We start from the raw sequence: 57,671 nt of genomic DNA, 5'->3' as shown, positions 1-57,671 counted from the left end.
GGGATGATCGCCCCACGCACCGCGATGGCCCCGGCCAGATCGGGCCGGGTGATCGGAAAGGGCAAGAGCTGCGCCGGCCGGGGTACCACCTCGCGGATCGCTGCGGTCGCCATCGCCAGCGTGATGCCGGCTACCTGCAACAGGCCATAGAGGCGCGAGGTTGCGGCTGGCCCGGCCGGTTCAGGCGGGGTCATGGGCGGCGGCGGCCAGTTCCTGGATCAGGGTGACGATGTGGCGCGCCACCTCGTCCTGGGCCAGGGCAGAGCGGGTGATCACTTCGATCGCAGAGCTGGTGTCACCCACGCTGGCGGCGATCGCACTGAACGCGCTTTGTGCAGCCTGGGCGCGCTCGGTGCCCATGCCGATGCGCACCAGGCTTTCCTCGATCAGCCGGCTGATATCGCGCGCAGCGGTGCTGCTGCGTTCGGCCAGCTTGCGCACCTCGCCCGCCACCACGGAAAAGCCGATGCCATGCTCGCCGGCGCGCGCTGCCTCGATCTCGGCGTTGAATGCCAGCAGGTTGGTCTGCCCCGCGATTTCGGAAATGACGCGCACGATCTCGGCAATCCCGGTGGCCGATTTCTGGATCAGTTCGATCGATTCGAGCGCAGACTTGAGCGCCACGCCGCCTTCATCAGCCTTCGTCTCGGTCAGATTGGCCAGCTTGTTGGCGGTTTCGGTGCTGCGGTTGATTTCCTCGATGGTGCGGCCGAGGCGATCGGCCACGCCGGCGGTTTCCTGCGATCGCGCGGCGATTTTCTGCTCCAGGCGCACCTGCTCGGTCACGTCCGTAGCGTATTTGACGATGCGGCGCGGCTTGCCGCGCAGGTCGAGCACGGGATTGTATGTCGCCTGGATCCACACATCGCGGTTGTGCTTGCCCACGCGGTGAAACCGGCCCGACTGGAATTGCCCCTGGTTGAGCGCAATCCAGAAATCGGCATATTCGCGGGTGCGGACAAATTCGGGCAGGCAGAACATCGCGTGATGCTGGCCCAGGATCTCGCGCGGGGAATAGCCCATGACCGACAGGAAATTGTCGTTGGCGCTGACCACGTTGCCATCCAGATCGAATTCCACCACGGCCATGGCGCGGTCGATCGCTTCCAGCTTGGCTTCGTATTCGGCGGTGGACAGGCGCTCGGCGGTGATATCATAGGCAATCTTGAGCACCCGCTCCAGCTTGCCATCGGCACCGCGGATCGGGGTGTAGGAGGCGCGCACCCAGATATCCGTCTCGTTCTTGCCCACGCGCTTGTAGGCGCCATGGCACACCTGGTCGCGGCGCAGGGCGGCCCACAACTCGCGATAGGCATCCGATGCGGCCGTGTCCTTGTCGCAGAACAGCGTGTGCGACTGGCCCATCACCTCGGCCAGGGTATAGCCGGTCAGCTTGAGATAGTTTTCGTTGGCGGCCACCACTTCGCCATCCATGGTGAATTCCACCAGGGCCACGGCGTGATCGAGTGCGCCGAGCTTGGCCTGCGCGTTGAACCGCGCCAAGCCATCGCGGCTGATGTCGATGCCCACCGCCAGGATGCGCGTGGGCAGCCTTTCGGCGGTATCGAGACGCGTGAACGCCAGGCGCACCCACACCGGCGGACGATCCTGCACCGCCAGGCGCAGCGCGGCAACCTGGCCCTGGCCATCGGTCAGGCGCTGCCAGAAGGCCGGCTCCGTGCTGGGGTCCTGCAAACCCTCGTGGCAAAGGTTGTGATAGCGCCGCCCGACAAGGTCTTCGGCCGGCTCGCCGAGCAGATGGGCAAAGTTTTCGTTGGCGCCGATGATCACGCCGTCGCCGGTGAACTCGCACAGCAGCAGCGCGCGTTCGATCGCGTCGTTGCGCTGCACGGTCGCGTTTTCCTGCGCGCGCTTGCGATCGGTGGCGGAAATCGGTGTCTGGTCCGTCATGGCCTGAAAACCCCCAGTTCAAAACCCCATCCCCGGGGGTCGCGCGCGTTGAGCCGTGTGGATGGTGGTGTAACCAGGCCATGGTTGATCGCGCTTGTCCCCGCGCCTGCGCATTGCCACGCAGTATCGGCCACAGGATGCCATGCGCAATTCCGGGCTTGATTATGTCAATTGAATAAGTAGACAAATCGGGCGAATGCCCAACGACCAGAGGATGCCATGAGCGACACAACGCCAGAAACCCGCACGCCCCGTCCCGAAACCCTGGCCCTGCATGCCGGCTGGCGCGCCGATCCGGCCACCGGCGCGGTGGCCGTGCCAATCTACCAGACCACGTCGTATCAGTTCGACAGTACCGAGCAGGCCGCCAACCGCTTCGCCCTCAAGGAACTCGGGCCAATCTATACGCGGCTTGGCAATCCGACGACCGACGTGCTGGAACAGCGGGTGGCGGCGCTGGAGGGCGGGGCCGCTGCCGTGGCCGTGGCATCGGGCCAGGCGGCCTCGACCTATGCCGTGCTCAACCTGGCGCGGGCGGGTGACAATATCGTCAGCTCCACCGATCTCTATGGCGGCACCTGGAACCTGTTTGCCAACACGCTCAAGGATCTGGGCATCGAGGTGCGCTTTGTCGATCCGGCCGATCCGGAAGGGTTTGCCCGCGCGACCGACGACCGCACGCGGGCCTATTACGCGGAAAGCCTGCCCAATCCCAAGCTGGTGGCCTTTCCGATTGCCGAAGTGGCGGCAATCGGGCGCAAGCTGGGCGTGCCGCTGATCGTCGACAATACTGCCGCCCCGCTGCTGATCCGCCCGTTCGACCATGGCGCGGCGGTGGTGGTCTATTCCTCGACCAAGTATCTGGGCGGGCATGGCACCTCGATCGGCGGCCTGATCGTGGATGGCGGCAATTTCGCGTGGGACGAATTCCCCGAACGGCAGCCGCTCTTCAACCTGCCCGATCTCAGCTATCACGGCGCGGTGTGGGCGCGCGATATCAAGCCGCTGGGGCCGATCGCCTATGCCATCCGCGCCCGCGTGATCCTGCTGCGCGACATGGGCGCGGCGCTGTCGCCGTTCAACGCGTTCCAGCTAATCCAGGGGATCGAAACGCTGCCGCTGCGGATCGAGCGGCACAGCCAGAACGCGGCGGCAGTGGCGCAATGGCTTTCCGGCCATGCCAAGGTCACGCGCGTGATCCATCCCTCGCTGGCGCAGGGCCGCGCGGCAGAGCTGGCCGCGAAATACCTGCCGCGCGGGGCAGGGGGGCTGGTCGGCTTTGAACTGGCCGGTGGCGCTGAGGCCGGGCGGGCCTTCATCGATGCACTCAAGCTGTTCTATCACGTTGCCAATATTGGCGATGCGCGCAGCCTGGCGATCCATCCGGCGTCTACCACCCATTCCCAGCTTTCTGCCGAAGAGCAGGCCGCTGCCGGGGTCAGCCCCGGTTATGTGCGCCTGTCGATCGGCATCGAGCACATCGACGATATCCTGGCCGATCTGGAACAGGCACTGGCGGGGGCGTGAATCGCGTGTTTTGAACAGGCTGGCGGTTGACTTCCCAGGGGGGCGCGCAAATGTGGCGCACCCCCAACTCCTTCCGGGATTTGCCGATGCGCTCGTTGACCGCCCGCCTTTCTGCCGCCGCCGCCGTTCTCTCGCTTGCGCCCGCCATGGTGCCCACCCTGGCCCACGCCGCGGCGCCTGCACCCGATGTGGCCTGGGATCTGGTGCGCGACCTGACCACGCAGGTCGGCCCGCGTCCCGCTGGCAGCCCGGCCGAGGCCCGCGCCCGCGAGTGGGCCGCCGCCCGCCTCAAGCAGCTGGGCTTCCAGAACGTGGCAATCGAGCCGTTCACCATGCGCGCCTATCGCCGCGGGATCGACAAGGCCGAACTCGTCGGCTTTGCCGCGCAGCCGCTGGCGATCACCGCGCTGGGCTATTCCGGCGCCACGCCCGAGGCGGGCATCACCGCGCCGCTGGTCTATTTCCCCTCGCTCGCCGCGCTGGAAGCGGCGCCCGATGGTTCGCTGGCGGGCAAGATCGCCTTTATCGACCATGCCATGGCGCCAACCCAGGATGGCAGCGGCTATGGCCCCTATGGCAACGTGCGGCGCCAGGGGCCGGGCGTGGCCGTGGCCAAGGGCGCGCTGGCGGTGGTGATCCGCTCTGTCGGCACCGACAAGCACCGCAACCCGCACACCGGGGTGATCAGCTGGGCCAATGGCGTGAAGCCCATTCCCGCCGGCGCAGTATCCAATCCCGATGCCGATCAGATTGCGCGGCTGGCCGCCACCGGCCAGCCGCTCAAGCTGCACCTGACGCTGACCGGCCAGATCATCGACAATGCGCCTTCGGGCAACGTGGTGGGCGAATTGCCCGGTCGCGATCCGTCGCTGCCGCCGGTGCTGGTGGCGTGCCACCTCGATAGCTGGGATCTGGGCACCGGGGCGATCGACGATGGCGCCGGCTGCGCCATCGTGGCTGGCGCGGCGCTGGGCGCGCAGACCAGCGGGCCCGATGGCGGCAAGCCTCTGCGCACGATCCGCGTGCTGTTTGCCGGAAGCGAGGAAGTGGGAGGCTTTGGCGGCGAAGCCTATGCGCAAAAGCATGGCAAGGAGCCGCATGCCCTGGCGATGGAAAGCGATTTCGGCGCAGACCGGGTATGGCGGGTGATCACCAATTTCGCGCCGTCAGCCGATGCGGTGAAGGCGCGCCTGGTGGCCGCGCTCAATCCGCTGGGCGTGGTGCCGGGCGATGGCACGGCCAATGGCGGCGAAGATGTGGGCGCGATCATTGCCGCGCAAAAGCTGCCGGTGGTGGACCTGAACCAGGACGGCACCCACTATTTCGATCTGCACCACACGCCCGACGATACGCTGGACAAGATCGATCCGGCCACGTTGGCGCAGAACGTGGCCGCCTGGCAGAGCACGCTGGCGATCGTCGCCAACGAGCCTGGGCCGATCGCCGCGCGTTAAGCAGCGCGCGCTGGCCCGCCAGGGTGGTGATCAGCCTGTCTGATCAGCCCTGGCGGCCAAGCGTTTCGGGGAACAGCACCACGGTGGTTACGCCGGGATTGGCCGCCCCGTCGGTGCCGCTGCGCACGCGGTGGCTGCCGCCCAGCTGCGCCACCAGGCCAGCAATGATCGCCGTGCCCAGTCCGCGCCGCGTGCGCACGCCACCCGGGATATGATCGGCCGGATCGGCGGCTGGCATGCCGCGGCCATTGTCTGCCACGGTCAGGCACAGCCGGGCATCATCGACCCGTTCCAGCCGCACGTCGATGCGCCCGGGCTGGCCAGGCGCAAAGGCATGCTTGAAGCTGTTGGCGAGCAGTTCGGTCAGCAGCAGCACCAAAGGCAGCAGGCGGCCCACCTCCAGGCGCACATCCTCGGTCACCACGTCCACGTCCACCGCATCGGCATCGGCCATTTCGCGCGCCAGGTTCACGGCTGAGGCCAGGATTTCGCTGATCGGCTTGGTCTGCACGGCCGGATCATAGAGCTGGCGATGCACCCGGCCCATCATCTCGATGCGCTGGTCCGCGCGATCGATCAGCGGCAGCGCGAGCGCCGGGTTGCGTTCGATCTGGCGTCGCTGCAGCCGCAGCATCGAGGCGACAGAGGCCAGGTTATTGGCCACGCGGTGCTGCAATTCTTTGAACAGCAAGGCTTGGTTTGCCGCCATCTCGGCCAGGCGCGCTTCGCTTTCCTCCAGCTGCCGCTGGCGGCGGGTGAGGCCATCGATCAGCACGATGTCTACCGCCACCACGCCGGTGTAGAACAGCATGGCCGTGGCAACCTGGGTGTTGATGGCAAAGCTGAATTCGGGCGGCACGAAAAAGTACCACGCCGCAAGGCCACTCAATATGGCGCAAACCATGCCAGGGCCGCGCCCGGCAATGAACGTGGCGATGATGACCGCAGGAAAGAACGTCAGGAACGGAAAGCCGGGCGGAAACAGATCATCGGCCACCCAGCGCAGCGACAGCGCGAGCACGAACAGAAGCACGCCCACGGTATAGCGGGTGGCAGGTCTGCAGGCTTGCAGGCCGCGGATGGACCAGAGCGGGGGGCGCGGCGCAGACGTCATTCCTTCCAGCATTGCCCGATGGCGCACCCCAGCGCAACCGCCGGCTCGACACGTCTGTCCAGCCCGTCCTAAAGGGCATGAGGCGTGGGCAATGGCCGCAGTGCATCACCGCGCGGCGCGCAAGTGGCATGGAGAGCATGGGATGGCAGAAGGCAACAGCGGGATCGGCGATGTGCGCGCAGCGGCACAGGCGCTCGCGCCCAAGATCGTGTCCTTGCGCCGCGCAATCCATGCCGAACCGGAACTGGGCCTGCACAACCCAGCCACGCGTGACAAGATTCGCGCCGCCCTGGCGCATCTGCCGCTGGAATGGGCGCAGGGGCGATCGACGACGGGATTGGTTGCCACCTTGCGTGGCGGGGCCGTGCCGGCTGGCGCGGATCGGCCCTGCGTTCTGCTGCGTGGCGATACCGACGCCTTGCCCATGCAAGAGGAAACCGGGCTCGATTTTGCCTCCACCATTCCCGGCGCGATGCATGCCTGCGGGCATGATACCCATGTCGCGATGCTGGCCGGCGCGGTGGAACTGCTGGCCGCGCGGGCGGAAGGACTGGCGGGCGATGTGCGCTTCATGTTCCAGCCCGGCGAGGAAGGGCACCATGGCGCGCGCTTCATGATCGAGGATGGGCTGCTGGGGGATCCGCTGCCCGATGCCGCGTTTGCGCTGCACATCATGCCCAACAGCCGGCATGGCCTGGTGGCGGGACGGGGCGGCGCGCTGATGGCCTCGGCCGACCAGTTCGAGATCGTGGTGGAGGGGCGCGGCGGTCATGCCTCGATGCCGCACGATGCGCTCGATCCCGTGCCGGTGGCGTGCGAGATCGTGAGCGCGATCCAGGCGATGGTCACGCGGCGGTTCTCGGTGGCCGATCCGGTGGTGGCCACGGTGGCGCGGATCGAGGCGGGCAGCGCGCACAACGTGATCGCCGATCGCGCGCGCATGATCGGCACCTTGCGCACGCTGTCGCCCGGCAACCGCACGCGTCTGCGCGCGGCGTTGGAAACCTGCGCCACCCATGTCGCCGCCGCCCACGGCCTGACCGCGCAGGTGACGCTGCACGAGGGCTTTCCCGTGACGATGTGCGATCCCCGCGCGGTGACCCTCGGCGAAGCGGTGGCCCGCGATCTGGCCGGGCCCGAGGCCTTTGTCCGGCTGGACCACGCCATCATGGCCGCCGAAGACTTTTCCTATGTGCTCGAACAGGTGCCCGGCGCCATGTTCTTCCTGGGCGTGGCACACGAGGGGGCGGACTGGCGCCATGCCTGCGGCATCCATTCCACCCGCATGGTGGTGGATGAAGCGGCCCTGCCGACGGGCACTGCCCTGCTCGCCGGGTGCGCGCTGCGCTATCTGTCGCAGGGTTTTGCCGGTTTGCAGGTGTAGCGCAAAATTTTCGCTATCGCGGGGAACCGCTCCCGGCCCTGGCGCATTTTGCCGCCATTAAGTGGCATTCTGCCATGGGTCGAGAGAACATCAGGAACAAACGTTTGTCGAGTGACAGGGCAGATCAGGCGCCGGAGCGCCCGGACGAGGCCACGAAGGCGGGTGAAGCCGCGAGCGGCGACGACAGGGCGTTTTACGATGCCGGCGGCGCTGGGCAGTCTGCTGGCCCGCAACGTGCAAGCCAGGCCGGTGGCGCCTATGACGACAGCGCCGAACGGTTCCTTGCCAACCATCCTGACGATGCTTTTATCGGTGCCTCTGGCGTGCTGTTCGAGCAGGCCATGGCCCAGACCCGCATGGCCGTCTGTCTGTGCGATCCGCATACGCCCGACGCCCCGATCGTCTTCGTCAACCGCGCGTTCCGCTGGCTGACGGGCTATGAAGAACATGAGATCATTGGTCGCAACTGCCGCTTCCTGCAGGGGCCGGGAACCGATCGCAGCGCTGTTGCCCGTATTCGTCAGGCAGTCGAAAACGAAGACGTGGTGGTGGTGGAACTGCTCAATTATCGCAAGGACGGTTCAGCGTTCTGGAACGCGCTGCACCTGGGCCCGATCTATGACGCGCAGGGGCGCCTGATCTATTATTTCGGCAGCCAGTGGGACGTGTCCGACGTGCGCGCCGCCCGCGCCGACGAACGCCACGCCCGCGAATTGGCGCGCGAACTGTCGCACCGCATGAAGAACATGTTCGCGGTGATCGGCGGCATCGTCAACTTTACCGGGCGCAGCCGCGGAATCGAGGTTGAGGCGCGCGAGATCAACGATCGCATCCAGGCCCTGGGCCGCGCCTATGAAACCACGCTGGACGAGGCATCGAGCGGGTCTATCGAAGTCGGCCAGGCGATCCGGTCCGTGCTGTCGCCTTATGACCCGGATGGGAAGCGCATTCATTTCAAGGGCAACGGATTGCGCAGCGATTTCTCCGCGGTTTCGGTGCTGGGCCTGTCGCTTCACGAACTGGCGGTGAACGCAGCCAAGCATGGCGCGCTCAGCAGCGATGGGGGCGAGGTTACGGTTGCCTGGCAGAAGAACGGTTCCAGCGAGGCACCCACGATCGTGATCGACTGGATCGAACAGGGCGGGCCGGCGGTAAACCCGCCCGAAAACAACGCGGAGGCGCCCACCATGGGGATCGTCGACCGCATGCTGCACATGGCAAGGGGCAACATCATGCGTGACTGGCATCCCGATGGATTGAGGGCAAGGCTGCGCGTTCCCCTGCGCGAGGACGCAGTCTGATGGGCCAGTCGTGTTGCCCGAATGATGGTTGTCGCGTGCTGGTGCTCGATGACGAGCCCCTCATTCTGCTCGATCTGGAATTTGCGGTGGAGGACGCAGGTTGCGTTCCGCTGACCGCGCTTGAACTGGCCGAAGCGCTGGCAATTGCCGAGAGCGAGCACATCGTGGCGGCCATTCTCGATGTCTCGCTCGCCCATGGCCAGACCTGCGCCCCGGTGGCCAAGGCGCTGGCGGAACGTGGCGTGCCCTATGTCCTGCATACCGGCGATCTTGATCGCATGGATGAAGCCGTGCGCAAGCTAGGCGGCGTGCTGGTGCCCAAGCCCACCCCGGCGGCGGTTGTCGTCAGCCGTGCCCTGGAAGGCGTGACGCAGCGCCAGGGTGCCTGAGCCCAGGCGTATCCGCGCCCTGGTTTAAACGCAGGCAAGTTTTGCTTGGGCTGGTGTTTTTCACGACCAGCCCCTATCTCGCGCGCCATCGGAAGGAGTTTCCATGGCGACGACGCACAAGACCCGCATGCTTATCATCGGTTCCGGCCCGGCTGGCCTGACGGCGGCCATCTATGGCGCGCGCGCCGGGATGGAGCCGATCGTGGTGCAGGGGCTGCAGCCCGGCGGGCAGCTGACCATCACCACCGATGTCGAAAACTATCCCGGCTTCCGCGACGTGATCCAGGGCCCCTGGCTGATGCAGGAAATGGAAGCGCAGGCACAGCATGTCGGCACGCGGATGATGTGGGACACCATCACCGATATCGATCTGGCCGGCCCTCCGTTCCGCGCCGTGGGCGACAGCGGCGATGTCTATGAAGCCGATACGCTGGTGATCGCCACCGGTGCCCAGGCCAAGTGGCTGGGCGTACCGGGCGAACAGCTGCTGTCGGGCAAGGGTGTTTCGGCCTGCGCCACTTGCGACGGGTTCTTCTATCGCGGCAAGAAGGTGGTGGTGATCGGTGGCGGTAACACTGCGGTGGAAGAGGCGCTCTACCTCACCAACCATGCCGAGCATGTCACGCTGATCCACCGTCGCGACAGCCTGCGCGCCGAACGCATCCTGCAGCAGCGCCTGCATGCCCACCCCAAGATCAGCGTCTTGTGGAACAAGGCCGTGGCCGCGTTTGCCGGCGATCCCATGGCTGGCGGCCTCAAGGCGGTGGAACTGGTCGATACGGTGACCGGCGAAGGCAGCCGCGTGGAAACCGACGGTGCGTTCGTCGCCATCGGCCATGCGCCCGCCACCAGCCTGTTTGCCGGCAAGCTCGCGCTCGATGAAAGCGGCTATATCGTGGTTGAACCCGGTACGCCCAAAACCGCCATCCCCGGCGTGTTCGCCTGTGGTGACGTGATGGACCACACCTACCGCCAAGCCGTGACGGCGGCGGGCACCGGCTGCATGGCCGCGCTTGATGCCGAACGCTTTGTGGCAGAGCTGGACTTTGCCACCGGGCAACTGACCCAGGCCTAATCGCCTAGCGCGGCAAGTACCTGGTGCAACAGCCATTCCGGCGCATCGGCAAAGGAATGGCTGGTACCAGGGTTGCCGATCACGCGCGGATCGGCGCCCCAATGGCTGGCAAACAGCTGCGCGGTGCGGTCACCCTGCGCGAGCAGGATGGTAACCTTACCGCGATAGCTGGCCAGCGCGGCGCGCATCTCTTCTGCCAGCGCTGAAGCCGCCTGGGGCGCGGCGGCGGTGCGCAGCCCGCCCGCCAGCTTGCCCAGCGCCACCTTGCCGGCCAGCAGGCGGGCCCATTGACGCGGATCGGCCAGGCGGCGCAGATAGTGGCGGCGCAGCGCGGCGGCAGAATGAACCGGCGCCGTTTCATTTTCTCCGTCCACCGTCCAGGGATTGGCCAGGATCAGCCCGTCGAGGCCGGGCAACGTGGCGGCATGGAGCATCAGCGCGCTGGCCGCGTCGCAATTGCCCAGGGCAACCACGCGTTTCACATGCGGCGCGGCGGCGCGAAAGGCGGCAAGCGCGGCGGCAATATCGGGGCCACTGGCCCGAAAACCCCGGTTTTCGCCTTCGCTATCGCCCACGCCGCGCCGGTCGAAGCGGAACACCGGCACCCCTTCGCGGGCCAGGGCGGCGCCAAGCCAGGCCTGACCGCCCCAGGCACCGCTGCGAATCTCGTTGCCACCGGAAACGAGCAACAGGCCGGTGGCGCCGCTGGCCAGGCCCATGTCGAGCGTGCCCAGCAACTGTGCGCCCTGGCACGAAAAAGGGATGACGCTGCGGTTCATGCCGCCAGGTCTGCCACGATGCGCGCGGCCAGCGCGGCGGCGAGCGCGGGGGCCGGGGCCGGTTCCTGGCGCAGCCACGGCGCTGCACCGGTCACGCCCAGATCACCCACCGCGAGCACCTGCTGTCCTTCGCCCTGGCTGCGCGCGCCGTGAAGCCCGGCAATCAGCGCCGCGCCGCAGCGGTAGCCGCCCAGCATGATGCCTGTGGCCCGCCCGGTTTCCAGCAGCGTGGTGGCGGTGGTGTCCTCTCCCTGTGCCCGCGCAGCGAGCATGGCGGCGCGCAGCAGTGGGCGCAGCACGGCATCGCCATCGAGTGGCGCCAGCGCCCAGCCGGGCAGGGTGGGTGGCGCGACCAGTGCCCCGCCGCGCAGCGCCAGGACATGGCTGGCGTCAAAATGACGCGCCGCCGCCGCCATGGCCGCGCGCCAGGCGTTGAGGCTTTGCGCGGAAAAATCCTGCACGCTTTCGCCGCAGCCGGGCAGATCGGGCAGCATCGCTGCCACGCCCGCCGCGCCCAGATCACGCAGCAACGTGGCGAGCATGGCCCGCGTGCGGTTCATTTCATCAAACAGCGGCGACACGATCAGCAGCCGCGCCAATGGCGCAGCGCCATCGGTGGCCAGGGCCCATTCGCCGTCCTCCCCCGATCCGGGGCAGGGCCAGCGCAGCGGGCCGAGCGGTTCAGCCACGGCCCTGCTTGCGCGCGACGAAGGCCAGCAGCGCGCCATAGGTTTCGAGCAAATCGCCGTCGATCTCATCCTCTTCCAGGATGAAGCCGAAGCTGTCTTCGAGCGCAGTGAACAGGCCCGCCACCGCCATCGAATCGAGTTCGGGCAGCGCGCCGAACAGCGGCGTCTGTGCCGTGAACGCGGCCACCCGCGCCGGGGCCAGCCCCAGCACATCGGCGAGAAGCGCGCGCAGATCGGCGTCGAGCGAAGCGGGAAGCGTGTCGGTCATGCCTGGCGCCTTACCCATCGCCCGGCGGCGGGGCAAGCAGCGTGCGCCCGGCCAGGCGGCGGCCCAGCCCGCGCGCCAGCGCCGGCCAGTGGCGCCAGGCCGCAGGATGGTGCGCGCGCAGGCGCCAGCGGGTGCGCGTGTGGTCCATCCAGTCTGCCTTGTAGGGATCATCGCCCGTGCCGAAATCGATCGCCGCGACGCGATCATGGTCGATCACGTGGGCAAACAGCGCGGCCGACAGCAGCGTTCCAGGCGACGCGGCGCGCGCATCGTCGCGGTGGGCGAGCTTGTGGATGAAGGCCGTGCCGTGCTCCACGCTCCACAATTGCGCGGCCACCGGTGCCCCGTCGATCGTCGCCAGGCCCAGCCGCAGCGCGCCAGCCGCGCTTTCGGCCTGGGCAAAGGCGCGCAGCAGCGCGGGATCGCCCTCTGCCGGTTTCCAGCTGGCGGCATAGACTGCCTCATAGGCGGCCCAGTCGGTCGGATCGAAGCGGGTGGCGACGCGGCACTCCACCACCCCGCGCGCGCCCTTGCGCCGCACCGTGGCGCGCAGGGCGCCGGGGCGAGTAGACCACCACTGGGCAAAATCCTGTCCCTGCACGCTCATGTGCCGGTTGATGTGGGCGGGTTCGACCGTGGCAATCCAGCCAGCGGCGCGGAATGCACGCGCCATCCAGCCGGCCTCTGGCGCGGGCAGCGGGGCAAAATCGATCGCGCCATGGGGCGCGAGATCGCGCGCGATGGCGGCCAGCAGCACTTCGGCGCGATCGGGCGCGGTGGTGAGCGGGCGCGCCCAGAAACTGTACCAGTTGGTGCAGGCGGCAAGCCCCTGGGGCGTTGCCAGCAGGGGCAGCGCCAGCATCGCGCCTTCCGCGTGAGCCGCCAAGCCCGGCTCTTCCGCCACGGCCAGGAACGCGCGGCTCGGCGCACGGGCGGCAATCAGCCCCAGCCAGTCTGCCCGGTCAAACGGCCCGGCCGCAGCCCCGCGCGCCATCAGCGCGGCAAGGCGCGGATGGTCTTGCACTTGGGCAAGTTCGGCATGATAGACCCGGCAGGCCACGCTTTGCCTGGTTCCCTTTCCTTGTTCCGTCAGGAGTGCCGTGACGCCTTTGCCCGACCCTGCCGTCTACCCGCTGGACCATCTTGCCCTGCGCGGCAAGCGTGATGCGCCGGCGCTGGTGCTCAAGGATGGGGTGCTTAGCCACGAGGGGTTAAATCAGCGTGTAGGGCAATTGGCCAGTTGGCTGGCGGCCCAGCCTGGGGCAGCGCCAGGCGCGCGGGTGGCGACGTGGCTGGGCAAGGGACTGATCGCCTGCATCATGCCCTTGGCGGCGGTGCGCGCGGGGCTGGTGCATGTGCCGATCAACCCGGTGCTGCGCCGGGCGCAGGCCGCGCATATCCTGGCAGACAGCGGCGCCGCGTTGTTGCTGGGCAATGCCGGCCGGCTGGAAACCCTGCTGCCCGGCGATGCCGCAGCAGCGGCCGTCCATGATGAGGCAGCGGTGCTGGCCGCGCTTGACGCGCAAAGCGTCCTGCCACCCTCGGCCGCGCTGCCGCACAGCCTGGCCGCGATCCTTTATACCAGCGGTTCCACCGGCAAGCCCAAGGGCGTCATGCTCGGCCAGGCCAACCTGTGGCTCGGCGCGATCAGCGTGGCGCATTACCTGGGGCTTGCGGCCGACGATCGCGTGCTGGCGGTCCTGCCGCTGGCGTTCGATTATGGCCAGAACCAGTTGCTGTCGGCCTGGGCGGCGGGGGCCTGCGCCGTGCCGCTCGATTACCTGATGCCGCGCGATGTGGTGCGCGCAGTGACGCGCCACGGCATTACCACGCTGGCCGGGGTGCCGCCGCTGTGGCTGCAACTGATCGAATGCGCGTGGCCTGATGATGCCGGGCAAACCCTGCGCCGGCTGACAAACAGCGGAGGGGCGCTCACGCCCGATCTGGTGCGACGCCTGCGCGCGCTATTTCCCGCCGCGCGCCTGTTTGCGATGTACGGCCTGACCGAGGCGTTCCGCTCCACCTATCTCGACCCTGTGCTGATCGATGCCCATCCCACCGCGATCGGCACGGCGATCCCCTTTGCCGAGGTCATGGTGGTCAGCGATGCCGGCATGGCGGCGGCCGATGGGGAGGAGGGCGAACTGGTTCACGCCGGGCCTCTCGTTGCGCAAGGCTATTGGCAGGACGATGCGCGCACGGCCGAACGCTTTCGCCCGGCACCGTCGTTTTCGCAGGTGGGCGGCATCGCGGTGTGGTCTGGCGACAGGGTGCGGCGCGATGCCCAGGGCCTGCTCCACTTCGTGGGCCGGCGCGACGCCATGATCAAGACCTCGGGCCACCGCGTCAGCCCGCAAGAGGTGGAGGAAGCCGCGCTCGCCACCGGCCTTGTAGCCGAAGTGGTGGCGCTGGGCCTGCCCGATGTGGCGCTGGGGCAGGCGATTCACCTGGTGTGCCGTGTCGCGCCCGGTGCGGGGGAAGACGATGCCGCGCTGCGCGCCGCCATGGCCCAGGATGTGCCGGCCTTCATGCTGCCGCGCGCGGTGCACTGGCGCGCGGCGCTGCCGCTTTCGGCCAATGGCAAGCACGATCGCGCCGGGCTTTACGCCGATCTTTACCATGCCTTGACTGGCAGGGCATAAGACCCCGGCAGATGAAACCGCTTGGCCCCATTCCCCCGCATTTCCCCGCCCAAGGGGCAGACCTGATGATCGCCGGGCGCCCGGCGCGCGTCTGGGCGCAGGAGCACGGCACGCCGTTGTTCGTCTATGACGCGGCCGTGGTGCGCTCGCGCGTGGCAGAACTGCGCGCGGCGCTGCCGCCGGCGGTGCGGCTGCACTATGCCGTCAAGGCCAATCCCTTTGGCCCGCTGCTGGCGCTGCTGGCCGGGCTGGTGGATGGGTTTGACATTGCCTCGGCCGGGGAACTGGCGCTGCTCGCCGCGCAGGGCATCGATCCGGCGCGCGCCGGGTTTGCCGGGCCGGGCAAGCGCGATGCAGAGATTTCCGCCGCGATCGCGGCCGGTGTCACGCTGCATTGCGAATCCGCGCGCGAGGTGGAGCGCGCCCTGGCGCTCGGCGCAGAGGCAGGGCAGCGGCCCCGCCTGGCGATTCGCGTCAATCCCGATTTCGACTTGCGCGGTTCGGGCATGAAGATGGGCGGCGGCGCGCGGCCCTTTGGCGTGGACGCGGAAAATGTGCCGGCGTTGGCCCGCCGCATCGTGGCCGCCGGGGCAGACTGGCGCGGCTTTCACATCTTTGCCGGCAGCCAGGCGCTTGATGCCACGGCGGTGATCGCCACGCAGGCCGCGACGCTCGACCTGGCGCTGCGCCTGGCGCAAGAGGCGGGCGTACCGCTGCCCGCGCTCAACCTGGGCGGCGGTTTTGGCATTCCCTATTTCCCCGGCGACCGGCCGCTCGATCTGCCCGCCGTGGGCGCGGCCCTGGGCGAGGAACTGGTCCGCCACGCCGTGCCACTGCGTGACACGCGCCTTGCGGTGGAACTGGGCCGCTATCTGGTGGGAGAGGCCGGCGTCTATCTGACGCGGGTGATCGAGCGCAAGGAAAGCCGGGGTGAGGTGTTCCTGGTGACCGATGGCGGGCTGCACCACCAGCTGGCCGCCAGCGGCAATTTCGGCACCGTGGTGCGCCGCAACTATCCGCTGGCGCTGGCCACGCGCATGGATGCCCCGGCCGATGAGGTAGCCAGCGTGGTGGGGTGTCTGTGCACCCCGCTCGATCGGCTGACAGACCGTGCGGCCTTGCCCATGGGGGCAGAAGGCGATGTGGTGGCAGTGTTCTGTGCCGGTGCCTATGGCGCCACGGCGAGCCCGGCGGCGTTTCTGGGGCATGGTCCGGCGACGGAAATCCTGGCGGAAAGCGCCGCACACACGGTGGGTTAATCTTTGCCCGGGCACCCGTCCCGAATTGGGACCGGGCGACCAAGCGCCTTGTCGGGAAAGCCCGTTGGCAACAAGGATAACCGTATCTTCACCCTTTTTGTCGATAGCCGACGATGAAGGTCGCAGGTCTCGATGGTCCCGATAGGGGACACTACGTGGGCCGGCGCAAGAGCCAGACAAAGGAATCGATTGCGATGCCGTTCCATTCCGGCCCAGCCCTGAACGCCGCACGGCCTGCAGGCCCGCGCAGGCGTCTTGCCCGCCTGGGCCTGGGAACGGCGTGCCTGTCGCTGATGCTCACCGGTTGTGCCGGCGGCGCCCATGGCCCGCAATTGCCGCCTGCCGCGTTCGTGGCGCTGCAGGAAGGGCCGGGCGAGGAATACGTGATCGGCCCGCTCGATGAATTGACCATTTTCGTCTGGCGCAACCCGGAGCTCGGCGCCTCGGTGCAGGTGCGGCCCGACGGGCGCATCACCACGCCGCTGATCACCGACATGCCCGCCGTGGGCAAGACGCCCTCGATGCTGGCCGAAGACATCAAGCTGCAGCTGTCGCAGTATATTCAAGAGCCGATCGTCTCGGTGATCGTCAACAAGTTTGCCGGCACGTTCAGCCAGCAGGTGCGCATCGTGGGCGCCACCGAAAAGCCGGCCTCGATCCCCTATCGCGCCAACATGACGCTGCTCGACGCGATGATCGCGGTGGGCGGGCTTTCGGAATATGCCGCCGGCAACCGCGCGCGGCTGGTGCGGTTTGACAAGACCACCGGCAAGCAGACCGAATATGCCGTGCGCATCGGCGATCTGTTGCGCAAGGGCGATACCAAGGCCAATGTCATGCTGATGCCCGGTGACGTGATCATCATCCCCGAAAGCACGTTCTGACGATGGCGCGGGGGCACCACACCAGGCCGGCGCCGCACCTGCGGGAGCGCGGCGCGGCATGACCAATATTCTCGATGAAGTGCGCATCGCGCTCTACGGCATCTGGCACCGCCGCTGGCTGGCGCTGGGTGTGGCCTGGCTGGTCTGCCTGCTGGGCTGGCTGGTCGTGGCGATGGTGCCCAATTCCTATGAATCCAAGGCGCGCATCTTCATCCAGATCGATGATGTCCTGTCCGACCAGATCGGCATCGGCGGCAATGCCAAGCAGGATATCGAACGGGTGCGCCAGACGCTGACCAGCACGGTCAACCTGGAAAAGGTGGTGCGCGCCACCCGCCTGGGGGACAAGGTCACCAACGACAAGCAGATGGAATCGGCCGTGGCGGGCCTGGCCACACAGATCAAGGTGGTGAGCCAGCAGGACAACCTGTTCGAGATCAGCGCCACATCGGGCCGCGGTTCCTATACCGATGCGCAGAACGCCAAGCTGGCGCAGGACGTGGTGCAGAAGATGATCGACATCTTCCGCGAGGAAAACCTGGCCGGCGGGCGCGGCGAGATGACTGACAGCCTGGCCTTCATGGACCAGCAGCTGGCCGATCGGCAGAAGGACCTGGAAGCGGCCGAGCAGAAGCGCCAGGAGTTCGAAGCCAAGAACGCCGCGCTGATGCCTGGAACCGGTTCGGTCACGGCCAAGCTGGAAGGCGCGCGTACCGAACTGCGCGGAGTGGAATCCGATCTTCTGGCGGCGCAGAGCGCGCTGGCCTCGATCAATGGCCAGCTTTCGGGCACGGCGCCCACGATCACCATTCCCGGCGCGCAGGGTGGCGCCCATGGCGCGCTGGCCCAGGCGCTGGCAGACCTGGCGTCGATGAAGGCGCGCGGGCTGACCGACAGCCATCCCGATGTCCTGGCCGCCAAGGCGCAGATCGCCAGCCTGCAACGCCAGGCTGCCGCCGAGGGCAAGAGTGGCGGCACGCCCAACCCGGCCTATGCCTCGCTGCAGTCGATCAAGGCCGATCGCGAGGCCAGCCTGGTCTCGCTGCAATCGCGCAAGGCCTCGTTGCAGCAGGAAATTGGCCAGCTGACCGGCCAGCAATATAGCGAGCCGGCAGTTGCCGCCGAAGCGGCGCGGATCAATCGCGATTATGACGTGCTCAAGGACCAGTACGACAAGCTGCTGCGCGATCGCGAACAGCTGCGCCTGCGCGGACAGGTGGAAAGCGAGCACAACTCGGTCAAGTTCGACGTGATCGATCCGCCGAGCACGCCGCGCGGGCCCTCTGCGCCCGATCGGCCGCTGCTGCTGATGCTGGTGCTTGTCGTCGGCCTGGCAGCGGGCTGCGGCGCGGCGTTTGCCATGGCGCAACTGCGTTCGAGCTATGCCACCACTGGCCAGCTGGAGCGGGCCACGGGTATGATCGTGCTGGGTTCGGTGTCGCTGACGCAGACCGCTGCGGCGCGGGCGCGGCAGTGGAAGCAGCTGAAACTGTTCGGTGGTGCCACGGCTGGCCTGGTGCTGGTATTGTTCGTGCTGCTGGCCGTGGAATTCATGAAGCGGCGGATGGTGGCATGAGGGTGCAGGACATGACGGACCAGAGCAACACGCCCCAACCGCCGGAAGATAGGCCGCCCGAAAGCGGGCCACGCAAGGCCGGTCCTTCGCTGATCGAGCGCGCGGCCGGGACGTTCGATTTCCGCCAGCACTTGCGCGCGCCGGTGCTGCCGCCCGTGCCGCCGGCACCTGCCGCTCCGGTGACTGCGCCGCCAGCGACTGCCGCTCCGATGGCCGAGCCGGTTCAGCCCGAAGTGCCCGCGCCCGAAGCCGCCGAGCCAGCGCCCGAAGCCGCCGAGCCAGCACCCGCTGCCCCGTTCGCACCCGAGGGCGCGCAGGTGTTCGTTCCGGCCAGTGCCGATGCGGTGCCCGCTGATCCCGGCACGCCGGCGCCCTTTGCCAATCCGGCGCTGGAGGGCATTCCCTCGCGCCAGCGCTTCAAGAAGGCGCCGCAGCCGATCGACCGCCGCCTGCTGCGCGAGCAGTGCCTGATCGAGCCGGAAGGCCAGGTCAGCGCGCTGTTGGAAGAGTTCCGCATCGTCAAACGGCAGCTGCTGTTGCAGGCCGCCGATTCGCGCGCCGGCCGCACTGCCCGCCATGGCGAGCGCATTCTGGTCTGCTCTGCCCATCCGGGCGAGGGCAAGACGTTCTGCGCGGTGAACCTGGCGCTGTCGATCGCGGCGGAAAAGGACAACGAAGTGCTGCTGGTCGATGCCGACTTTGCCAAGCCTTCGGTGCTGTCCACCCTGGGGCTGCCGGGCGGGCCGGGGCTGATGGATGCGCTGGCCGATCCCGAGGTGATGGTGGAGGAATGCATCATTCCCACCGATATTCCCGGCCTTTCGGTGCTGCCGGCGGGCAACCAGACTGGGTCTGACACGGAATACCTGGCCTCGGTCCGCACCCGCGCGATCCTCGATCGGCTGACCGCGCAGTCACCCAATCGCATCGTCATTTTCGATAGCCCGCCGGCGCTGGCAGCCTCGCCGGCATCGGAACTGGCCATGCACGTGGGCCAGGCGGTGATGGTCGTGCGCGCCGACGTGACCGGCGAGGCCGCGCTGCGCGATGCCGTCGGCATCCTGTCGGGCTGCGCGGACATCAAGCTTCTGCTCAACGGCACGCGGTTTTCGCCCACCGGGCGGCGCTTTGGCACCTATTACGGATACAAGGAATGAAACGCGCGCGTTCCCTTATCCTGGGCGGCCTGCTGGCTGGCTCTTGCCTGGCGGGCGCGACGGCGGCCGAGGCACAGGTTCTGCCCTATCAGGTCGGCAGCGACGATCGCCCGGCTGCGCCTGCCGGTGGCGGCAGCGATGGCCACGGCAGCGCACGCGGCGTGGGTTCGGGCGTGCGCACTACGATCCGTCCTTATCTGGAAGTGACGCAGAACCTGCTGGCGCAGATCACGCCGGGTAACGACGTGGTGACCTATACCGCACTGGCTGCCGGGGTGGATGCCACGCTCGCCGGGCGGCGCACGCAGGGGCAGATTTCGGTGCGCTATGAACGTCGCTTTGTCGAAAAGGGGCAGGTGGGCGATTCCGACACGATTTCGGGCCTGGCGCGCGTCTCGCACCAGTTGATCCCGCGCACGCTGAGCATCGACGCTGGCGCGCTCGCCGCGCGCACACGGGTGGAGGCCAATGGCTCCGCCTCGCTCAATCCGCTGTCGGTCAACGATGCGATCAGCCAGGTCTATTCGGTCTATGCCGGGCCCAACCTGACGACCCATGCCGGCGACGTGGCGATCAATGCCAATTACCTGGCTGGCTATACCAAGCTGACGCAGAAGAACGTCTATCAACCTGCCGCCGGCCAACCGCGCATCGACCTGTTCAACCATTCGCTGATGCAATCGGCGCAGGTTTCGGCCGGGACCAAGGCCGGCACCGTGCTGCCGGTAGGCCTGGTCGCCAGCGCCGGGTGGGACCGCGAAGATATCTCCAACCTCGATCAGCGCATCGACGACAAGCGCGCCGGCGTGCAGGCGACATTGCCGGTAAGCCGCACGGTGCAACTGGTGGGCGACGTGGGCTGGGAGCATATCCGCGTTTCGTCACGCGATGCGGTCCGCGATGCCAGTGGCAACCCGGTGATCGGCAGCGACGGCCGCTATGTCACCGACAAGAGCCAGCCGCGCCGCATCGCCTATGACAGCGACGGGCTGACCTGGGACGTGGGCGTGATGTGGCGGCCGAGCCGGCGCACGTCGCTCTCTGCCTTTATCGGCCGGCGCTATGACAGCACGACCTATTTCGGTAGCTTCTCCTATGCGCCCAACACGCGCAGCTCGCTCAACATCTCGGTGTTCGATGGCATTTCCGGTTTCGGATCGAGCCTGTCGAACGCGCTGCGCCAGGTGCCGACCGACTTTGCCGCAGGCGGGGCGACCGGTTGTGGCATCGGGGCTGCGGGCGGTTCGTGCGTCAACGGCGCGCTGTCATCTGTCTCGTCGTCGGTATTCCGCCAGCGCGGGGTAAGCGCGACTTATGGCTTTGCCATGGGCCGGCTGCGGCTGGGCGTGGGCGCGGGGTATGTCCGCCGCCGCTTCATTGCCGCGCCGGGCACCGTGCTGGCGCAGGCCAATGGCACGGTGGATCAGAACTGGTATGTCACCGGTGGGGTTTCGGGCCAGTTGGGCCGCGATGCCAGCTTCAGCGTGGCAGTCTATGATGCCTGGTACGATAGCGGCAACGCACTGTTGGGAACGACCAATTCCTATGGCATTTATGCATCTTACTATCGCCGCCTGGCCGATCGTCTCACCGCAACGGCTTCGGTTGGGCTTGACGGGGTGAGCCGCGATCTGGCTGCGGACCAATTGGAAGCGACAGGCCTGGTCGGCCTGCGCTACACGCTTTGACGGTTCTGGAGGCGTAACGCCGATGTACGATGACTTTTACCGCCTTTCGGCCCGTCCGTTCCAGCTGACGCCCGATCCCGATTTCTATTTCGAAAGCGCCACGCACAAGAAAGCGCTGTCATACCTGGGCTATGGCCTGGCGCAGGGTGAGGGTTTCATCGTCATCACTGGCGAGGTGGGCGCGGGCAAATCGACGCTGGCAGCGCACCTGCTGGCCAGCATCGACCGCGCGCAGCTAACCGCCGCGCAGATCGTGACGAGCAAGCTCGATGGCCAGGAACTGGTGCACATGGCCGCGCGCGCGTTTGGCCTGGATGTGGCCGGCCACGACAAGGCCGCCGCGCTGGCCCGGATCGAGGCGTTCCTGCATGACGAGGCGCGCGCCGGGCGGCGCTGCCTGCTGGTGGTGGACGAGGCGCAGAACCTGAGCGTGGAAGCGCTGGAAGAACTGCGCATGCTGTCGAACTTCCAGCTGGGCGCGCATCCGCTGTTGCAGATCCTGCTGCTGGGCCAGCCCGAATTCCGCACCCTGCTGCAGCAATCGCCCCGGCTGGAGCAGTTGCGCCAGCGCGTGATCGCCACGTATCACCTGGCGCCGATGGAGCCCGAAGAAGTCGGCCCCTATGTCGAGCATCGCCTGGTGCGTGCGGGGTGGAACGGCAACCCGGCGTTCGAGCCGCGCTTCTTTGCCGATCTTGCCCGCGCCAGCGGCGGCGTGCCGCGCCGGGTGAACCAGATCTTGAGCCGCGTCCTGCTGGCCGGCGCCCTGGAGCAAGCCAGCCGGATCGAGGCCGGGCTGCTGCATGCCGTGCTGGATGACATGGCGTCTGACAGCGCGGTTTCGGTGGAAAGCACGCCGGTGCCGGCCGCTGCGCCGTCTGCCATGCCCGAGGCGGCATCGTCGCAGGCACTGGGGCTGACGGCCGATACCTTCCACGGCGAAGGGCAGGGCCAGTCAAAGCCCGAGGGCGACGGCGGCCGCACCACGCGCCACGATTTCGATCTCGCCGCGATCGAGGCGGCCATGGCCAGCCGCGACGAGCAGATTGCCGAACTGCAGCAGGCGGTGATCGAAGTGGCCGAAATGCGCGCCGCCCACGGTGACGAAGCCGCTGCGGCACAGGCCGATGGCACGGCGCGCACCGAGGCGCTGGAAGCCGTGCTGAGCGATGCCGCCGCGCGCATCGGCGTGCTGGAGCATCGCCTGGCCGAGCAGGAGCAGGCCATTCGCCACGTGCTGACCATGCTGATCGAATGGTTCGAGACCGACCGCCCCAAGCGCGCGGCCTGAACGAAAGCAGCCCCTCCATGTCTGCGCCTGTCATCAATGGCCTGTCGGTCGATGTTGAGGAATGGTTTCAAGTTGGCGCCTTTGAAAAGGTGATCGACCGCGCCGCCTGGGACGGGCTGGATTCGCGGGTGGAGCGCAACGTCCAGGCCATTCTGGCGATGTTTGCCGCTGCCGGCGCCAAGGGCACGTTCTTCACGCTGGGCTGGGTGGCGCAGCGCCATCCCGCGCTGGTGCGCGCCATTGCCGATGCCGGGCACGAGGTGGCCAGTCACGGCTGGGATCACCAGCGCGTATTCACCATGGATGCGGCGCAGTTTGCCGCCGATCTGGCGCGCGCGCGCGGCGCGCTGGAACAGGCGAGCGGGCAGGCCGTGACGGGCTATCGCGCACCGAGCTTTTCGATCGATGCACGCACGCCCTGGGCGCACGAAGTGCTGGCGCAGGCCGGATATGCCTATTCCTCGTCCGTGGCGCCGATCGTGCATGACCATTATGGTTGGCGCGAGGCGCCGCGCTTTGCCTTTCGCCCGGTGCCGGGCAGTGCCCTGCTGGAAATTCCCGTGACGACGGCCGAAGTGGCCGGGCGGCGCATGGCGGCGGGCGGCGGCGGCTTTTTCCGCCTGCTGCCCTATGGCGTGTCATCCTGGGCAGTCCGGCAGGTCAATGCCGCAGGGCGCCCGGCGGCGTTCTATTTCCACCCGTGGGAAATCGATCCCGATCAGCCGCGCCGCGCCGATGCACCATGGCGCTCGCGCTTTCGCCATTACACCAACCTTTCGGCCATGGCCGGCAAGCTGGAACGGTTGCTGCGCGATTTTTCGTGGGGGCGGATGGACGCGGTGGCACGGGTCGAAGCCGCCTGGGTCGCCAGCCGTGACGCCGCGCTGCGCGCAGCGGCGGCGGCGTGAACGCGCCGTTCCGCCTGGCCGCGCCGCAGGTGCGCGAGGCGCAGGCGGCCGACCTCGACGCCTATGCCTGCTTTCTCGTCGGGCAGGATCAGGCGACCGTTTTCCACGATCCCCGCTGGCTTGATGGCGTGGCGCGCGGCAGCGGCCATGCCAGCCGCCTGCTGCTGGCCGAACAGGCCGGCGTGATCGTCGCGGCGCTGCCGCTGCATGCCGTATCGTCGTGGCTGTTTGGGCGGGCGCTGGTCTCGACCGGCTTTGCCGTGGGCGGCGGCGTGGTGGGTGACGAAGCCGCCGCACCCGCGCTGATCGGCGCCGCGCAGGAGCTGGCGCGCCAGCTCAACAGCCCGACGATCGAGCTGCGTGGTGGGGTATTGCCGCAAGGGCCGGGTTGGCACATCAAGCAGGACAGCCACGCCGGCTTCGTCATGCCACTGGCGGCGGATGATGCGGCGCAATTGCAAGCGGTGCCGCGCAAGCAGCGCGCCGAACTCCGCAAGGGCCTGGCCCAGCCGCTGGAAATTCGCACCGGGAACAGCGCGCAGGATCGCGCCTGGCACTACCGCGTCTATGCCGAATCCGTGCGCAACCTGGGCACGCCGGTGTTCCCGCGCCGGTTGTTTGCCAGCGTGCTCGATGCCTTTGGCGATAATGCCGATATCCTGACGGTGCTGCACCAAGGGCAGCCGGTGGCGAGCGTGCTCAGCCTCTATCACCGTGGCGCGGTGATGCCCTATTGGGGCGGCGGGGTGTTTGCCGCGCGGGCCCTGCGCGCCAACGATGTGATGTATCACGCGCTGATGAACCACGCGCGCCGGCGCGGCATGACGCACTTCGATTTCGGCCGCTCCAAGGTGGATTCGGGCGCCTATCACTTCAAGCGCAACTGGGGCTTCGTGCCCCAGCCGCTGTCCTATGCGCAGTGGACTGCCAATGGGCAGGCCCCGCGCGACGTCAACCCGCTGAGCCCGCGCTACCAGGCCAAGATTCGCTTGTGGCAGAAGCTGCCACTGCCCGTGGCCAACTTGATCGGGCCGCTGATCGCGTGCGGGCTGGCCTGACGAGCATGGGCGAAATCCTGTTCCTTGCGCATCGCATCCCGTTCCCGCCCGACCGGGGCGACAAGATTCGCTCGCACCACATCCTCAAGGCTCTGGCCGCGCTGGCGCCGGTGCACGTGGCGTGCCTCGCCGACAATGCCCAGGACATGGCGCACGAAGCGGAACTGGCGGCCGTGGCGGCAAGCCATTGCCTGGTGCGGCGGCGCGGATCGCTGATCGGTGCCGGGCTTTCGGCCATGCTTTCCGGTCGGCCGATCAGCCTGGCAGCGTTCGCGTCCATCCGGCTGGCGCGCTATGTCAAGCAGGTGCTGGCAACGCGGCCGATCTCCACGATCTTCGTGTTTTCCGGGCAGATGGCGCAATATGTGCCGGCCTCGTTCCAAGGCCGGATGGTCATGGACTTTGTCGACGTGGATTCGGCCAAGTTCGGCCAATATGGCCGGCGCCCCGGGTTGGGCGCGCCGGTCTACCTGCGCGAGGCCTGGTTGCTGCGCCGCTATGAGGCGCGGATTGCGCGGCGCGCCACCACGAGCCTGCTGGTGAGCGAGGCAGAAGCAGACCTGCTGCGCAGCCGCCTGGGCCGGGGGCCGATGCCCGACGTGCGGGCGCTGGGCAACGGCATCGATACCGCGCTGTTCGATCCGGCGGGTATTCCGATGGCGCCCGAGCTGGTCATGGGCGGGCCGCAGATCGTGTTTACCGGGCAGATGGACTATCCGCCCAACGTTGAGGCGGTGGTCACCTTTGCACGGCAGGTCATGCCGCTGATCAAGGGGCGCTTTCCCGGCGCGCAGTTCAATGTGGTGGGCCGCGCGCCGACCGCGCCCGTGCTGGCGCTCGATGGCGTGAACGGCACGCGGGTAACCGGCGCGGTGCCCGATGTGCGGCCCTGGCTGGCCGGGGCCGATCTGGTCGTGGTGCCGCTGAGCCTGGCGCGCGGGGTGCAGAACAAGGTGCTGGAGGCGATGGCCATGGCGCGGCCGGTGCTGCTTACCCCGCAGGCCGCCACCGGCATTGCCGCAGTGGATGGGCGTGACTTTGCGATTTCGCCGGCCGACCCGGAAGAACTGGCGGCACGCGCCGTGGGACTGCTGACCGACACCATCCGCGCCGATGCGCTGGGCCGCGCGGCGCGTGCCTTTGTGATCGGGCAGTGCAGTTGGGAGCGGATGCTGGCCCCTTTGCCTGGCCTGGTTGGCCTTGATCGCCGGTTTGGCCGCCGTGCGGCTTGAAAACCCCTCCGTCGGGCCTGCGGCCCGCCACCTCCCCACGAGTGGGGAGGATCACGTATCCTCGCTCGCTGTGCGCGATGGGGCGGCCACCGGTGTTGTGCCCTGGGTCATGCTGGGCTTGTGCTGGCTGGGCCTGATCGGGTTGTTCCATGCCGATTGGGCGGCGATGGCGGGGCAGTGGTGGGACAGTTCAACCTATAACCACATCCTGCTGGTGCCGGCGATCCTGGCCTGGTTGGTGTCGATGCGCTGGCCCGCGTTGCGCCAGATTGCGCCGCAGGGCTGGTGGCCGGGATTGGTGCTGTTTGCCGGGGCGGCGTTCCTGTGGATGCTGGGCGATTTTGCCGGGTTTTCGCTGGTGACGCAGACCGCCTGCGTGGTGATGCTGCAGGCCAGCTTCCTGGCAATCATGGGGCCGCGCCTGGGCGCGGCGCTGTTGTTTCCGCTGGCCTACATGCTGTTCCTGGTGCCATTCGGGGATGAACTGATCCCGCTGCTGCAGATCGTGACGGCGCGCATTGTCATGGTGCTGCTGCATCTGGTGGGCATTCCCGCCGCGCTCGATGGCGTATTCATCACCACGCCGGCTGGCTATTTCAAGGTGGCCGAGGCCTGTTCGGGGGTGAAGTTCCTGATTGCCATGGTCGCCTATGGCGTGCTGGTGTGCCAGGTGTGCTTTCGCCGCTGGCCGCGCCGCGCAACGTTCATGGCCATGGCCCTGATCGTGCCGATCCTGGCCAACGGCGTGCGCGCCTGGGGCACTATCGTGATTGCCGGCTGGCGCGGTATCCAGTTTGCCGCCGGTTTCGATCACGTGTTTTACGGCTGGGTGTTCTTTGCCGTGGTCATGGCGCTGACGATGCTGGCCGGCTGGCCGTTTTTCGATCGGGAGCGGGATGATCCGCCGGTGTCGGTAGCCGCGATCCTGGCGGATCGACGCCTGGCCTGGGCAGCGGGGGCACGCGTGGGGCAGGGGCTCGCGCTGGGTGTGCTGGCCGCTCTGGCGCTGGCGTTCGTGGGCTGGGGCGCGGCGGCCGGGCGCCTGGCTGCGCCACTGCCCGCCCGTATCGACCTGCCGGCCGTTCCCGGCTGGCACCGCGTGGCAGCGCCGGGCGGCTGGCCCTGGCAACCGCGCCACGGCGGGGCCGATCATCGCCTGCTGGGCCGCTATGCCGACGATGCCGGCCATGTCGTGGACGTGTCGTTTGCGCTCTATGCCGGGCAAGGCGATGGGCGCGAGGCAGGGGGCTTTGGCGAAGGGGCCGTGCCGCCGGGCAGCGGCTGGGCCTGGGAAAAGCCGGCGCCAAGCATCGCCGGTGGCAAGGGTGACATGCTCCAGGCGCCTGGCCCGGTGCATCGCCTGGCGATCACCTGGTATCGCACTGATGGCTGGCTGGGCAGCAGCAACATGGCGCTCAAGCTGTGGAACATTGCTGACCGGCTCTTGCTGCGCGCGCAGCCCACGGCCACGCTGATTCTGTCGAGCGAAGACAATGCCGGGGCGCCCGCCGCGCCGGCCCTGGCCGCTTTCGTGGCGGCCACCGGGCCGCTGGACCGCTGGATCGATACCGTTTCGCGCGGGCAATAGGGGGCTGGTTTTAAAGGCATGTGCGGCATTGCGGGGATCTTTCACACCCAGGGGATGAAGCCGGTCGATCCGGAGCGGCTGCGCGCCATGGGCGATGTGATCGCGCACCGCGGCCCCGATGGCCATGGCGTGTGGACTGCGCCTGGCGTGGGGCTGGGCCACCGCCGCCTGTCGATCATCGACCTGGCCGGATCGCCCCAGCCCATGGCCAGCGCCGATGGCGCCGCCGTGCTGGTGTTCAATGGCGAAATCTACAACTACCAGGAACTGCGCCGCGAATTGGCAAGCCTTGGTGCGCAGTTCCGCACCGATGGCGATAGCGAGGTAATCCTGGCCGCCTGGCAGCAGTGGGGCGTCGATTGCCTGGCGCGGTTCAATGGCATGTTTGCCTTTGCCCTCTATGATCAGCGCGCCCGCACGCTGTTCCTGGCGCGGGACCGGCTGGGGGTAAAGCCGCTGCACATGGCCACGCTGGCCGATGGCAGCGTGATCTTTGGCTCGGAACTCAAGCAGTTGCTGGCCCATCCGATGCTGCGGCGGACGATCGACCCACTGGCGGTGGAGGATTACCTCGCCTGGGGCTTTGTGCCCGATGGCCGCGCGATCCTGGCCGGGGTGGAAAAGCTGCCGGCCGGGCATTATCGCCTGCTGCGCCACGATGCACCGCCGCCGCCCAGCGTACGCTGGTGGGATGTCTCGTTTGCCGAGCGGGACAAGGCCAGCCAAAAAGACCTCGAAGCGCATCTGCTGCACCGGCTGCGCAAGGCGGTCACCTCGCGCATGGCGGCCGATGTGCCGCTGGGCGCATTTCTTTCGGGCGGGGTGGACAGTTCCACCGTGGTGGCGCTGATGGCCGAGGCCAGCCGCGATCCGGTCAAGACCTGCGCGATCGGTTTTGACGTTGCCGCGCTTGACGAAACCAGCTGGGCCGGCGCGGTGGCGCAGCGCTTTGCCACGCAGCACCATGCGCGCACCGTATCGTCCGATGATTTCGAACTGGTCGACCGGCTGGTGGCGATGTTCGACGAACCCTTTGCCGATGCTTCGGCGCTGCCCACGTTCCGCGTGTGCGAGTTGGCGCGGCAGCATGTTACGGTGGCGCTGTCGGGCGATGGCGCGGACGAGGCCTTTGCCGGCTATCGCCGTCAGGTGTTTCACCACCGCGAAGAACAGGCGCGCGCCCTGGTTCCCGCCGGGCTGCGCCGCCCGCTGTTCGGTGCGCTGGGCCGGCTCTATCCCAAGGCAGACTGGGCGCCGCGCCCGCTGCGCGCCAAGGCCACGTTCCAGAGCTTGGCCGAAGATGGCGAGACCGGCTATGCCCGCGCCTTGGCGGTGACCGCGCCAGAGGCGCGTGCCGCGCTGTTCAGCCCTGAGTTCCTGCGGCTGCGTGGCGATTACCGGGCTGAGACGCCGCTGATCGACCTGATGCGCCAGGCGCCGGCGCGCAGCGGGCTCGACCGCGCGCAATATGCCGATCTCAAGTTCATGTTGCCCGGCGATATCCTGACCAAAGTCGATCGCACCAGCATGGCTGTGAGCCTTGAGGCGCGCGAGCCGCTGCTCGATCACCGCCTGATCGAATTTGCCGCCGGCCTGCCCGAGGCGATGCGCGTGCATGGCGCCACCGGCAAATGGCTGATGAAGCAGACGATGCGCCGCTATCTGCCCGATGATGTGCTGTTCCGGCCCAAGATGGGCTTCGTTACGCCGATCGCCGCATGGCTGCGTGGCCCGCTGGCGGGCGCAGCGCGCGCGATCGCCACGGGTGGCGCACTCACCCGCACCGGCTGGTTCGATGCCACCCGCATCGCCACGCTGGCCGAATCGCATATCGCCGGAAGGGCCGATAACAGCCGCGTCCTGTGGCAATTGCTGATGCTCGACCGCAGTTTGGCGCGGCTGGATACGGCTTTGTCGTCATAGCCTTGGCGGGCACATGGTGCCTTGCCTGTTACCATCGGTGGTAAACGGTAAGGTGATCTAAACCATTTCGGACTAGCCCCGTAGGGTAATCCAACTGCGCCGATGGTCCATGCGAAAGTTTCTACGATCACCGATCGGAATATCGCTGCTGCTGAGCCTGGCGCTGTGCCTGCCTTGGCTGGGCTTTGGCGACATCGTTGCGCACCTCTATTGGAACACTGTTTTTCGTGGCGGCCGAGAGCTGGCGCCCCGGTCCATCGTCGTGCTGTCGATGGACGATCTGCCGGTTTTGGGAACACGGGAACAGGCAGAAGTCCTCGCGAAAGTGCGGCGATATATGCCGCGCACCGTCTTTTTCGATACCAAGGTGCCCTTTGGCATAAACCGCGGCGATGACGCCCAACTGGTGTCGGCTATCGACAGTTTTGGCGATGACATCGCCTTCGTCGCTCGTGCCGACCAAATGGGCAGGTTTGAGGCCGACGCGTTTCATTTCCCCAGCAAAGACCTGGCGCGCAAGCACAAGATCGTGGTTTCGGCATGGAACGACAATTTCATGCATGTGGCCGAATATGGGCCATATTCCGTCACCCTCGGCGGACGGGTTTATCAGTCCACGGCCGCGGCTTTGGCGGGCCTACGCGACGCGCCGAGAGCCGGCTCGATCTATCCTGACTATTGGGTTGATCCAAATTCCATCCAGACGATCGCCGCCGCCGACCTCATGGCCGGAAAGATCGAACCCACTGCCTTGAGCGGCAAGACTGTTGTCGTCTCCGCGTCAGGCCAGGGGTCGTTGGTGCGATATTTCGGGCGCGGTGTGGTCCGCCCGATTGCGTATGACATCGCCGGCGCTGCGGCGCTGGAAAAGCCGATCATGTGGAACATTACGTTTATCCCACTGTTCGGTATCGTGGTCTGCCTGGTCGTGTTTGGGCATCGGGCGCCATCGCGTTTGCGCAAGGCGCTGTATTACGGTGTCGCGGTGATGATCACGTTGGCGCAGCCTGCCATCCTGCGCAATGCGGGGATCATTTCTGACCCCAGCGCAAGCCTCCTGTTCATCATCACGTTCAGCGCGATCCGAGGATGGCAAAAGCGGATTCGGCGCGTTCAGCACACCAGTGTCTCCGGGTTACCCAACCTTTTGGCAATGTCGTCAGCCAACCTGGGTATCGGGTCTGACGTAGTGGTTGCAGTCGTCGCCCGGTATGAAGAAATCCTGGCGACACTCCCGCGCGAATTGCACGGCGAATGCGCCAACCAGATCGCGCGGCGCCTGTCGGTTGGATCGGGGGCCGGGCAGATCTATCATGGTGACGGTGGGCATTTCGCGTGGTGCGAAGAAGCGCGTCCGATCGATGTGCAACTCAACCATTTGCATGGTCTGCGCGCGCTGTTTTCTGCGCCGCTGCAGATCGGCACGCATACCTTCGATACCAACATCCACTTCGGCCTTGATCGCAACGAAGGGCTTGATGCGCTAACCCGTATCAACTCCGCTCTCGCCAGCGCGAACGAGGCGTTGACCAACGGCCGTCCGGTGGAAGTGTTCGAGGCGCACCGACTGGCCGAGGCGCCTTGGGAACTGTCATTGCACGCGCGCATCGACGAGGGGCTGCGCAACGGCGACATCTGGTTGGCGTTCCAGCCACAGTGGGATTATCGCACTGGGCGCATTTCCGGCGCCGAGGCGCTGATCCGCTGGAACCACCCCACGCGTGGCTACATCGCGCCCGATGCCTTCATTCTCCAGGCCGAGCGGGCAGGGCGCATCGACGCGCTGACCTATTGGGTGCTGGAAGAGGCCATCACTGCCGCGCAAGCCGTCAATGCCCTGGGCTCACGCTTTCAGATGAGCATCAACCTGTCCGGGCAGATGGTGGACAAACCCGATCTGGTCGAGAATTTCCGTGAGATCGTCACGCGCCGTGGCATCGACCCTGGCTTGCTGACGATCGAGATCACCGAGACATCAGGCATGAACAACCGGAGCGATGCGGTGCGCAACATGTCGCGCTTGCGTGATCTGGGTTTTCGTCTGTCGATCGACGATTTCGGCACGGGTGAAGCCAGCCTGGCCTACCTGGCCGATCTGCCCAGCGACGAACTCAAGATCGACCGGCGCTTTGTCTCGCGTTTGCTCAGCAGCGACCGTGACCGTGCGATCATCACCAGCACGATCGGCTTGGCCCATGCGCTGGGCCAGGCGGTGGTGGCCGAGGGCATCGAGGACGAGGCGACGTTCCACCTGCTGGCGGCGCTCGGCTGCGATCATGCCCAAGGCTATTACCTCAGCAAGCCCCAACCATTTGACGTGATGTTCCGCGATTACCAGGCGCGCCTGATGCGGCACAGCAGGGCTGTCTGATCCTCCCAACCACCTAAGGCAGCGTTCCCGTCTCCCTTGCCTGGGCGCATCAGATGTCCTCGTTCTACTCCCGACTCGAGCGGCCTTCTTCGCGCGATCCGCGCCTATCCCATTGGTAAATCTTGTCTCGCTGCGCTTAAGGGCAAGCCCTGGCTGGCTCATCGGCGCGCGGGCACCTCCGGTTGCACAATTCCCTGCAAATCTATGGGCTTGGCTGTTCCGAAACGGGACAGCTGCAACTGTTTGCGCCGAATTTGCAATTGTTTACTTCTTGTTAACCAAGGAACTTAGTGATATTCAAAGGCCTCTAACCGTGGATGGAGGTTTTTATGTTGGTTCGTTGGCTGTTCGGCTAATGCCGATAAAGGAATGCGCTGTGGATCTGGAAAATTCCTAGTTGATGCTCCAGTCCGGCAGCTCATCCTATCAAAAGCAAAAGCCCGCGATGAATAATCGCGGGCTTTCGTATTTTCGGGATATGTAAATTTTTCTTCGGTCAGGTTCACTCGTTGCCGTGGCCAAGGGCCAGATAGTCCTGGCTTTGCATTTCCATTAGTCGACTGATGGTCCGATCGAATTCGAACCGGCCATCGCCCGATTCGTAAAGGTTAATGGGCTCGGCATCGGCCGTCGCGATCAGCTTGACCTTGTGTTCGTATAGCGCGTCGATCAGCGTCACGAAACGCGCCGCCTCGTTGCGTTGTTCCGGCCCCAGGCGGGGGATGCCGACGATGATTACCGTGTGATAGGCATGGGCAATCGCCAGGTAATCCGACGCGCCGCGCGGCTGCGCGCACAGCCGCTTGAAGCTGAACACGCCCACACCCTTGAGGCTCTTGGGAACATGCAGCGTGCGTCCGCCGCCCAGATCGAGATCGGCGCTGGGCACGTTGGCGCTGTCTTCCGGAGCAAAGTCGGTCATGCGGAAGAACGCCTCGCGCACAGCTTCGGTGGCCGCCGGGCCATTGGGCACGTGCCAGGTGCCCACGCCCTGCAGGCGCTGCAAGCGGTAGTCGACCGGACCATTGAGCGCGAGCACGTCGAGCCGCTCTTCCACCAGCGCGATGAACGGCAGGAAATGCTCGCGGTTGAGCCCGTTCTTGTACAGCTCTGACGGAGCGCGGTTGCTGGTGGTGACGATCACCACGCCATGTTCCACGATCAGCGCGGTGAACAGCCGGCTCATGATCATGGCGTCGGCGCTGTTGTTGACCACCATTTCGTCAAAGCACAGCACGTGGCACTCGGCCGCGATGCTAGCCGCCACCGGCACGATCGGATCGCCGCTCTCGCTCTTGCGCGCCTCGCGCAGGCGCGCGTGTACGTCGAGCATGAAGGCGTGGAAATGCGCGCGGCGCTTGGCCGTGATGGCGAGATTGTCGTGGAACAGGTCCATCAACATCGATTTGCCGCGCCCGACGCCACCCCACATGTAAAGCCCGCGCGGCACAGGTGCCTGCTTGCCACGCAGCAGGCGGCCGAACAGGCCGGGGGCTGGCGGCGGGTTTTCCAATTCCTGCTGCAGCTGGTCCAGGCGGTTGGCAGCGGCGGCCTGCTCTGGATCGGGGCGCAATTCGCCCGAGGCGACGAGTTGGGCATAGCGCTGGGAAATGCGGGTCATGATAAAGAGACGGGCCTTGGGAAAAGCGAAACGCCGGCCGGGTGAACCGGCCGGCGTTCGGGAATGACGCGAAGGGAAAAGGCCAAGCCTGGCGCGTCAGATCGCGCGCTCGGCCTGCATCTTCTTGATTTCAGCGATGGCGCGTGCGGGCGAAAGGCCCTTGGGGCACACGTTGGCGCAGTTCATGATCGTGTGGCAACGATAGAGGCGGAAGGGATCTTCCAGCTCGTCGAGGCGCTCGCCGGTCATTTCGTCGCGGCTGTCGGCCAGCCAGCGATAGGCCTGGAGCAGGATTGCCGGGCCGAGGAACTTGTCGGAGTTCCACCAATAGCTGGGGCACGAGGTGGAGCAGCACGCGCACAGGATGCATTCGTACAGGCCATCGAGCTTTTCGCGCTGTTCCGGGCTCTGCAGGCGCTCCTTGCCCGAGGGCGTGGGCGACACGGTCTGCAGCCAGGGACGGATCGAGGCATATTGCGCGTAGAAGTGCGTGAAATCGGGGACGAGGTCCTTGATCACCTGCATGTGGGGCAGGGGGGTGATGCGGATTTCACCCTTGAGGACTTCGATCGCGGTGGTGCAGGCCAGGCCGTTGCGGCCATTCATGTTCATCGCGCACGATCCGCAGATCCCTTCTCGGCACGAACGGCGGAAGGTCAGCGTCGGGTCCTGCTCGCCCTTCATCTTGATCAGCGCGTCGAGCACCATCGGGCCGCACTGTTCGAGATCGATCTCGAACGTGTCGTAGCGCGGGTTCTCGCCGCTGTCGGGGTCATAGCGATAGACCTTGAACTTCTTGATCTTGCCGTTGGTGGCGGCCGCGTGGTGGCGCGCCTTGCCGGTGATCGTGGAGTTCTTGGGGAGCGTGAAAGTCGCCATAAAACCGGGTCCTGCTGCACTGGGCCGCTGGCCGGCAAGGCCAGGTCGGCTTCAACGAGTCGTCCTTAGCGCAAACGCAGCATGGGGCAAGGGGAGAAAGCCGGTCTTGCCCCATGGTATGCTTAGCCCGGAAACGCAGGGGTGTAGGCGCTGGTGCGCACCGGGCACGGCGGCAAGTAGCAATCTCATCCGTGTTGGCATTATTTGCCGGGCCGCAGGATGGACTAGTGCACGAAATCCGCATAACTCTGAAAACATTCGGATTAGGGGGCAAGATGCGGAACGGGGGAGTGGTGGCGACGCAACGGCTGGGGGCAGGCGTTGCGCGGTCGGGATCGGTGCTGGCACTGGCGCTGGCGACAAGCATGATGGCTGCTGCCCCGGCGGCGGCGCAGACTGCGGCAACACCCGCATCGACGCCGGCACCGGCTCAAGCCTCTGCTGCTCCTGCACAGAAGGCAGCGCCTGCCCCTGTGCTCGATGCAGATGCGTTTGCCCAGATTCCGTTCTTTGCAGATGGGGCGCTATCGCCTGATGGGCGGCGCATTGCCGGGAAGTTCGGCATGGGCGGCACCCAGGTGATCGGCATTCGCAACTTGTTCGATCCCCAGGAAAAGCCGATGAACCTGGCTGTGCCCGACCAGACCGAGGCCGATTGGGTGCAGTGGGTTGGCGATGATTATCTCCTGGTGAAGCTGCGCGCGCTGCTGCCGATGCCGGACTCGGCCGACCGCACCTATGTCAGCCGTCTGATCTCCATCGAACGCAAGACCGGCAAGGTCACGCGGCTGTTGTGGACGCTCGCCGGCCAGAATGTCGCCGACGTGATCTGGGTTGCCCATGACGGCACCCCTGAAATCCTGCTGTCCGCGCAGCATTCGATGTACCTGGACGAAGGGTTCTTCCCGTCCGTGCACCGCGTCAATCTGGCCACCGGGCGTGAGCATGTGGTGCAAAGCTCGCGCGACGGCGTGCTGAGCTGGCAGGCGGACGGCAACGGCGTGGTGCGCAGCGGGGTTTCGGTGACCAAGTCGGGCCGGATGTCGCAGCTGTACTATCGCGGTGCCGACCCAAGCCAGCAGTTGCGCACGATCGACAGCGCCAGCAGCAAGGCCCACGAATCCCTGCTCGATCCGATCCTGTTCGTGCCCGGCACGGACAACGCTATTGCCGTTTTGACCGGCGATGATGGACGCGACCGGCTCTATGAAATCAACATGCTGACTCAGCAGACGGGGCGCGTGCTGTTCGAGGCGCCGGCCGGGACCGAGATTGCGCGCACGCTCCTTTCGCAAGACCGCTCTGCCGTGCTGGGCGTGACGACCTCTGACATGCCCGATCGCGTGCACTGGCTGGACAAGGACATGGCCGAATTACAGGCCGCGTTCGACAAGTCGGTAGAGCCGCAGAAGGTTAGCGTGGAGATTTCCAGCTTGAGCGCGGATCGCCGCGCCATGTTGTTGACTCTGGCCCGGCCCGACAGCCCCGGCGCGCTCTATTACTTCAGCCTCGATGGCGGGATGATGCAACGCGTTGCCGTGTTCAACGACAAGCTCAAGCAGGTGCCGGTTTCGCCGGTCAAGACCGTGCATTACAAGGCGCGCGATGGTTTGAGCATCGAGGCAGTGGTGACCACGCCCAAGGGGCGCGAGGCACACAATTTGCCCGTAGTCATGCTGCCGCACGGCGGCCCCTGGGCGCAGGATGTCGCCAGTTGGGACTATCTGGCGCAATATATCGCTAGCCGGGGTTATCTGGTGATCCAGCCCAACTTCCGTGGCTCCACCGGCTATGGCGCCGATTTCCTGCACAAGGGCGAAGGGCAGATGGGCCTGGCCATGCAGGATGATATTACCGATGGCCTGGCCTGGGCAGTGGCCGAGGGCATGGCCGATCCCAAGCGGGCGTGCATCGTCGGCGCATCCTATGGCGGCTATGCCACGATGTGGGGCCTGGCCAAGGACCCCGATCTCTATCGCTGCGGCGTTTCGATCTCGGGCGTGGCCAGCCTGCGCCGCGAGGTGAACGACTTCGGCAACTATTACATGGAAGGCAAGTATTCCGACGACTGGAAAGCGATGACGCCTGATTTCGCGGCGGTTTCTCCGCTCAATGCGGTAGATCGGATCAAGGCGCCGTTGCTGCTGATCCATGGGCGCAAGGACGTGACCGTGGCGGTGAGCCATTCCGATGCCATGGCCAGCCGGATGCGCTCGGCGGGCAAGACAGTGGACTATGTGAGCCTGCCCAAGGCCGATCACTATTTCACCCGGCTTGACGATCGCAAGGCCATGCTCGACGCGATCGGGGCGTGGCTGGCCAAGTATAACCCCTCTTAATTCCGATCATCGGGCCTCGTGGCGGGCTTCGGCCCGCTGCTTGACCACGGCCAGGACATTGTCCTGGATATCGCCGAGCAGCAGTTCGCCCCACCAGCGTGCGTAGAGATTGACGTGGGTCATCGCCACGTAGTTGGTGGTCAGCGTCAGCCGTGTCGTCCCATCGGGCAGAGGTGTCAGGCGATAATCGCCAGTGTCGATCTTGAGGAACGGGCCGTCGGGCGCGATGTGCTCGTCGGTGTGATGCTGGAGCGAGCTGTTGGTGAAGGCAAAGCGCCAGGCCAGCCGCCGGCCGGGTTGCCACGCGGTCACCCGTTCCTGGAAATCGATGCTTTCGCTCCAATAGGCCGTGCGCACGCCACCCACGCCGGGGCGATCGAGCACTGTGGCTCGGGGTCGGGGCAGGCCGAGCACGCTTTGTGAAAAGGTCCAGCGGCCCTCGTCATTGCCGATATGGGCGTTGCTGACGGCATAGGGCCAGATTTCGGCGGGGCTGGCGTTAACAATGACCGAGCGGGTCAGCGTCACTGTATCGTGCGGGACGGGGATCTGGCTTTCAACGCTGCCCGCCAGCAGCGGCAGGAATAGCAAGGACGCGTGGAAGCTCGCCGCATCGTCACGCCGACGGCGCATCCTGCGCACTGAGAATGCGCCAATCAGCCCGAAGATCAGCCAGATCGGCGAGAGCATCACCAGGCAGATAATGCCTTCGCCCAGGAACGCGGCCGAGCCAAAGATTACCAAGCCCACCAGGATCGGTGGCACCGATACATAGAAATTCCTCGAGCGGGTGCCGGCCGGATCGCCGACATAGCAGATCAGCGCACAGAGATAGGCCGGAAATACGGCGAGAAACCACAGGCTGGCAAAGGCTTGATTGCCCGCCCGGCTGGCGCTCATCAGCAAGTAGGCGCTCAGCGCGATGACCAGCGCCAGGGAAAAGCCAGCGATGATTCGGCCCTTGAGCAAGGAGACGGGGGCGCGATCGTCTTGAGGTTCGGCGGGCATGGCTGGGACCTTTTCTGTTTTCAGGCAATTCTGAAACAAGAGAAATTGGTGCATGCGTAAGATGGTAGCCAAGGCTCCGTCGCCGTGGCCGTTGCGCGCGGTGACGGGGTCAGGTCTGGTCGGTTTTGCTGCCGCCACGCCCGCTGACAAAGCGCAGCAGGCTTACAACCTTGGCGCCCATGCGGATCAGCGTCATGATCTGGGCCGGTGGGACGTTGAGCATCTGCTGGTACCAGCCATCCACCGTGTTGACGAAATCGTGCATTGCCACCAGCCGCTGGCGCACCTTGGCACTGATGCGGGGGTCATCGATATCCTGCATCGCCGCGCCGATTGCCGCGACCATCGGATCAATCTCGCGCGCCTTGCGACCCTGCGCCACTTTGGTGGCCATCTGCCAGAGATCGGCCTCGGCTTCGTAATGATCGCGGCGATCGCCCAGTACCGGCACCCGGTGGATCAGTTTCCACGCGAGCAGTTCCTTGAGGCTGTTCGACACGTTGGAGCGCGCCATGTTTAGCTTTGCCGCGATGTCTTCGGCCGTCAGCGGTCGTTCCGACAGGAACAGCAGCGCCTGAATCTGCGCCACGGAGCGGTTGACGCCCCACTGCGTGCCCATGTCGCCCCAGCGCAGCACGAACTGCTCCACCGAGGGGGGCAGGCGATCCGAGTCGTTTGATATTTCTGTCATGACAGAAATATCTGTCAGATTTGCTTCTTGGTCAAGGCACTTGGTGATCTTTGTCGTAGGCCACGAAAAAGCCCGCCCCGGCACTGCCGAGGCGGGCTTTTTTCAGAGCCGCAAGGGCCTCTGGCGATCAGGCGCCGAAGGTGCGCTGCCACCAGCCACGGCGCGGCGAAGCGCCGTCTTCGCCATCGGCTGCGGGCTGTTCGCCGGCATCGCTTTCGCCAGCCGCGTCAGCATCTGCCGGCGCAGCCGCAGCGGGTGCCACTTCGGGGGCAGCGTCCACGCTTGCTTCCGCGGGTGCTTCAGCAACCTTCTTCTTGCGCACGCGCTTGGGCTTGGCAGGCGCTTCGGTAGCCGGAGCCTCGGCAGCAGGCGCTTGCGCGGCGGCGGCCGGTTCGGCGGCCGCTTCGGCCGGAGCGTCGGCGACCTTCTTCTTGCGCACGCGCTTGGGCTTGGCAGGCGCTTCGGCAGCCGGAACCTCTGCAGCAGGCGCTTCGACGGCAGGTGCCGGCTCGGCGGCGGCTTCGGCAGGAGCCTCTACCACCTTCTTCTTGCGGACGCGCTTGGGCTTGGCCGGGGCTTCCTCGGCGGGCGCTTCGACTTCTGCTGCCACAACCGGTTCAGCAGCAGCGGCTGTTGCAACCGGAGCTGGTTCGGCAGCGGGGGCGTCAGCGATCACCGGCTCGGCGTCGGCGGTCTCACCGTCTTCGCCCTGGGCCTCGGCAGCGTCATCGCGCTGGCCACCGCGACGGCGGCGGCTGCGGCGGCGGCGCTTGCGCGGGCCACGGTCATCGTCGGCTTCGGCCTGACCTTCGGGAGCGCCGTCCTCGTCGCCAGCATCAGATGCGGCTTCCACCACATCGTCGGCCGCGTCTTCGGCATCGCTGCCTTCGGCTTCGTCGGTGTCATGCTCGTCACCGGCTTCGCCCGAGGTTTCGTCACGGCGATCGCGGTTGCGGCCACGACGGCGCTTGCGGCGCTTGCGGCGGCCATTGCCGTCGCCTTCGCCCCGGCCTTCGCCACGGCTTTCCTCGCGCTCGCTGCGTTCCTCGACGACGTCTTCCTCGTCCTCGTAGGTGTCCTCGATCACGTCGTCTTCTTCAGGTTCGACGATGGGTTCGAAGCGCGGCACGAATTCAGGCTTGGGCCCGCGCGAGGCAACGCGCATCTTGGCGCCTTCGTTCTCGCCCTCGGGGATCACTTCCACGGCCACGCCATAGCGCATTTCGATCTCGGCAAGATCGGTGCGCTTGGTGTTGAGCACGTAGATCGCCGCTTCCTGGCTGGCGTAGAGCGTGATGATGCTGCCCTTGCCCTTGGCGGCTTCATCCTCGATCATGCGCAGGGCGGAAAGGCCGGCGGACGAGGCGGTGCGCACCAGGCCCGAACCATCGCAGTGCGGGCAGGCGCGGGTGGTGGCTTCGAGCACGCCGGTGCGCAGGCGCTGGCGGCTCATTTCCATAAGGCCGAAGCCGGAAATGCGGCCCACCTGGATGCGCGCGCGGTCGTCCTTCAAGGCGTCCTTCATCGCCTTCTCGACCTTGCGGACGTTCGATCCGTATTCCATGTCGATGAAGTCGATGACGACCAGGCCGGCCATGTCGCGCAGGCGCAGCTGGCGGGCGATTTCGCGCGCGGCTTCCAGGTTGGTGGCCACGGCGGTCTGCTCGATGCCGTGTTCCTTGGTGGAGCGGCCCGAGTTGATGTCGATCGAGACAAGCGCCTCGGTCGGGTTGATCACCAGGTAGCCGCCCGAACGCAGCTGCACCACGGGATCATACATCGCCGAAAGCTGGTCTTCGGCGCCATAGCGCTGGAACAGCGGCACCGGATCGGCATACTGGCGCACCCGCTTGGCGTGGCTGGGCATCAGCAGCTTCATGAAGTCCTTGGCGGCGCGGTAGCCCGCTTCGCCTTCGACAACCACTTCCTCGATATCGCGGTTATAGATGTCGCGGATGGCGCGCTTGATCAGGTCGCTGTCGGAATGGATCAGCGCCGGGGCCGACGAGTGCATGGTGCGCTCGCGAATCTCGTCCCACAGGCGAGCGAGATAGTCGAAATCGCGCTTGATCTCGGGCTTGGTGCGCTGCAGGCCGGCGGTGCGGACGATGCAGCTCATCGAGCGGGGCAGTTCCATTTCGGCGATGATCTGCTTCAGGCGCTTGCGGTCAGAGGCCGAGCTGATCTTGCGGCTGATGCCGCCACCGTGGCTGGAATTGGGCATGAGCACGCAATAGCGGCCCGCCAGGCTGAGGTAGGTGGTGAGCGCCGCACCCTTGTTGCCGCGTTCTTCCTTGACGACCTGGACCAGCAGCACCTGGCGGCGCTGGATCACGTCCTGGATCTTGTAGCGACGGCGCAGCGCCATGCGCTTGGCGCGCAGTTCTTCGGCTTCCTTGCTCTGGCCACGACCCTGGCGGCGCGGACGGCGCTGGCGGCGGCCATTGTCGCTGTGCGATTCTTCGCCATCGGCGGCGTCTTCGGCTTCATGGTCAAAGCCGTTTTCGACCACGCCACCTTCGATCGTGGCGACTTGGTCCTTTTCCGAGGTATCGACCTCGGTCACGCCCTGGCCGTCTTCGAAGTTGCCGTCGTCGTAGCCGCCTTCGTAGTCGGCGCCGCCTTCATAATCCTCGTCGTCGCCATCTTCGGCAGCGCGCAGGGCGGCTTCTTCCTCGGCGTGGGCGGCCTCTTCGGCCAGCAGCGCTTCGCGATCTTCCTTGGGGATCTGGTAGTAATCCGGGTGGATTTCGCTGAACGCCAGGAAGCCGTGGCGGTTGCCGCCAAAGTCGACAAAGGCCGCCTGGAGCGAAGGCTCTACGCGGGTAACCTTGGCGAGGTAGATATTGCCCTTGATCTGCTTGTGATCAGCAGATTCAAAGTCGAATTCTTCAATACGATTGCCCTTGAGCACAGCCACCCGGGTTTCTTCCTGGTGGCGCGCATCGATCAGCATGCGCTGGGTCATTCTGTTGTCTCCAGCCGCGCGGCCGCGGGACATTGCCCGGGAATTTCGCGCGGTTTCTTGTGGTGAGGCAAAGGCCTGGCGTGCGGCCGTGATCCTTTTGATGAAGGAGGCCGGGCCAGTGGCGCTTTGCAAATGCGGGTTTGCCGGATCGGAGCATGGGCAGGCTGCCATGTGGCAAGGCCCTGCGATGCTCGCCGCCCGGCGGCGGTTGGTGTGCGTCTGCGGTGGCGAAGGCGTGCAACGATTGCCCTGCGTGGACGCCCCGGTTTGCAAGAGAGTTTGCAGCAGTGCCGGGGTATTCGTGCGTGCCGGCATCCGTCCAAAGCACAAAGGCCCCGGTGGGGCGCTTTGGCTGGAACGGTACGCGGCTCTTCATCACGGCATCAACCTCAAGCGCGGGCGAGGGTGGCGTATCTGCCTTGTCCCTTCCTGCCCGCCAGGACCAAGCCCGACTGCGTCATCCCCCTGCCATTGGCGCATCGGCCGTGGGCGTTGCTGCCTGGGCGCTCATCAAGGCGCGGCGGCAACGCGGCGAGGGACGCAGCAAGTCAAACTGCTCCGTGTGATGGGTGCTAGCACCCCAATCGCAAAGCGGCAATTAAAACCGTGTCCCGAAACGCTCCGGCATTTCACGGGGGTGGCAAGGGCCTGTCCAAGAGCCCAAGCTTGCGTCGATTGGGAGGCGGCGCGGTTTTGCGCTGGACCACTGCCCCGGCAGCGCGGCATAGGCAGCGCAATCATGGTAAAGCCTTCGCCCGAATTGATACCGCAGCGCCTGGTGATCGCCGCGCTGTTCGTGGTGCCGCTGCTGGTGCTGGCGGTATGGGCGCGGGTCATGCTGGGCATTGGCGCGGGCGGCGCCGGGCGCGATCCCGCCTATGTCGTGCACGTGGCGCTGCCCGATGGCACGCGGCCGATCGATCTGCCGCCGGTATTGGGGCCGGCCGATGCCAGCCGCCCGCTGGTGGTGATCGACGCTGGCCATGGCGGCCATGATCCGGGCGCGAGCGGCGAGGGCACCTTGCGCGAGAAGCAGTTGACCCTGGCGCTGGCGCTGGCGCTGCGTGATGCGCTGCTCGCGCAGGGCCATGTTCGCGTGGCGCTGACGCGCAGCGACGATCGCTTTCTTGCGCTCGAAGAACGCTCGGGCATTGCCCAGCGCCTGCACGCCGACCTGTTCCTGTCGATCCACGCCGATTCCGCGCCGAGTGCCGATGCCGGCGGCGCCACGGTCTATACGCTGTCCGATCGCGGGTCTGATGCGGTGGCCGATGCCCTGGCGCGGCGGGAAAACAGTGCCGACATGGTAAACGGCGTCGCGCTGCAGGGGCGTTCCAGCGCGGTCAATTCCATCCTGGTAGACCTGTCGCGGCGCGAGATGCGCACGCGCTCCATCCACCTGGCCGACCTCATCTTGCGCGAAGGGCAGGGGGCGATCCGGTTTCATGTCGATCCCCGGCGCGAGGCGGCGTTTGTGGTGCTCAAGTCGCTCGATCTGCCCTCGGCGCTGATGGAAGCCGGCTATATCAGCAACCACGCCGATGCCGCTGCGATGACCGACAAGGCCTGGCGCGATCGCTTTGCCAAGGCCGTGGCTGGGGCCATCGCGATCTTTCTGGCGGAACAGGAAAGCCGGCCGCTGGGGGCGTAGCGCGGAAACGCCAGGGCGCATTTGCGCGATAGGCACTGGTGCGCCGTCAAAGCCCCGTGCTAGAGCGCGGCCACGATGGCCGACGACCTGCCCCCGATCATTGCGCGCGGCGATGCGCCCGAACCTGACCGTGAACCCGAGGGGGAGCCTGATGGCCGCCGCTTCCGCATTCGGCGGGGCGGCAGTCTTGCCAGCCGGATCAAGGGCCTGTGGCAGCGCTCCAAGTGGCTGCGGCGTGCGGGCTGGCTGGTCCTGGTCCTGCTGATCCTGCGTGGTTTGCTGTGGGTGACAGTAGAGCGCACGCTGCCCTCGGCCGATACCCTGCTGACCTATCAGCCGCCCTTGCCGACGATGGTGCGCGGCGCCGATGGGCAGATCGTGTCGAGCTATGCCCGCGAGCGGCGGGTGCAACTGCGCTTCGTCGATTTTCCGCCGCAGCTGATCAACGCGTTCCTGTCCGCCGAAGACAAGTCGTTCTGGAGCCACGGTGGTGTAGACCTGACGGGCTTGGCTGGTGCCGTGGTGGACTATGCCACCAAGCTGGGAACGGGCGCCCGGGCGCGCGGCGGCTCCACCATTACCCAGCAGGTGGCCAAGAACATCCTGATCGGCAACGAATATTCGGTAACGCGCAAGCTCAAGGAAATGCTCCTGGCGCGGCGCATCGAAAGCGTGTTGACCAAGCAGCAGATTCTGGAGCTTTATCTCAACGAAATCCCGCTGGGCCGCCAAAGCTTTGGCGTGCAGGCTGCGGCGCGCGCCTATTTCGACAAGGACGTGGGCGACCTGCAACTGCACGAAGCCGCGTTCCTGGCGATTCTGCCCAAGGCACCGGAAACCTACAGCCGCGCCAAATTTGCCGAAAAGGCCATTGCCCGCCGCAATTGGGTGCTGGACCAGATGGAGAAGAACGGCTGGGCCAGCGCCGCCGATGTGGCGCAGGCCAAGGCACAGCCGCTGGGCCTGGTCCCGCGCCGGACCGAAAACTACACCGCTGACGCCGGCTATTTCCTCGAGGAAGTGCGCCGCCAGTTGATCGACCAGTTTGGCGAGCAGGCCAAGGACGGGCCCAACAGCGTCTATGCCGGCGGCCTGTGGGTGCGTACCTCGCTCGACCAGCAGTTGCAGACTGCGGCGCAGGATTCGCTGCGCGCCGGGCTGCTGCGCTATTCCGCCGGGCGGGCGTGGCACGGGCCGATCGCGCATATCGACATGGACGACAGCGACTCCGGGAGCTGGCAGACGCAGCTGATCAACAGCAACCTGTCGATCCGCTATCTCGACTGGCGCGTCGCGGTGCTGATCTCGCGGCGCGGATCGAGTGGGCAGGTGGGCTTTGCCGATGGGCAGACCGGCACGCTTTATGGCGTGCCCGATGCCATGAAGGTGGGTGACGTGATCACCGTGGCCCCGGCCGGCAACGGCACCTGGGGCCTGCGCGTGGTGCCCGAGGTTTCGGGCGGCATGGTGGTGGAAGACCCGCAGAGCAGCCGCATCCTCGCCATGCAGGGCGGGTTCGACGCGCGCCTCGGTTCGTTCAACCGCGCCACCCAGGCGCAGCGCCAGCCTGGCTCGACGATCAAGCCGTTCGTCTATGCCACGGCGCTCGACAACGGCATGACGCCGGCCTCAATGGTCGTCGATGGCACGTTCTGCGTCTATCAGGGGGCGGCACTGGGCCAGAAGTGCTTCCGCAACTTTGGCAACGAAGGCGGATCGGGCAGCCACACCATGCGCTGGGGCCTGGAGCAATCGCGCAACCTGATGACCGTGCGCGTGGCCAACGACATCGGCATGGACAAGGTGGTGCGCACGATCAAGAACGTCGGCATCGGCGATTACCAGCCCTATCTGTCGATGGCGCTGGGTGCGGGCGACACCACGGTGACACGCATGGTCAATGCCTATGCCGCGCTGGCCAATCACGGGCGCCAGCGCGACGCAACGCTGATCGACTATGTCCAGGATCGCAACGGCAAGGTGATCTGGCGCGCCGACAACCGCGCCTGCACCGGCTGCAACATGCCGCGCTGGGACGGCACGGCGATGCCGCGCCTGCGCCCGGCGGGCAAGCAGGTGCTTGATCCGCGCACGGCCTACCAGGTGGTGCACATGCTGGAAGGCGTGGTGGTGCGCGGCACGGCCGAAACGCTGCACGATCTGGGCCTGCCGCTGTTCGGCAAGACCGGCACGACCAGCGGACCCACCAACGTGTGGTTCGTGGGCGGATCGCCCGACATCATCGCGGGCGTCTACATGGGCTATGACCAGCCGCGCAGCCTGGGCGGCTATGCCCAGGGCGGGCGAATCGCCGCGCCGATCTTCAAGCAGTTCGTGCTGGCCACGCGCCCGCGCTGGGCCGACATTCCGTTTACCGCGCCGGCCGGGGTTTCCATGGTCAAGATCGATCGCGTTTCGGGCAAGCGCGTGTTCGGCGGCACGCCGCAGGACAATGACCGCAAGGCCTCGATCATCTGGGAAGCATTCAAGCCCGATACCGAGCCACGGCGCACCGTGCAGCCTTCGGAGATCACCGCCAAGGAAGCCGTGCTCGATGCGCTGCGCAAGGCGCGTTCGGCGCGCGGCGCCAAGGCCGCGCCGGCTGCGCGGCCGGCCGGCAGCAACTTTGTGGAGGACCAAGGGGGCATCTATTGAGGGGCGCGGCGCTGTGCTAAGCCTTCCGGCCATGAACACGCGCTCCCCCCTTGCCGCGTTGGCGGCCTTCGCTCTTTCCCTCACTCCCATGGCCGCCGCGCACGCCGCGCTGCCGCAGGGCGCCCGCGCGCCCGATTTCTCGGCGCAGGGTGCGCTGGGCGGCAAGCCGTTCAGCTTCAACCTGAAGAAGGCGCTCAAGCGCGGGCCGGTGGTGCTCTATTTCTATCCCAAGGCCTTTACCCAGGGCTGCACGATGGAAGCCCACGCCTTTGCCGATGCCACGGCCGATTTCGCCCGCGCCGGTGCCACCGTGATCGGCATGTCGAACGATGACATTGCCACGCTGACCCGCTTTTCAACCGAGGAATGCCGCGACAAGTTTGCCGTTGCCGCCGCCAGCCCAGCCGTGGTCAGGGCCTATGACGTGGATCTGCAGCAGGGTGGCAAGTCCACCGGGCTGACCACGCGCACCAGCTATGTGATCGCGCCCGATGGCCGGATCACGCTGGTTCATTCCGACATGGACTATCGCGACCATGTCAGGCTGACGCTGGCCGCCGTGCAGGCGATGCACCGCCGCCACGGCTGATCGCATTTGCGCGTGGGCCCCGTCGGCAAAACACCCGCAGCAATCGGGCGTTTCCCGGCTGGGCCCCACGCGCACACCTTTACAAACGAGCCGGCTTCGCTAAGCGGCCAGTTCGTTTGTATGGAGTAAGACCGTCATGCGTGCCGAAGGGCAGGCTCATATCGACCGCATCGAGGCCGCACTCGCACTGGTGCGCAAGTTCCTCGACTGGGACCGCGCGGTGCGCCGGCTCGACGAACTCAACGCCCGTGTCGAGGATCCCAAGCTGTGGGATGATCCGAAGAAGGCCGAAGCCGTGATGCGCGAGCGTCGCCGGCTCGATGCCTCGATCGGCACCGTCAACCAGATCGGCCAGGAAATGGCTGACGCCATCGAGTTCGTCGAACTTGGTGAAGTGGAAGGCGATGACGAGACGATCGCCGAAGGCCTCGCGACATTGGCCGCGCTGGCCAACCGCGCCGATGCCGACAAGGTCCAGGCGCTGCTGGCCGGGGAAGCCGATGCCAACAACGCCTATCTCGAAGTGCATGCCGGCGCCGGCGGAACGGAAAGCCAGGACTGGGCCGAAATGCTCCAGCGCATGTACACGCGCTGGGCCGAACGCCATGGCTACAAGGTGGACCTGGTGGATTACCACGCCGGGGAAGCGGCCGGGATCAAGAGCGCCACGCTGCTGATCAAGGGCGAGAACGCCTATGGCTATGCCAAGACCGAAAGCGGCGTGCATCGTCTGGTGCGCATCAGCCCCTATGACAGCTCGGCACGGCGCCACACCTCGTTCAGCTCGGTCTGGGTCTATCCCGAGATCGACGACAACATCGAGGTCGAGATCAACCCAGCCGACCTCAAGATCGACACCTACCGCGCCTCGGGCGCGGGCGGGCAGCACGTCAACACGACGGACTCGGCGGTGCGCATCACCCACGTGCCCACCGGGATCATCGTGGCGAGCCAGAACGACCGCAGCCAGCACAAGAACCGTGCCACCGCGATGAACATGCTGAAGGCCCGCATCTATGAGGCCGAACTGGCCAAGCGCGAAGCCGCCGCATCGGGTGAATATGCCGCCAAGACCGAGATCGGCTGGGGCCACCAGATCCGCTCCTACGTGTTGCAGCCCTATCAGCAGGTCAAGGATCTGCGCACCGGCGTTGTCAGCACGAATCCCACCGACGTGCTCGATGGTGCGCTCGATCCGTTCATGGCTGCGGCGCTGTCGCAGCGCGTGACTGGCGAAAAGGTGGCGGTGGACGACGACGATTGATCGTTTCTGCCGGTTTGGAGAGGATTTTTGCCGGTTCGGCGCGTCATTTCGGCGCGCCAAAGGGGCAAAAGCACGAGACCGGACTTTCGCTGGCCGGCGTTTCGCCGTAAAACAGCCTATTCGGGTTTTTCATGTCCGGTCAGGCGCGCCGCGCACGGACGATCGCAAGGGATCGATCGGCCGTGCTGCGCTACAAGCCGGAAAACGCCACGCGCACGGGCGCGTCGAAGGAATGATATGTCTGCGTTCAAGGGGTTGAAGCCTATCCTCTATGGCGGCCGCGAAGTTTGGCCACTGGTGGAAGGCGGCAAGGGGGTTGCTGCCACCAATCACATGAGTTCCGGCGCCTGGGCCGCGGCGGGGGGAATCGGCACGGTCAGCGCGGTCAATGCCGACAGCTATGATGCCGAAGGCAAGATCATTCCGCAGGTCTATAATGCCCTGACGCGCAAGGAACGGCACGAGGAACTGATCCGCTATGCCATCGATGGCGCGGTGGAGCAGGTGCGCCGCGCTTATGACATCGCCAGCGGCAAGGGCGCGATCAACATCAACGTGCTGTGGGAAATGGGCGGCGCGCAGCAGGTGCTCGAAGGCGTGCTGGAGCGCACCCGCGGCCTGGTCTCAGGCGTGACCTGCGGCGCGGGTATGCCCTACAAGCTGTCGGAAATCGCCGCGCGCTTCAACGTCAGCTATCTGCCGATCGTTTCCTCGGGCCGCGCGTTCCGCGCCCTGTGGAAGCGCGCCTATCACAAGGTGGCGCACCTGATGGCGGCGGTGGTCTATGAAGACCCGTGGCTGGCCGGTGGGCACAACGGCCTGTCGAACGCGGAGAACCCGCGCCAGCCCGAAGATCCCTATCCCCGCGTCAAGGCGCTGCGCGACACGATGCGCGCCGAGGGCGTAAGCGATGACGTGCCGATCGTGATGGCCGGCGGCGTGTGGTTCCTGCGCGAATGGAACAACTGGATCGACAACCCGGAACTGGGTGCGATCGCTTTCCAATTCGGTACGCGGCCGCTGCTGACCGAAGAAAGCCCGATCCCTCAGGCGTGGAAGGACCATCTGCGCACGCTGGAGCCGGGCGACGTGCTGCTGCACAAGTTCTCGCCCACCGGCTTCTATTCCTCGGCGGTGCGCAATCCGTTCCTGCGTTCGCTGGAAGCGCGTTCCGAACGCCAGGTGCCCTATTCCAAGGTGGCTGCGGGCGAGCACACGGTGCAGCTGGACGTGGGCGTGAAGGGCAAGAACTTCTGGGTGGCGCCGGCCGATCTGGCCCGTGCCCGCGAATGGTTCGGCGCCGGCTATACCACCGCGCTGCGCACGCCCGATGACACGGTGATCTTCGTCAACCCCGAGGAACGCGACGAAATCCGCAAGGACCAGGCCGATTGCATGGGTTGCCTGTCGCACTGCGGGTTCTCGTCGTGGAAGGACCACGACGATTACACCACCGGGCGCCTTGCCGATCCGCGCAGCTTCTGCATCCAGAAGACCCTGCAGGACATCGCCCATGGTGGCGATATCGACCAGAACCTGATGTTTGCCGGCCACGCCGCCTATCGCTTCAAGCAGGACCCGTTCTATTCCAACAACTTCACCCCCACGGTGAAGCAACTGGTGGACCGCATCCTGACCGGCGACTGATCGCCATCAGGCCAAGCCATTACGAAAAAGCCCGGGATCACCCCGGGCTTTTTTGTTTTTGATGCAATGGCTTGCGCGTGGTTGTTCAGTCCTGCTGCGACATGGCCTCGCCATGGCAGATCGCGTCCAGGCCCGTCATTTCCTCGTCCCGCGTCACGCGCATGGGCAGGGCCATCGACACCATCAGTGCGGCAATCGCTGTGGCGATCGCGCTCCACGCGGCGACGGCCACCACGCCGACGGCCTGGCCCACCACCTGGTGCGCCAGGGTCATGCCCGGGCCATAGCCGGTGCCGCCGAGCGCGGGGCGGAGAACCAGCGCGGTGAGCATCGTGCCGGCAATGCCGGTCATGCCCTGGCCGGCAAAGACACCCAGCGAATCGTCGATCTGCAGATGGCCCTGGACCAGGCGCGCGGTGCCCTTGGCGACGAGTGCCGCGACAAGGCCCAGCACCACGGCCATGCCGGGGCTGGTATAGGCCGCTACCGGGGCGATCAGGGCCAGGCCAGCCAGCGCGCCGCGTGCCAGCCCGGTGGGGCCGGGGCGTGCGCCGCCGAGGCGATCTAGCAGCAGCCAGGCCAGCGCGGCCGTGGCGATGGCCACGTGGGTGTTGATCAGCGCCATGGCGGCATCATCGCCAGCGGCCAGCGCGCTGCCTCCGGCCATGGCCAGGCTGCCCAGCCAGACCATCGCGCCGCCCACCAGGGTCAGCAACGGAAAGCCACCGCTGCGCGCAGCAGCCTGGGCAAAGCGTTCACGCCGGCCCATCAGCAGCGCGACGACCAGTGCGGAAACCCCCGCGCTGGTGTGGACGACCAGCCCGCCGGCATAGTCCACCGTGCCAAGCCGCGTGGCGAGCCAGCCGCCACCCCAGATCCAGTGCGCGATCGGCGCATAGACCATCAGGCTCCACAGCGCGCAAAAGCCCAGCACCCAGCCAAAGCGGGCGCGATCCACCCAGGCGCCGATCATCAGCGCGGGGGCGGCGAGGGCAAAGACCATCTCGAACAGAGCATAGGCGCTTTCGGGCACCAGCGTATCGGCGCGCACGTTGCCCAGATCGATCAGCATCCAGGCACTGCCGCTGCCGAGCCAGCCATTGCTGACCGTGCCGAACGCCAGGGTATAACCCACCACGATCCACAGCAGGGAAACCAGCGCGGTGACCGCCACGGTCTGCGTCAGGACCGAGAGCATACTCTGCGTCCGCACCCGCCCGGCATAAAACAGGCCGATGCCCGGCAGCACCAGCAGCAGCCCGAGCAGCGTGGCGGCGAGAAGCCATGCGGTATCGCCGCTATCGGCGGGGTCGAGCCCGGCATCCTGGGCATGGGCAAGGGTTGGAACCAGCAGCAGGGCCAGCGCGGCCAGGGCGCGGGCCCCGTGATGTCGCAACGAATCGTTCATGGCGCAGCACCTTAGGCCCAAGTCTTTGACAAATCCGAAATGGTTAGCGGCGCGGTGACCAAGCGCCGCTAGGCCCAGCCCTCGATCACCTGATCGGGCGGGCGATGGCCATCGGCCCAGAAGCGGATATTGGCGATAACCTTGTCGCCCGAGGCGAGCCGCCCTTCGAACGTGGCGCTGCCCATGTGCGGCAGCAGGACCACGTTGGGCAACTGGCGCAGGCGCGGATCGACCTGGGGTTCGTGCGCGAAAACATCGAGCCCGGCGCCGCCGATCGCGCCGGCTTCCAGCGCGGCGATCAGCGCGGCTTCCTCGATCAGTTCGCCGCGCGCGGTGTTCACCACATAGGCGTGCCGCTTCATCATCGCGATGCGCCGCGCATTGATCAGATGGTGGGTTTCGCTCGTGTGCGGGCAATGCAGCGACAGAATGTCGGCGGTGCGCACCAGCGTGTCGAGATCGGCTTCGTAGCGCGCGCCCAGCGCTGCCTCTGCCGCCGGGGGCAGGCGGTGGCGGTTGTGATAGACGACCGCCATGCCAAAGGCGCGGGCGCGCAGGGCCACGGCCTGGCCGATTCGCCCCATGCCGATGATGCCCAGCATCTTGCCGCCCAGCCGGTGGCCCAGCAGGCTGGACGGCGACCAGCCTTCCCAGGTCTGTTCGCGGATCACGCGCTCGCCATCGGCCAGCCGGCGCGGCACCGAAATGATCAGTGCCATGGTCATGTCGGCGGTATCGTCGGTGAAGACGCCGGGCGTGTTGGTGACGATGATCTTGCGCGCACGCGCGGAGGCGAGATCGATATGTTCGATGCCTGCGCCGAAATTGGCGATCAGGCCAAGGCCAGGGCCAGCCGCCGCGATCAGATCGGCATCGATCGCATCGGTGACCGTAGGCACCAGGACATGCGCCTGCGCCACGGCATCGCGCAAGGCCTGGCGCGACATGGGGCGATCATCGGCATTGAGCGTGACGTCGAACAATTCGGCCATGCGCCGCTGCGTTTCGGGCAACAGGCGACGGGTCACGACGACGCGGGGCTTGCCATCGATACGGCGCGTGAGGCGCAAGTCTTGCGGGCGGGCGTGCTGGCTCATCCCCACTATGGCTATGCGCATGGGGTGGTGGTGGTCAAGCAGGACCAAGGGCGATATCCGATCGGGACCCGAATTTGTCGTGGCATTCGGGCTGGGCCAGGCGGGTGATCGCCGGCCGCAGCCATGCAGGCTGTTGCCCTTGCCGGCCAATGCTGTATCGCACCAGAGATTGCACGTCCGGGCGGGGGCGGCAGGAGAAGTCTTACCGTGATCCAGTTTCGCTTTATCATCCGTTCGGCCGCGGCGCTGGCACTGGTTGCCGGTGCGGTGGGCCTGGCCGGACGGCCGGCGCATCTGCACGCCGCCGATGATGGCAACAGCCCCTATTGGGCGTCGCTATCCAAGGACCAGACCAACATGCGCGTGGGGCCTGGGCGCGAATACCGCATCAATTGGGTCTATGTGCGCCGTGGCTTGCCGGTAAAGGTCTTGCGGGTGATGGGTGGCTGGCGCCTGATCGAAGATCCCGATGGCGCGCGTGGCTGGGTGCTGGCGCAGTTTCTCAGCCGCAATCGCGCCGCGCTGGTCAAGGGCGCGATTACGCCGATCCGCGCCAACAAGGATGGTAGCGGCCCAGTGCTGTGGCGCGCGGCGCCTGGCGTTCAAGCCGCGCTGGGCGATTGCCGCGATGGCTGGTGCCCGGTGGATGTCGGCGGGCGCCGGGGCTTTGTGGCGCAGGATGCGCTGTGGGGCGCGGGGACGCCTTGAAGGCTGCGATTTGGCTGCGTTTTCTTAGGTTTTCACCACCCCCCAACCCCCCTCCTCTGAAGAGGAGGGGGCGGAAGATTTCATCCGCTTTTAGACCAGTTCGACGGCGAGGGCGGTGGCTTCGCCGCCACCGATGCACAGGCTGGCCACGCCCTTGGTCTTGTCGTGGCGCTTGAGCGCGGCAAGCAGGGTGGTGACGATGCGTGCGCCCGAGGCGCCGATCGGATGGCCCAGGGCGGTGGCGCCGCCATGGACGTTGACCTTGTCGTGGCTGATGCCAAGGTCATGCATCGCGAACATCGCAACGCAGGCAAAGGCTTCGTTCACTTCGAACAGTTCGACGTCGTCGACGCTCCAGCCGGCCTTGTCGAGCACCTTCTTGATCGCACCGACCGGGGCGATGGTGAAGTCCTTGGGTTCCTGGGCATGCGCGGCCAGGGCCACGATGCGCGCCACGGGCTTGAGGCCCTTGGCATCGGCCACGCTCTGGCGGGTAAGCGCAAGGGCTGCCGCGCCGTCCGAGATCGACGAGGACGTGGCCGCGGTGATCGTGCCGTCCTTGGCAAAGGCGGGCTTGAGCGAGGGAATCTTGTCGGGGCGGGCCTTGCTCGGTGCCTCGTCGGTATCGACCGTCACTTCGCCAGCGCGGGTCTTGACCGTGACGGGGGCGATTTCCTCGACAAAGGCGCCATCGGCGATCGCGGCCTTGGCGCGGCGCAGCGATTCGATGGTGTATTCGTCCTGGTTTTCGCGGGTCAGGCCATAGTCGTTGGCAGTATCCTGGGCGAACGTGCCCATGGCGCGGCCGGCTTCATAGGCGTCTTCCAGGCCATCGAGGAACATGTGGTCATAGGCCGTATCATGGCCGATGCGCGCGCCCGAGCGGTGCTTCTTGAGCAGGTAGGGGGCGTTGGTCATCGATTCCATGCCACCGGCAATGGCGAGGTCGATGCTGCCGGCGGCCAGGGCCTCGGCGGCCATGATCACCGTCTGCATGCCAGAGCCGCAGACCTTGTTGACCGTGGTGGCCTGGGCCGACTTGGGCAGGCCGGCCTTGATCGCGGCCTGGCGGGCGGGTGCCTGGCCCAGGCCGGCGGGCAGCACGCAGCCCATGTAGACCCGCTCCACGTCGGCGCCGTCCACGCCGGCGCGCGCGACGGCGGCCTTGACCGCGGTGGCGCCGAGATCGGTTGCGGCAACCTCTGCCAGTGCACCCTGCATGCTGCCCATCGGCGTGCGCGCATAGCTGAGGATGACGATCGGATCGGCGGCGGAGAACTGGGCCATGGTAACAGGTCCTTCCTGTGCTAAACTGCCGCCCCGGCTGCGGGCGGGTGGCAGCGTCTTGTCGTTGCCAGCGCCGATGTAGAGACCGGGCGTGGCGATTGCAATTGAAGGCGGCCCTGCATTGCCGTTTCATGACGCATTGCAGCAATTCGGCAGACACCCTGGGGTGGGCTCGTGCTGCCGGGCATGGGGCGGGTGGGGGACGTAACGTGGGGTTTTCGGCGCAGATGCCGATGTTTACGGCCGTGGCGGGTATGCCGGCCTGGCTCTTGGTGACAATCGGCGCCATTTTGGGGGCAATCATCGGATCATTCCTGGGCACCGTGGCGGTGCGCCTGCCGGCCGGGCGCGGCATCATCCGCGCGCCTTCGGCCTGCGATGGCTGCCGCCAGCGCCTGGGCTTGTGGCACCTGGTGCCGATTGTTTCATGGCTGGCCCTGCGCGGGCGCTGCCAATCCTGCGCCGCGCCGATCGGGCGGGGGCAACTGGTGGCAGAGGTGCTGGGCGCCGCGATCGGCGCATTGGCATGGTGGGCACCGCCTGGCCTCGCCTTGCCGGCCATGGTGCTGGGCTGGCAACTCCTGCTGCTGGGGCTGCTAGATGCACGCTGTCTGTGGTTGCCGTGGCGCCTCAACGCTGCGCTGGCGTTGAGCGGAGTGGCGGCAGCCGTGGCGGACAACCGTTTGCCATTTGCGCTCGCTGGCGGCGGCCTGGGCTATGGCCTCTTGGCGCTGGTTGCGTGGGGCTATCGCCGGGTGCGCGGGCGCGAAGGGCTGGGCGGCGGTGATCCGCTGCTGCTCGGCGCGATCGGGTTGTGGGTGGGGCCGGTGGGCGCGGTGCATGTCCTGCTTGGCGCGGCGCTGCTCGGCCTTGCCGTGGCGGGCCTGATGGCCCGGCGAGGCAGCCGCATCGATGCAGCCACCAGATTGCCGCTTGGTACGTTCCTGGCCGCCGCGGCCTGGCCTGTTTTCGTGCTCGACCTGAGGTGAGGGTGCGCGGGGCGCCTTGTGCAGCATGCAATCGTGTGCGCAATTCCTGCAACTGACATCTCGCGATGCGGCAAGAGGTGGCTGGTTTGCCGGGCTTTTGGGCGAAATCCGGGGGTTCGTGCCTCGGTATTGTCACGATCTTGCCCAAATGGGTGGGGTCAACCCCCTTTATTGCGCTGCACCCCACTTGCGCATGGGCCAAGGCAGGACTAGTGCCCCGTGCCAAGTGCATTCCATCGCGAGTCAGCCCCTTGGTCGACCTCATCCAATATCTGCCGATCCTGATTTTCCTCGGGATCGCGCTCGCGCTTTCCACGGCCTTCGTGTTTTTGCCGATGGGGGCAGCCCGTCTGACGGGCACCCACAATCCCACGGCAGACAAGCTGGCCGAATATGAGTGCGGGTTCCCCGCCTTTGAAGACCCGCGCAGCCAGTTCGACGTGCGGTTCTATCTCGTTGCGATCCTGTTCATTATCTTCGACCTGGAAGCAGCGTTCCTGTTTCCCTGGGCGGTGAGCCTCAAGCAGACCGGTTGGGCCGGCTGGGCGACCATGATGGTCTTCCTGGCTGAACTGGTGCTGGGCTTCATCTATGCCTGGAAGAAGGGCGCACTGGATTGGGAATGAACGACATGGCTACTACCCCCGCTGTCTCGCCCGTCGCTGGCTCGCCGATCGTCGCGCCCGACCAGGCCTTTTTCGAAAGCATCAACGCCGAGGTTTCGGACAAGGGCTTTCTCGTCACCTCGACCGAGGAACTGTTCCAGTGGGCGCGCACCGGCTCGCTCTGGTGGATGACCTTTGGCCTGGCATGCTGCGCCGTGGAAATGATCCACGTCAACATGCCGCGCTATGACATGGAGCGGTTCGGCGTTGCCCCGCGCGCTTCGCCGCGCCAGTCGGACGTGATGATCGTGGCCGGCACGCTGTGCAACAAGATGGCTCCGGCGCTGCGCAAGGTCTACGACCAGATGTCGGACCCCAAGTACGTCATCTCGATGGGTTCGTGCGCCAATGGCGGTGGCTATTACCACTACAGCTATTCGGTAGTGCGCGGCTGCGACCGCATCGTGCCGGTGGATATCTATGTGCCGGGTTGCCCGCCGACTGCCGAGGCGCTGCTCTATGGCGTGATGCAGTTGCAGCGGAAGATCCGCCGCATCGGCACGCTTGAGCGTTGAGAGGGTAGGGCACATGGCCATTCTGCATTCCGCACCGCGCTATGCCCCCTTCGACGGGGTGAAGGACTCGCTCGCCACGGCGCTGGGCGACCTGGTGATCGAAGCCAAGGAAGAGCACGGCGAAATCGTCCTGCTGGTCGTGCGCGAGCGCATCCAGGACGTGCTGCGCACCCTGCGTGACGAGCACGAATACCAGCAGCTGATGGAAATCGCTGGGGCGGACTATCCGCAGCGGCTCGACCGCTTCGAGGTGGTCTATTGCCTCCTCTCGCTGACCCGCAACCATCGCCTGATCGTGAAGGTCCGCACCGACGAGTCCACCCCGGTTCCCACCGCCACCACGCTGTGGCCGGTGGCGGGCTGGCTGGAACGCGAAGTCTATGACATGTATGGTGTGCTGTTCGCGGGCAACCCCGATCTGCGCCGCATCCTCACCGACTATGGCTTCCAGGGGCACCCGTTCCGCAAGGACTTCCCGCTGACCGGCTATGTCGAGCTGCGCTATTCCGAGGAAGACCAGCGCGTGGTCTATGAGCCCGTGCGCCTGGCCCAGGACCTGCGCCAGTTCGACTTCATGAGCCCATGGGAAGGCGCCGACTACGTGCTGCCCGGTGACGAGAAGGCGGCGCAAGCTGCCGCGCCTGCACCGGTGGCCACGCCCAAGGACACGCCGACCCCGGCGCATACCGGTGGTGGCGCTGCGGCCAACAAGGAAGCGACCAAGCCCTCGGGAGACAAGGCATGAGCTTCTCGCTCGAACAGTCGCCCACCACGGGTGACGAGGTCATCACCAACTACACGATCAACTTCGGCCCGCAGCACCCGGCCGCGCACGGCGTGCTGCGCATGGTGATGGAGCTTGACGGCGAAATCATCGAGCGGATCGATCCGCACGTCGGCCTGCTGCATCGCGGCACGGAAAAGCTGATCGAGCACAAGACCTATCTCCAGGCGCTGCCCTATTTCGATCGCCTGGACTACTGCTCGCCGCTGGCGATGGAGCACTCCTACGTGCTCGCGGTGGAAAAGCTGCTCAACATCGCCGTGCCGCTGCGTGCGCAGTATCTGCGCGTGCTGTTTGCCGAGCTGACCCGCATCTGCAACCACATGCTCAACATCGGTTCGCACGTCATGGACGTGGGGGCGATGACGCCGAACCTGTGGCTGTTCGAAATCCGCGAGGATTGCCTCACGTTCTTCGAACGCGCATCGGGCGCGCGCATGCACTCGGCCTGGTTCCGGCCCGGCGGCGTGCACCAGGACGTGCCGCTCAAGCTGTTGACCGACATGGCCGACTGGCTCGACACGCGCCTGCCGCAGCTGTTCGACGACGCGATGAGCCTGGTGGTCGACAACCGGATCTTCAAGCAGCGCAACGTCGATATCGCCGTGGTGAGCAAGGACGATGCGGTGCGCTGGGGCTTTTCCGGCCCGATGATCCGTGGTTCGGGCATCCCCTGGGATATCCGCAAGGCGCAGCCCTATGACGTCTATAACCGCATGGAATTCGATATTCCGGTGGGCACGCGGGGCGATTGCTATGACCGCATGATGGTGCGCGTGGAAGAAGTGCGCCAGTCGGCCCGGATCATGAAGCAGTGCCTGGCGCAGATGCCCGAAGGCCCGGTGCACAGCGACGACCGCAAGGTGATGCCGCCCAAGCGCGCCGAGATGAAGAGCTCGATGGAAAGCCTGATCCATCACTTCAAGCTCTACACCGAAGGGTTCCACGTGCCGGCCGGCGAAGTCTATGTCGCCACCGAAAGCCCCAAGGGCGAATTCGGCGTGTACCTGGTCTCTGACGGCACCAACAAGCCCTATCGCTGCAAGATCCGCCCGACCGCGTTCTCGCATCTCCAGGCGATGGACTTCATGTCCAAGGGCCACATGCTGCCCGACGCGACCGCCATCCTGGGCGCGATCGACGTGGTGTTCGGGGAGTGCGACCGGTGAGCCGCGCGCAGATCGATCAGGTTTCGATCCTCGCCTGCCTGACTGGGCTGGTCCTGGCCGTGGCCTGGTTCATTGCCCTGGGCGTGACCGGCAAGGCGCCGGAAAGCCTGGCCATGCTGGCAAGCGCGGTGGGCGGTTTCGAACTGTTCCATTTTGGCCAGGGGCTGTGGTTCAACCGCGCCCGCCGGCGCAGGGGGCTTTGACATGGCTGGTTTGACCCAGATCGCCACGGCCATGATCGCGGCCTACAACGCCCAGGATGCCGACAC

Annotated in this window: 50 protein-coding genes (2 of these 50 running past the window's edge); 33 read left to right on the top strand and 17 right to left on the bottom strand. The window is 66.4% G+C overall.

All coding sequences use genetic code 11. The features are described from left to right. Together FHW97_RS11980 and FHW97_RS11975 are read right to left on the bottom strand one after the other, a co-directional pair. On the bottom strand, positions 1-194 hold the 5' end (the start) of the coding sequence (locus FHW97_RS11980; protein WP_171799081.1) for a chemotaxis protein CheW. The gene continues 1,324 nt to the left of window position 1, outside the view; the window shows 194 of its 1,518 coding nt (coding positions 1-194); the start codon lies at positions 192-194; the stop codon falls past the left edge of the window. Further along, the gene (locus FHW97_RS11975; RefSeq protein WP_022676188.1) at positions 181-1,911 is read right to left on the bottom strand and encodes a PAS domain-containing methyl-accepting chemotaxis protein; all 1,731 of its coding nucleotides are present in this window, start codon (positions 1,909-1,911) and stop codon (positions 181-183) included. Before FHW97_RS11975 ends, FHW97_RS11980 begins: the two co-directional genes overlap by 14 nt. 219 nt (positions 1,912-2,130) lie before the next feature. Here FHW97_RS11975 and FHW97_RS11970 point away from each other — a divergent pair, with 219 nt between their 5' ends. After that, on the top strand, positions 2,131-3,438 hold the full coding sequence (locus FHW97_RS11970) for an O-acetylhomoserine aminocarboxypropyltransferase/cysteine synthase family protein (protein ID WP_171799080.1): 1,308 nt from the start codon (positions 2,131-2,133) through the stop codon (positions 3,436-3,438). Between the two features lie 86 nt (positions 3,439-3,524). Continuing rightward, entirely contained in the window at positions 3,525-4,892 is a 1,368-nt protein-coding gene (locus FHW97_RS11965) for a M28 family peptidase (protein ID WP_171799079.1), read from the top strand. A 43-nt stretch (positions 4,893-4,935) separates the two neighbouring features. Here the strand turns inward: FHW97_RS11965 and FHW97_RS11960 are convergent, their stop codons facing one another. Then, on the bottom strand, positions 4,936-6,006 hold the full coding sequence (locus tag FHW97_RS11960) for a sensor histidine kinase (RefSeq protein ID WP_171799078.1): 1,071 nt from the start codon (positions 6,004-6,006) through the stop codon (positions 4,936-4,938). 142 nt (positions 6,007-6,148) lie between these two features. Between FHW97_RS11960 and FHW97_RS11955 the strand changes: the two genes are divergently transcribed. From FHW97_RS11955 to trxB, 4 genes are all read left to right on the top strand, one after another. Next, positions 6,149-7,390, top strand: a complete 1,242-nt coding sequence (locus tag FHW97_RS11955) for a M20 family metallopeptidase (protein WP_216647736.1) — start codon at positions 6,149-6,151, stop codon at positions 7,388-7,390. 104 nt (positions 7,391-7,494) lie between these two features. Continuing rightward, entirely contained in the window at positions 7,495-8,691 is a 1,197-nt protein-coding gene (locus tag FHW97_RS11950; RefSeq protein ID WP_022676193.1) for a PAS domain-containing protein, read from the top strand. Next, entirely contained in the window at positions 8,691-9,080 is a 390-nt protein-coding gene (locus tag FHW97_RS11945) for a response regulator (RefSeq protein WP_022676194.1), read from the top strand. Before FHW97_RS11950 ends, FHW97_RS11945 begins: the two co-directional genes overlap by 1 nt. Positions 9,081-9,183: 103 nt before the next feature. Further along, positions 9,184-10,155 carry a thioredoxin-disulfide reductase gene (gene trxB / locus FHW97_RS11940; protein ID WP_171799076.1) on the top strand — a complete coding sequence of 324 codons (972 nt, stop codon included), beginning with the start codon at positions 9,184-9,186 and terminating at the stop codon, positions 10,153-10,155. On the opposite strand, the gene FHW97_RS11935 is transcribed toward trxB, so the two are convergent. Genes FHW97_RS11935 through FHW97_RS11920 form a run of 4 tightly spaced genes read right to left on the bottom strand, consistent with a single transcriptional unit; the run spans position 10,152 to position 12,951 of the window. After that, a complete protein-coding gene (locus FHW97_RS11935; protein WP_171799075.1) occupies positions 10,152-10,934 on the bottom strand; it encodes a hydrolase 1, exosortase A system-associated in 783 nt (260 codons plus the stop codon). The genes trxB and FHW97_RS11935 overlap by 4 nt on opposite strands. Continuing rightward, positions 10,931-11,623, bottom strand: coding sequence for a hypothetical protein (locus FHW97_RS11930; RefSeq protein ID WP_171799074.1), 693 nt, complete (start codon positions 11,621-11,623; stop codon positions 10,931-10,933). Before FHW97_RS11930 ends, FHW97_RS11935 begins: the two co-directional genes overlap by 4 nt. After that, positions 11,616-11,891, bottom strand: a complete 276-nt coding sequence (locus FHW97_RS11925; RefSeq protein ID WP_054132212.1) for an acyl carrier protein — start codon at positions 11,889-11,891, stop codon at positions 11,616-11,618. Before FHW97_RS11925 ends, FHW97_RS11930 begins: the two co-directional genes overlap by 8 nt. A gap of 10 nt (positions 11,892-11,901) precedes the next feature. Then, the gene (locus FHW97_RS11920; RefSeq protein ID WP_370525394.1) at positions 11,902-12,951 is read right to left on the bottom strand and encodes a GNAT family N-acetyltransferase; all 1,050 of its coding nucleotides are present in this window, start codon (positions 12,949-12,951) and stop codon (positions 11,902-11,904) included. 40 nt (positions 12,952-12,991) lie between these two features. Between FHW97_RS11920 and FHW97_RS11915 the strand changes: the two genes are divergently transcribed. From FHW97_RS11915 to FHW97_RS11860, 12 genes are all read left to right on the top strand, one after another. Next, a complete protein-coding gene (locus tag FHW97_RS11915; RefSeq protein WP_171799073.1) occupies positions 12,992-14,533 on the top strand; it encodes an acyl-CoA ligase (AMP-forming), exosortase A system-associated in 1,542 nt (513 codons plus the stop codon). Positions 14,534-14,544: 11 nt separating this feature from the next. Beyond that, positions 14,545-15,792, top strand: coding sequence for a pyridoxal-dependent decarboxylase, exosortase A system-associated (locus tag FHW97_RS11910; protein ID WP_171799072.1), 1,248 nt, complete (start codon positions 14,545-14,547; stop codon positions 15,790-15,792). 293 nt (positions 15,793-16,085) lie between these two features. Next, positions 16,086-16,676, top strand: a complete 591-nt coding sequence (locus FHW97_RS11905; RefSeq protein ID WP_231627739.1) for an XrtA/PEP-CTERM system exopolysaccharide export protein — start codon at positions 16,086-16,088, stop codon at positions 16,674-16,676. 58 nt (positions 16,677-16,734) lie between these two features. Next, positions 16,735-18,252, top strand: coding sequence for an XrtA system polysaccharide chain length determinant (locus tag FHW97_RS11900; protein WP_107715641.1), 1,518 nt, complete (start codon positions 16,735-16,737; stop codon positions 18,250-18,252). Between the two features lie 11 nt (positions 18,253-18,263). Continuing rightward, positions 18,264-19,409, top strand: a complete 1,146-nt coding sequence (locus tag FHW97_RS11895; protein ID WP_171799071.1) for an AAA family ATPase — start codon at positions 18,264-18,266, stop codon at positions 19,407-19,409. Then, a complete protein-coding gene (locus FHW97_RS11890; RefSeq protein ID WP_171799070.1) occupies positions 19,406-21,097 on the top strand; it encodes a preprotein translocase subunit YajC in 1,692 nt (563 codons plus the stop codon). The genes FHW97_RS11895 and FHW97_RS11890 overlap by 4 nt, the downstream gene beginning before the upstream one ends. Positions 21,098-21,119: 22 nt before the next feature. Next, positions 21,120-22,388, top strand: coding sequence for an XrtA/PEP-CTERM system-associated ATPase (locus FHW97_RS11885; protein WP_171799069.1), 1,269 nt, complete (start codon positions 21,120-21,122; stop codon positions 22,386-22,388). A gap of 17 nt (positions 22,389-22,405) precedes the next feature. After that, positions 22,406-23,296, top strand: a complete 891-nt coding sequence (locus FHW97_RS11880; RefSeq protein ID WP_171799068.1) for an XrtA system polysaccharide deacetylase — start codon at positions 22,406-22,408, stop codon at positions 23,294-23,296. Continuing rightward, positions 23,293-24,354: a FemAB family XrtA/PEP-CTERM system-associated protein gene (locus tag FHW97_RS11875; RefSeq protein WP_370525396.1), complete on the top strand. Its 1,062-nt coding sequence runs from the start codon at positions 23,293-23,295 to the stop codon at positions 24,352-24,354. Before FHW97_RS11880 ends, FHW97_RS11875 begins: the two co-directional genes overlap by 4 nt. Then, positions 24,288-25,586, top strand: a complete 1,299-nt coding sequence (locus tag FHW97_RS11870; protein ID WP_370525397.1) for a TIGR03087 family PEP-CTERM/XrtA system glycosyltransferase — start codon at positions 24,288-24,290, stop codon at positions 25,584-25,586. Before FHW97_RS11875 ends, FHW97_RS11870 begins: the two co-directional genes overlap by 67 nt. Continuing rightward, positions 25,555-27,174 carry an exosortase A gene (gene xrtA, locus FHW97_RS11865; RefSeq protein WP_253941753.1) on the top strand — a complete coding sequence of 540 codons (1,620 nt, stop codon included), beginning with the start codon at positions 25,555-25,557 and terminating at the stop codon, positions 27,172-27,174. The genes FHW97_RS11870 and xrtA overlap by 32 nt, the downstream gene beginning before the upstream one ends. An 18-nt stretch (positions 27,175-27,192) precedes the next feature. Further along, a complete protein-coding gene (locus FHW97_RS11860) occupies positions 27,193-29,097 on the top strand; it encodes an XrtA/PEP-CTERM system amidotransferase (protein WP_171799067.1) in 1,905 nt (634 codons plus the stop codon). Between the two features lie 127 nt (positions 29,098-29,224). Here FHW97_RS11860 and FHW97_RS11855 read toward each other — a convergent pair whose 3' ends face one another. Beyond that, on the bottom strand, positions 29,225-29,590 hold the full coding sequence (locus FHW97_RS11855; protein ID WP_171799066.1) for a hypothetical protein: 366 nt from the start codon (positions 29,588-29,590) through the stop codon (positions 29,225-29,227). Between FHW97_RS11855 and FHW97_RS11850 the strand changes: the two genes are divergently transcribed. After that, positions 29,561-31,468: an EAL domain-containing protein gene (locus FHW97_RS11850; RefSeq protein WP_253941752.1), complete on the top strand. Its 1,908-nt coding sequence runs from the start codon at positions 29,561-29,563 to the stop codon at positions 31,466-31,468. The two genes, FHW97_RS11855 and FHW97_RS11850, sit on opposite strands and share 30 nt — an antisense overlap. A 287-nt stretch (positions 31,469-31,755) precedes the next feature. Here FHW97_RS11850 and FHW97_RS11845 read toward each other — a convergent pair whose 3' ends face one another. The 3 genes from FHW97_RS11845 to FHW97_RS11835 all read right to left on the bottom strand — a co-directional run bounded on the left by FHW97_RS11845 (position 31,756) and on the right by FHW97_RS11835 (position 33,968). After that, positions 31,756-31,974 (bottom strand): hypothetical protein, encoded by a 219-nt coding sequence (locus FHW97_RS11845; RefSeq protein WP_157088824.1) that lies wholly within the window; start codon positions 31,972-31,974, stop codon positions 31,756-31,758. Next, positions 31,971-33,089 carry a cell division protein ZapE gene (gene zapE / locus FHW97_RS11840; protein ID WP_171799065.1) on the bottom strand — a complete coding sequence of 373 codons (1,119 nt, stop codon included), beginning with the start codon at positions 33,087-33,089 and terminating at the stop codon, positions 31,971-31,973. Before zapE ends, FHW97_RS11845 begins: the two co-directional genes overlap by 4 nt. A gap of 96 nt (positions 33,090-33,185) precedes the next feature. Continuing rightward, the gene (locus FHW97_RS11835) at positions 33,186-33,968 is read right to left on the bottom strand and encodes a succinate dehydrogenase iron-sulfur subunit (protein WP_171799064.1); all 783 of its coding nucleotides are present in this window, start codon (positions 33,966-33,968) and stop codon (positions 33,186-33,188) included. 275 nt (positions 33,969-34,243) lie between these two features. Here FHW97_RS11835 and FHW97_RS11830 point away from each other — a divergent pair, with 275 nt between their 5' ends. Continuing rightward, on the top strand, positions 34,244-36,307 hold the full coding sequence (locus FHW97_RS11830) for a S9 family peptidase (protein WP_171799063.1): 2,064 nt from the start codon (positions 34,244-34,246) through the stop codon (positions 36,305-36,307). Positions 36,308-36,313: 6 nt separating this feature from the next. Here the strand turns inward: FHW97_RS11830 and FHW97_RS11825 are convergent, their stop codons facing one another. The 3 genes from FHW97_RS11825 to FHW97_RS11815 form a co-directional block, all read right to left on the bottom strand. Beyond that, positions 36,314-37,315, bottom strand: a complete 1,002-nt coding sequence (locus tag FHW97_RS11825) for an SRPBCC family protein (protein WP_171799062.1) — start codon at positions 37,313-37,315, stop codon at positions 36,314-36,316. A gap of 109 nt (positions 37,316-37,424) precedes the next feature. Then, positions 37,425-38,006: a GbsR/MarR family transcriptional regulator gene (locus tag FHW97_RS11820; RefSeq protein ID WP_022675956.1), complete on the bottom strand. Its 582-nt coding sequence runs from the start codon at positions 38,004-38,006 to the stop codon at positions 37,425-37,427. Positions 38,007-38,133: 127 nt separating this feature from the next. Beyond that, positions 38,134-40,974 carry a ribonuclease E/G gene (locus tag FHW97_RS11815; RefSeq protein WP_171799061.1) on the bottom strand — a complete coding sequence of 947 codons (2,841 nt, stop codon included), beginning with the start codon at positions 40,972-40,974 and terminating at the stop codon, positions 38,134-38,136. A gap of 739 nt (positions 40,975-41,713) precedes the next feature. Here FHW97_RS11815 and FHW97_RS11810 point away from each other — a divergent pair. The 5 genes from FHW97_RS11810 to FHW97_RS11790 all read left to right on the top strand — a co-directional run bounded on the left by FHW97_RS11810 (position 41,714) and on the right by FHW97_RS11790 (position 48,780). Continuing rightward, a complete protein-coding gene (locus FHW97_RS11810) occupies positions 41,714-42,625 on the top strand; it encodes an N-acetylmuramoyl-L-alanine amidase (RefSeq protein WP_022676316.1) in 912 nt (303 codons plus the stop codon). 75 nt (positions 42,626-42,700) lie between these two features. After that, positions 42,701-45,280: a penicillin-binding protein 1A gene (locus FHW97_RS11805; protein ID WP_171799060.1), complete on the top strand. Its 2,580-nt coding sequence runs from the start codon at positions 42,701-42,703 to the stop codon at positions 45,278-45,280. A gap of 31 nt (positions 45,281-45,311) precedes the next feature. After that, on the top strand, positions 45,312-45,869 hold the full coding sequence (locus FHW97_RS11800; RefSeq protein WP_022676314.1) for a peroxiredoxin: 558 nt from the start codon (positions 45,312-45,314) through the stop codon (positions 45,867-45,869). A gap of 136 nt (positions 45,870-46,005) precedes the next feature. Next, on the top strand, positions 46,006-47,133 hold the full coding sequence (prfB, locus tag FHW97_RS11795; protein WP_062782098.1) for a peptide chain release factor 2: 1,128 nt from the start codon (positions 46,006-46,008) through the stop codon (positions 47,131-47,133). A 237-nt stretch (positions 47,134-47,370) separates the two neighbouring features. After that, positions 47,371-48,780 carry a nitronate monooxygenase family protein gene (locus FHW97_RS11790; RefSeq protein ID WP_171799059.1) on the top strand — a complete coding sequence of 470 codons (1,410 nt, stop codon included), beginning with the start codon at positions 47,371-47,373 and terminating at the stop codon, positions 48,778-48,780. Between the two features lie 85 nt (positions 48,781-48,865). On the opposite strand, the gene FHW97_RS11785 is transcribed toward FHW97_RS11790, so the two are convergent. Together FHW97_RS11785 and FHW97_RS11780 are read right to left on the bottom strand one after the other, a co-directional pair. Next, a complete protein-coding gene (locus FHW97_RS11785) occupies positions 48,866-50,188 on the bottom strand; it encodes an ammonium transporter (RefSeq protein WP_171799058.1) in 1,323 nt (440 codons plus the stop codon). Positions 50,189-50,256: 68 nt separating this feature from the next. Continuing rightward, positions 50,257-51,285 (bottom strand): D-glycerate dehydrogenase, encoded by a 1,029-nt coding sequence (locus FHW97_RS11780; RefSeq protein ID WP_022676308.1) that lies wholly within the window; start codon positions 51,283-51,285, stop codon positions 50,257-50,259. Positions 51,286-51,492: 207 nt separating this feature from the next. Between FHW97_RS11780 and FHW97_RS11775 the strand changes: the two genes are divergently transcribed. Further along, positions 51,493-51,993 (top strand): SH3 domain-containing protein, encoded by a 501-nt coding sequence (locus tag FHW97_RS11775; protein WP_022676307.1) that lies wholly within the window; start codon positions 51,493-51,495, stop codon positions 51,991-51,993. Between the two features lie 90 nt (positions 51,994-52,083). On the opposite strand, the gene FHW97_RS11770 is transcribed toward FHW97_RS11775, so the two are convergent. Further along, a complete protein-coding gene (locus tag FHW97_RS11770) occupies positions 52,084-53,280 on the bottom strand; it encodes an acetyl-CoA C-acyltransferase (RefSeq protein WP_171799057.1) in 1,197 nt (398 codons plus the stop codon). A 227-nt stretch (positions 53,281-53,507) separates the two neighbouring features. Between FHW97_RS11770 and FHW97_RS11765 the strand changes: the two genes are divergently transcribed. From FHW97_RS11765 to FHW97_RS11735, 7 genes are all read left to right on the top strand, one after another. Continuing rightward, complete coding sequence (locus tag FHW97_RS11765) at positions 53,508-54,269, top strand: A24 family peptidase (RefSeq protein WP_253941751.1); 762 nt, start codon at positions 53,508-53,510, stop codon at positions 54,267-54,269. A gap of 251 nt (positions 54,270-54,520) precedes the next feature. Further along, entirely contained in the window at positions 54,521-54,895 is a 375-nt protein-coding gene (ndhC, locus tag FHW97_RS11760; protein WP_022676304.1) for an NADH-quinone oxidoreductase subunit A, read from the top strand. Then, positions 54,892-55,449, top strand: a complete 558-nt coding sequence (locus FHW97_RS11755) for an NADH-quinone oxidoreductase subunit B family protein (protein ID WP_022676303.1) — start codon at positions 54,892-54,894, stop codon at positions 55,447-55,449. The genes ndhC and FHW97_RS11755 overlap by 4 nt, the downstream gene beginning before the upstream one ends. Positions 55,450-55,462: 13 nt before the next feature. Continuing rightward, positions 55,463-56,194: an NADH-quinone oxidoreductase subunit C gene (locus tag FHW97_RS11750; protein ID WP_171799056.1), complete on the top strand. Its 732-nt coding sequence runs from the start codon at positions 55,463-55,465 to the stop codon at positions 56,192-56,194. Next, positions 56,191-57,402 (top strand): NADH-quinone oxidoreductase subunit D, encoded by a 1,212-nt coding sequence (locus FHW97_RS11745; protein ID WP_171799055.1) that lies wholly within the window; start codon positions 56,191-56,193, stop codon positions 57,400-57,402. Before FHW97_RS11750 ends, FHW97_RS11745 begins: the two co-directional genes overlap by 4 nt. After that, a complete protein-coding gene (locus FHW97_RS11740) occupies positions 57,399-57,605 on the top strand; it encodes a hypothetical protein (RefSeq protein WP_022676300.1) in 207 nt (68 codons plus the stop codon). Before FHW97_RS11745 ends, FHW97_RS11740 begins: the two co-directional genes overlap by 4 nt. A gap of 1 nt (position 57,606) precedes the next feature. Continuing rightward, positions 57,607-57,671, top strand: the beginning of a protein-coding gene (locus FHW97_RS11735) for a nuclear transport factor 2 family protein (protein WP_171799054.1). The gene runs 271 nt beyond the window's last position; only the first 65 of its 336 coding nucleotides appear in the window; it begins with the start codon at positions 57,607-57,609; its stop codon lies beyond the right edge, outside the window.

Source organism: Novosphingobium sp. SG754 (genome assembly GCF_013149315.1).
GTDB lineage: Bacteria > Pseudomonadota > Alphaproteobacteria > Sphingomonadales > Sphingomonadaceae > Novosphingobium > Novosphingobium capsulatum.
The sequence above is the reverse complement of the archived record's forward strand: the minus strand, read 5'-3'. Positions and strand labels throughout refer to the sequence as shown.

Coding starts and splice junctions, on each gene's coding strand:
- zapE (WP_171799065.1), bottom strand. CDS start 33,089: ATGACCCGCATTTCCCAGCGCTATGCCCAACTCGTCGCCTCGGGCGAA.
- FHW97_RS11850 (WP_253941752.1), top strand. CDS start 29,561: ATGGGCAGGTTTGAGGCCGACGCGTTTCATTTCCCCAGCAAAGACCTG.
- FHW97_RS11820 (WP_022675956.1), bottom strand. CDS start 38,006: ATGACAGAAATATCAAACGACTCGGATCGCCTGCCCCCCTCGGTGGAG.
- FHW97_RS11895 (WP_171799071.1), top strand. CDS start 18,264: ATGACGGACCAGAGCAACACGCCCCAACCGCCGGAAGATAGGCCGCCC.
- prfB (WP_062782098.1), top strand. CDS start 46,006: ATGCGTGCCGAAGGGCAGGCTCATATCGACCGCATCGAGGCCGCACTC.
- FHW97_RS11830 (WP_171799063.1), top strand. CDS start 34,244: ATGCGGAACGGGGGAGTGGTGGCGACGCAACGGCTGGGGGCAGGCGTT.
- FHW97_RS11960 (WP_171799078.1), bottom strand. CDS start 6,006: ATGACGTCTGCGCCGCGCCCCCCGCTCTGGTCCATCCGCGGCCTGCAA.
- FHW97_RS11805 (WP_171799060.1), top strand. CDS start 42,701: ATGGCCGACGACCTGCCCCCGATCATTGCGCGCGGCGATGCGCCCGAA.
- FHW97_RS11790 (WP_171799059.1), top strand. CDS start 47,371: ATGTCTGCGTTCAAGGGGTTGAAGCCTATCCTCTATGGCGGCCGCGAA.
- FHW97_RS11970 (WP_171799080.1), top strand. CDS start 2,131: ATGAGCGACACAACGCCAGAAACCCGCACGCCCCGTCCCGAAACCCTG.
- FHW97_RS11905 (WP_231627739.1), top strand. CDS start 16,086: ATGCTCACCGGTTGTGCCGGCGGCGCCCATGGCCCGCAATTGCCGCCT.
- FHW97_RS11835 (WP_171799064.1), bottom strand. CDS start 33,968: ATGGCGACTTTCACGCTCCCCAAGAACTCCACGATCACCGGCAAGGCG.
- FHW97_RS11925 (WP_054132212.1), bottom strand. CDS start 11,891: ATGACCGACACGCTTCCCGCTTCGCTCGACGCCGATCTGCGCGCGCTT.
- FHW97_RS11855 (WP_171799066.1), bottom strand. CDS start 29,590: ATGAAACGCGTCGGCCTCAAACCTGCCCATTTGGTCGGCACGAGCGAC.
- FHW97_RS11885 (WP_171799069.1), top strand. CDS start 21,120: ATGTACGATGACTTTTACCGCCTTTCGGCCCGTCCGTTCCAGCTGACG.
- FHW97_RS11745 (WP_171799055.1), top strand. CDS start 56,191: ATGAGCTTCTCGCTCGAACAGTCGCCCACCACGGGTGACGAGGTCATC.
- FHW97_RS11945 (WP_022676194.1), top strand. CDS start 8,691: ATGGGCCAGTCGTGTTGCCCGAATGATGGTTGTCGCGTGCTGGTGCTC.
- FHW97_RS11810 (WP_022676316.1), top strand. CDS start 41,714: ATGGTAAAGCCTTCGCCCGAATTGATACCGCAGCGCCTGGTGATCGCC.
- FHW97_RS11785 (WP_171799058.1), bottom strand. CDS start 50,188: ATGAACGATTCGTTGCGACATCACGGGGCCCGCGCCCTGGCCGCGCTG.
- FHW97_RS11890 (WP_171799070.1), top strand. CDS start 19,406: ATGAAACGCGCGCGTTCCCTTATCCTGGGCGGCCTGCTGGCTGGCTCT.
- FHW97_RS11955 (WP_216647736.1), top strand. CDS start 6,149: ATGGCAGAAGGCAACAGCGGGATCGGCGATGTGCGCGCAGCGGCACAG.
- FHW97_RS11965 (WP_171799079.1), top strand. CDS start 3,525: ATGCGCTCGTTGACCGCCCGCCTTTCTGCCGCCGCCGCCGTTCTCTCG.
- FHW97_RS11770 (WP_171799057.1), bottom strand. CDS start 53,280: ATGGCCCAGTTCTCCGCCGCCGATCCGATCGTCATCCTCAGCTATGCG.
- FHW97_RS11860 (WP_171799067.1), top strand. CDS start 27,193: ATGTGCGGCATTGCGGGGATCTTTCACACCCAGGGGATGAAGCCGGTC.
- FHW97_RS11755 (WP_022676303.1), top strand. CDS start 54,892: ATGAACGACATGGCTACTACCCCCGCTGTCTCGCCCGTCGCTGGCTCG.
- FHW97_RS11765 (WP_253941751.1), top strand. CDS start 53,508: ATGCCGATGTTTACGGCCGTGGCGGGTATGCCGGCCTGGCTCTTGGTG.
- FHW97_RS11900 (WP_107715641.1), top strand. CDS start 16,735: ATGACCAATATTCTCGATGAAGTGCGCATCGCGCTCTACGGCATCTGG.
- FHW97_RS11750 (WP_171799056.1), top strand. CDS start 55,463: ATGGCCATTCTGCATTCCGCACCGCGCTATGCCCCCTTCGACGGGGTG.
- FHW97_RS11800 (WP_022676314.1), top strand. CDS start 45,312: ATGAACACGCGCTCCCCCCTTGCCGCGTTGGCGGCCTTCGCTCTTTCC.
- FHW97_RS11910 (WP_171799072.1), top strand. CDS start 14,545: ATGAAACCGCTTGGCCCCATTCCCCCGCATTTCCCCGCCCAAGGGGCA.
- FHW97_RS11880 (WP_171799068.1), top strand. CDS start 22,406: ATGTCTGCGCCTGTCATCAATGGCCTGTCGGTCGATGTTGAGGAATGG.
- FHW97_RS11975 (WP_022676188.1), bottom strand. CDS start 1,911: ATGACGGACCAGACACCGATTTCCGCCACCGATCGCAAGCGCGCGCAG.
- FHW97_RS11935 (WP_171799075.1), bottom strand. CDS start 10,934: ATGAACCGCAGCGTCATCCCTTTTTCGTGCCAGGGCGCACAGTTGCTG.
- trxB (WP_171799076.1), top strand. CDS start 9,184: ATGGCGACGACGCACAAGACCCGCATGCTTATCATCGGTTCCGGCCCG.
- FHW97_RS11825 (WP_171799062.1), bottom strand. CDS start 37,315: ATGCCCGCCGAACCTCAAGACGATCGCGCCCCCGTCTCCTTGCTCAAG.
- FHW97_RS11815 (WP_171799061.1), bottom strand. CDS start 40,974: ATGACCCAGCGCATGCTGATCGATGCGCGCCACCAGGAAGAAACCCGG.
- FHW97_RS11780 (WP_022676308.1), bottom strand. CDS start 51,285: ATGAGCCAGCACGCCCGCCCGCAAGACTTGCGCCTCACGCGCCGTATC.